General features: G+C 57.8%; 49 protein-coding genes (2 of these 49 cut by a window edge). 17 read left to right on the top strand and 32 right to left on the bottom strand.

The window, feature by feature from the left end; genetic code table 11:
• Positions 1–813, top strand: the 3' portion of a protein-coding gene (locus OSH04_RS16340) for a MetQ/NlpA family ABC transporter substrate-binding protein (RefSeq protein ID WP_266108864.1). Its footprint begins 33 nt before the window's first position; the window shows 813 of its 846 coding nt (coding positions 34–846); the start codon falls outside the window, past its left edge; its stop codon occupies positions 811–813.
• Positions 814–825: 12 nt separating this feature from the next.
• Positions 826–2,124, top strand: coding sequence for an acyl-CoA dehydrogenase family protein (locus OSH04_RS16335; protein WP_266108862.1), 1,299 nt, complete (start codon positions 826–828; stop codon positions 2,122–2,124).
• 123 nt (positions 2,125–2,247) lie between these two features.
• Here the strand turns inward: OSH04_RS16335 and OSH04_RS16330 are convergent, their stop codons facing one another.
• The 6 genes from OSH04_RS16330 to msuE form a co-directional block, all read right to left on the bottom strand.
• On the bottom strand, positions 2,248–2,805 hold the full coding sequence (locus tag OSH04_RS16330; protein ID WP_083055188.1) for a recombinase family protein: 558 nt from the start codon (positions 2,803–2,805) through the stop codon (positions 2,248–2,250).
• On the bottom strand, positions 2,799–3,176 hold the full coding sequence (locus OSH04_RS16325; RefSeq protein ID WP_266108859.1) for a HepT-like ribonuclease domain-containing protein: 378 nt from the start codon (positions 3,174–3,176) through the stop codon (positions 2,799–2,801). The genes OSH04_RS16330 and OSH04_RS16325 overlap by 7 nt, the downstream gene beginning before the upstream one ends.
• Positions 3,173–3,463, bottom strand: a complete 291-nt coding sequence (locus tag OSH04_RS16320; RefSeq protein ID WP_266108858.1) for a nucleotidyltransferase family protein — start codon at positions 3,461–3,463, stop codon at positions 3,173–3,175. The genes OSH04_RS16325 and OSH04_RS16320 overlap by 4 nt, the downstream gene beginning before the upstream one ends.
• 84 nt (positions 3,464–3,547) lie before the next feature.
• Positions 3,548–4,402 (bottom strand): amidohydrolase family protein, encoded by an 855-nt coding sequence (locus OSH04_RS16315; RefSeq protein ID WP_266108857.1) that lies wholly within the window; start codon positions 4,400–4,402, stop codon positions 3,548–3,550.
• Positions 4,399–5,559, bottom strand: a complete 1,161-nt coding sequence (gene ssuD, locus OSH04_RS16310; RefSeq protein ID WP_021447128.1) for an FMNH2-dependent alkanesulfonate monooxygenase — start codon at positions 5,557–5,559, stop codon at positions 4,399–4,401. Before ssuD ends, OSH04_RS16315 begins: the two co-directional genes overlap by 4 nt.
• Positions 5,556–6,143: an FMN reductase gene (gene msuE / locus OSH04_RS16305; protein ID WP_009461190.1), complete on the bottom strand. Its 588-nt coding sequence runs from the start codon at positions 6,141–6,143 to the stop codon at positions 5,556–5,558. Before msuE ends, ssuD begins: the two co-directional genes overlap by 4 nt.
• A 432-nt stretch (positions 6,144–6,575) precedes the next feature.
• Between msuE and OSH04_RS16300 the strand changes: the two genes are divergently transcribed.
• Complete coding sequence (locus OSH04_RS16300; RefSeq protein ID WP_009461189.1) at positions 6,576–7,088, top strand: 2,4'-dihydroxyacetophenone dioxygenase family protein; 513 nt, start codon at positions 6,576–6,578, stop codon at positions 7,086–7,088.
• Here the strand turns inward: OSH04_RS16300 and OSH04_RS16295 are convergent.
• The 3 genes from OSH04_RS16295 to OSH04_RS16285 all read right to left on the bottom strand — a co-directional run bounded on the left by OSH04_RS16295 (position 7,085) and on the right by OSH04_RS16285 (position 9,720).
• Positions 7,085–8,092 carry an AraC family transcriptional regulator gene (locus OSH04_RS16295; protein ID WP_203145236.1) on the bottom strand — a complete coding sequence of 336 codons (1,008 nt, stop codon included), beginning with the start codon at positions 8,090–8,092 and terminating at the stop codon, positions 7,085–7,087. The two genes, OSH04_RS16300 and OSH04_RS16295, sit on opposite strands and share 4 nt — an antisense overlap.
• A gap of 225 nt (positions 8,093–8,317) precedes the next feature.
• Positions 8,318–8,803 (bottom strand): PaaI family thioesterase, encoded by a 486-nt coding sequence (locus OSH04_RS16290; RefSeq protein WP_251197087.1) that lies wholly within the window; start codon positions 8,801–8,803, stop codon positions 8,318–8,320.
• 170 nt (positions 8,804–8,973) lie between these two features.
• Positions 8,974–9,720 (bottom strand): sulfite exporter TauE/SafE family protein, encoded by a 747-nt coding sequence (locus OSH04_RS16285; RefSeq protein WP_266108856.1) that lies wholly within the window; start codon positions 9,718–9,720, stop codon positions 8,974–8,976.
• Between the two features lie 88 nt (positions 9,721–9,808).
• On the opposite strand from OSH04_RS16285, the gene OSH04_RS16280 reads away from it, so the two are divergent.
• Positions 9,809–10,702, top strand: coding sequence for a LysR family transcriptional regulator (locus OSH04_RS16280; RefSeq protein ID WP_115634755.1), 894 nt, complete (start codon positions 9,809–9,811; stop codon positions 10,700–10,702).
• A gap of 247 nt (positions 10,703–10,949) precedes the next feature.
• Here the strand turns inward: OSH04_RS16280 and modD are convergent, their stop codons facing one another.
• From modD to OSH04_RS16260, 4 genes are all read right to left on the bottom strand, one after another.
• Complete coding sequence (gene modD / locus OSH04_RS16275) at positions 10,950–11,852, bottom strand: ModD protein (protein WP_266108855.1); 903 nt, start codon at positions 11,850–11,852, stop codon at positions 10,950–10,952.
• Positions 11,849–12,502, bottom strand: coding sequence for a molybdate ABC transporter permease subunit (gene modB / locus OSH04_RS16270; protein ID WP_266108854.1), 654 nt, complete (start codon positions 12,500–12,502; stop codon positions 11,849–11,851). The genes modD and modB overlap by 4 nt, the downstream gene beginning before the upstream one ends.
• Before the next feature lie 11 nt (positions 12,503–12,513).
• Positions 12,514–13,224, bottom strand: a complete 711-nt coding sequence (gene modA, locus OSH04_RS16265; protein ID WP_266108853.1) for a molybdate ABC transporter substrate-binding protein — start codon at positions 13,222–13,224, stop codon at positions 12,514–12,516.
• Positions 13,225–13,493: 269 nt separating this feature from the next.
• The gene (locus OSH04_RS16260; RefSeq protein WP_254002528.1) at positions 13,494–15,659 is read right to left on the bottom strand and encodes a malate synthase G; all 2,166 of its coding nucleotides are present in this window, start codon (positions 15,657–15,659) and stop codon (positions 13,494–13,496) included.
• 1,001 nt (positions 15,660–16,660) lie between these two features.
• Here OSH04_RS16260 and OSH04_RS16255 point away from each other — a divergent pair.
• Positions 16,661–18,163, top strand: coding sequence for an AMP nucleosidase (locus tag OSH04_RS16255; protein ID WP_026483878.1), 1,503 nt, complete (start codon positions 16,661–16,663; stop codon positions 18,161–18,163).
• A gap of 146 nt (positions 18,164–18,309) precedes the next feature.
• Positions 18,310–18,768 (top strand): PaaI family thioesterase, encoded by a 459-nt coding sequence (locus tag OSH04_RS16250; protein WP_035269302.1) that lies wholly within the window; start codon positions 18,310–18,312, stop codon positions 18,766–18,768.
• 291 nt (positions 18,769–19,059) lie between these two features.
• On the opposite strand, the gene OSH04_RS16245 is transcribed toward OSH04_RS16250, so the two are convergent.
• The 4 genes from OSH04_RS16245 to OSH04_RS16230 form a co-directional block, all read right to left on the bottom strand.
• A complete protein-coding gene (locus tag OSH04_RS16245) occupies positions 19,060–20,085 on the bottom strand; it encodes a DctP family TRAP transporter solute-binding subunit (RefSeq protein WP_035269299.1) in 1,026 nt (341 codons plus the stop codon).
• Positions 20,086–20,130: 45 nt separating this feature from the next.
• Positions 20,131–21,432 carry a TRAP transporter large permease gene (locus tag OSH04_RS16240; RefSeq protein WP_035269297.1) on the bottom strand — a complete coding sequence of 434 codons (1,302 nt, stop codon included), beginning with the start codon at positions 21,430–21,432 and terminating at the stop codon, positions 20,131–20,133.
• Positions 21,429–21,950: a TRAP transporter small permease gene (locus OSH04_RS16235; RefSeq protein WP_060186573.1), complete on the bottom strand. Its 522-nt coding sequence runs from the start codon at positions 21,948–21,950 to the stop codon at positions 21,429–21,431. The genes OSH04_RS16240 and OSH04_RS16235 overlap by 4 nt, the downstream gene beginning before the upstream one ends.
• Positions 21,951–22,278: 328 nt before the next feature.
• Complete coding sequence (locus tag OSH04_RS16230) at positions 22,279–23,079, bottom strand: SET domain-containing protein (protein WP_035269291.1); 801 nt, start codon at positions 23,077–23,079, stop codon at positions 22,279–22,281.
• A 56-nt stretch (positions 23,080–23,135) separates the two neighbouring features.
• On the opposite strand from OSH04_RS16230, the gene ilvB reads away from it, so the two are divergent.
• The 5 genes from ilvB (at position 23,136) to OSH04_RS16205 (ending at position 28,315) form a co-directional block, all read left to right on the top strand.
• Positions 23,136–24,905, top strand: a complete 1,770-nt coding sequence (gene ilvB / locus OSH04_RS16225; RefSeq protein ID WP_060186572.1) for a biosynthetic-type acetolactate synthase large subunit — start codon at positions 23,136–23,138, stop codon at positions 24,903–24,905.
• A 110-nt stretch (positions 24,906–25,015) separates the two neighbouring features.
• Positions 25,016–25,981 carry a TRAP transporter substrate-binding protein gene (locus tag OSH04_RS16220; protein WP_035269947.1) on the top strand — a complete coding sequence of 322 codons (966 nt, stop codon included), beginning with the start codon at positions 25,016–25,018 and terminating at the stop codon, positions 25,979–25,981.
• 12 nt (positions 25,982–25,993) lie between these two features.
• Positions 25,994–26,491: a TRAP transporter small permease gene (locus tag OSH04_RS16215; RefSeq protein ID WP_009463607.1), complete on the top strand. Its 498-nt coding sequence runs from the start codon at positions 25,994–25,996 to the stop codon at positions 26,489–26,491.
• A gap of 82 nt (positions 26,492–26,573) precedes the next feature.
• Positions 26,574–27,851 (top strand): TRAP transporter large permease, encoded by a 1,278-nt coding sequence (locus OSH04_RS16210; RefSeq protein WP_083055207.1) that lies wholly within the window; start codon positions 26,574–26,576, stop codon positions 27,849–27,851.
• A 29-nt stretch (positions 27,852–27,880) separates the two neighbouring features.
• Positions 27,881–28,315 carry a CopD family copper resistance protein gene (locus OSH04_RS16205; RefSeq protein ID WP_009463604.1) on the top strand — a complete coding sequence of 145 codons (435 nt, stop codon included), beginning with the start codon at positions 27,881–27,883 and terminating at the stop codon, positions 28,313–28,315.
• 910 nt (positions 28,316–29,225) lie between these two features.
• Here OSH04_RS16205 and OSH04_RS16200 read toward each other — a convergent pair.
• Positions 29,226–31,817, bottom strand: a complete 2,592-nt coding sequence (locus OSH04_RS16200) for a DNA topoisomerase III (protein ID WP_266108852.1) — start codon at positions 31,815–31,817, stop codon at positions 29,226–29,228.
• 113 nt (positions 31,818–31,930) lie between these two features.
• Between OSH04_RS16200 and OSH04_RS16195 the strand changes: the two genes are divergently transcribed.
• On the top strand, positions 31,931–34,438 hold the full coding sequence (locus OSH04_RS16195; protein WP_251197078.1) for a GDYXXLXY domain-containing protein: 2,508 nt from the start codon (positions 31,931–31,933) through the stop codon (positions 34,436–34,438).
• Between the two features lie 245 nt (positions 34,439–34,683).
• Here OSH04_RS16195 and OSH04_RS16190 read toward each other — a convergent pair whose 3' ends face one another.
• From OSH04_RS16190 to OSH04_RS16150, 9 genes are all read right to left on the bottom strand, one after another.
• Positions 34,684–35,142, bottom strand: coding sequence for a DUF494 family protein (locus tag OSH04_RS16190; RefSeq protein WP_009463598.1), 459 nt, complete (start codon positions 35,140–35,142; stop codon positions 34,684–34,686).
• Between the two features lie 282 nt (positions 35,143–35,424).
• Positions 35,425–35,574, bottom strand: coding sequence for a hypothetical protein (locus tag OSH04_RS16185; RefSeq protein ID WP_266108851.1), 150 nt, complete (start codon positions 35,572–35,574; stop codon positions 35,425–35,427).
• Positions 35,526–36,434 (bottom strand): tRNA glutamyl-Q(34) synthetase GluQRS, encoded by a 909-nt coding sequence (gluQRS, locus tag OSH04_RS16180; RefSeq protein ID WP_251197077.1) that lies wholly within the window; start codon positions 36,432–36,434, stop codon positions 35,526–35,528. Before gluQRS ends, OSH04_RS16185 begins: the two co-directional genes overlap by 49 nt.
• A 110-nt stretch (positions 36,435–36,544) precedes the next feature.
• Positions 36,545–38,557 carry an acetyl/propionyl/methylcrotonyl-CoA carboxylase subunit alpha gene (locus tag OSH04_RS16175; protein ID WP_266108850.1) on the bottom strand — a complete coding sequence of 671 codons (2,013 nt, stop codon included), beginning with the start codon at positions 38,555–38,557 and terminating at the stop codon, positions 36,545–36,547.
• Between the two features lie 14 nt (positions 38,558–38,571).
• Positions 38,572–40,179: a carboxyl transferase domain-containing protein gene (locus tag OSH04_RS16170; protein WP_042484787.1), complete on the bottom strand. Its 1,608-nt coding sequence runs from the start codon at positions 40,177–40,179 to the stop codon at positions 38,572–38,574.
• A 72-nt stretch (positions 40,180–40,251) separates the two neighbouring features.
• Complete coding sequence (locus tag OSH04_RS16165) at positions 40,252–41,433, bottom strand: acetyl-CoA C-acyltransferase (protein WP_266108849.1); 1,182 nt, start codon at positions 41,431–41,433, stop codon at positions 40,252–40,254.
• Positions 41,426–43,237, bottom strand: a complete 1,812-nt coding sequence (gene aceK / locus OSH04_RS16160) for a bifunctional isocitrate dehydrogenase kinase/phosphatase (RefSeq protein WP_042485266.1) — start codon at positions 43,235–43,237, stop codon at positions 41,426–41,428. Before aceK ends, OSH04_RS16165 begins: the two co-directional genes overlap by 8 nt.
• Positions 43,238–43,306: 69 nt before the next feature.
• Entirely contained in the window at positions 43,307–44,485 is a 1,179-nt protein-coding gene (locus OSH04_RS16155; RefSeq protein ID WP_026483861.1) for an isovaleryl-CoA dehydrogenase, read from the bottom strand.
• A gap of 81 nt (positions 44,486–44,566) precedes the next feature.
• The gene (locus OSH04_RS16150) at positions 44,567–44,959 is read right to left on the bottom strand and encodes a MerR family transcriptional regulator (RefSeq protein WP_009463587.1); all 393 of its coding nucleotides are present in this window, start codon (positions 44,957–44,959) and stop codon (positions 44,567–44,569) included.
• A 115-nt stretch (positions 44,960–45,074) separates the two neighbouring features.
• Between OSH04_RS16150 and OSH04_RS16145 the strand changes: the two genes are divergently transcribed.
• Positions 45,075–46,151 carry an MBL fold metallo-hydrolase gene (locus OSH04_RS16145; protein ID WP_060186560.1) on the top strand — a complete coding sequence of 359 codons (1,077 nt, stop codon included), beginning with the start codon at positions 45,075–45,077 and terminating at the stop codon, positions 46,149–46,151.
• A 113-nt stretch (positions 46,152–46,264) separates the two neighbouring features.
• Positions 46,265–47,461: a cystathionine beta-lyase gene (gene metC, locus OSH04_RS16140; RefSeq protein ID WP_266108848.1), complete on the top strand. Its 1,197-nt coding sequence runs from the start codon at positions 46,265–46,267 to the stop codon at positions 47,459–47,461.
• 226 nt (positions 47,462–47,687) lie between these two features.
• Here metC and OSH04_RS16135 read toward each other — a convergent pair whose 3' ends face one another.
• The 4 genes from OSH04_RS16135 to OSH04_RS16120 all read right to left on the bottom strand — a co-directional run bounded on the left by OSH04_RS16135 (position 47,688) and on the right by OSH04_RS16120 (position 54,736).
• The gene (locus OSH04_RS16135) at positions 47,688–48,329 is read right to left on the bottom strand and encodes a thiol:disulfide interchange protein DsbA/DsbL (protein WP_009463582.1); all 642 of its coding nucleotides are present in this window, start codon (positions 48,327–48,329) and stop codon (positions 47,688–47,690) included.
• Between the two features lie 89 nt (positions 48,330–48,418).
• Entirely contained in the window at positions 48,419–49,162 is a 744-nt protein-coding gene (locus OSH04_RS16130) for an SPOR domain-containing protein (protein ID WP_266108847.1), read from the bottom strand.
• 14 nt (positions 49,163–49,176) lie between these two features.
• Entirely contained in the window at positions 49,177–50,862 is a 1,686-nt protein-coding gene (argS, locus tag OSH04_RS16125) for an arginine--tRNA ligase (RefSeq protein ID WP_266108846.1), read from the bottom strand.
• Between the two features lie 121 nt (positions 50,863–50,983).
• Positions 50,984–54,736, bottom strand: coding sequence for a phospholipase effector Tle1 domain-containing protein (locus tag OSH04_RS16120; RefSeq protein ID WP_266108845.1), 3,753 nt, complete (start codon positions 54,734–54,736; stop codon positions 50,984–50,986).
• A gap of 97 nt (positions 54,737–54,833) precedes the next feature.
• Between OSH04_RS16120 and OSH04_RS16115 the strand changes: the two genes are divergently transcribed.
• The 3 genes from OSH04_RS16115 (at position 54,834) to OSH04_RS16105 (ending at position 56,488) form a co-directional block, all read left to right on the top strand.
• Positions 54,834–55,181, top strand: a complete 348-nt coding sequence (locus OSH04_RS16115; RefSeq protein WP_009463576.1) for a DUF1840 domain-containing protein — start codon at positions 54,834–54,836, stop codon at positions 55,179–55,181.
• A gap of 86 nt (positions 55,182–55,267) precedes the next feature.
• Positions 55,268–55,588 carry a hypothetical protein gene (locus OSH04_RS16110; protein ID WP_009463574.1) on the top strand — a complete coding sequence of 107 codons (321 nt, stop codon included), beginning with the start codon at positions 55,268–55,270 and terminating at the stop codon, positions 55,586–55,588.
• Between the two features lie 75 nt (positions 55,589–55,663).
• Positions 55,664–56,488 carry a YwqG family protein gene (locus OSH04_RS16105; protein WP_266108843.1) on the top strand — a complete coding sequence of 275 codons (825 nt, stop codon included), beginning with the start codon at positions 55,664–55,666 and terminating at the stop codon, positions 56,486–56,488.
• 392 nt (positions 56,489–56,880) lie between these two features.
• Here the strand turns inward: OSH04_RS16105 and leuA are convergent, their stop codons facing one another.
• Positions 56,881–57,671, bottom strand: partial view of a 2-isopropylmalate synthase gene (gene leuA, locus OSH04_RS16100; protein WP_251197007.1) — the 3' end only. 904 nt of this gene lie beyond the right edge of the window; the window shows 791 of its 1,695 coding nt (coding positions 905–1,695); its start codon lies off the right edge, out of view; the stop codon is at positions 56,881–56,883.

The following is a 57,671-nucleotide window of genomic DNA, read 5'->3' as shown; positions in this document are numbered from 1 at the left end:
TTTGCCTTGGCAGCTTTGAGCCTAGCGGGCCATGTGTCTGCTGCTGCATTGAAAATCGGCGTCACGCCCGGCTCTTTGGCCGATTCTGTTGCCGTGGCAGCCAAGGAGGCCAAGAAACAGGGCCTGGAGGTCGAGGTGATTGAGTTCACCGACTGGACCACGCCCAATACGGCCTTGGCCTCCGGGGATCTGGATTTGAATTATTTCCAGCATCAGGCTTTTTTGGACAATGCCGTCCAGGAAGGTGGCTATGCCATTGAAAGTGTGGCTTATGGTTTATTGCCCAATATTGGCTTGTATTCCAAGCAGTATTCGTCCTTGGATGCGCTGCCCGAAGGCGCTTCTGTTGGGGTGGCGAGTGATCCGGTGAATCAGGCGCGCGGTCTGCTGCTTTTGCAGACGGCTGGCCTGATTCAGCTGAAAGAGGGGGCAGCTGCGCGTGCCTCGATTCATGATGTGACGGCCAACCCCAGAAAGCTGCGCATTGTGGAAGTCGAAGGGCCGCAATTGGTGCGCGCAGCCGATGACCTGCCCTTGGTCCAAGGTTATCCAGCCCATTTTGTGAACGCCGGGCAGGCCGAGCTGGCCAGCAAGGCCTTGCAGTATTCCACGGTGGATGATCTGTACTACGCGATTCGGTTTGTGGCTAGAAGCAGCCATAGAGAGGATCCGCGCATACGCCAGTTTGTGGATCTTTATCAAAACTCCCCTGCCGTGGCCGCGCAGATCGACAGGTCTTTTGCAGGAGACAAAAAGCTGTATGCCTTGCCGTGGAAGACGGCGGGTCATGCCTCCATTACGCAGGTTCCTTGAGGGCTGCACATCATGATGACTGACACTGCCGTTTTGACCTCTGATGTTGCGCCACGCCGGACTGTGCCAGAAAGGGCTGCGCCAGAAAGTGCACGAGCTTCCGATCTGGGCGCCTTGCGTGCCCGTTTCGGCGCCCTCTTTCAACGCATTGCCGATACCGCGGCAGAGCGCGAGCATACCCGTACCTTGGCCTATGCGCCCATTCTGTGGCTGAAAGATAGCGGTTTTACGGCTCTGCGTGTGCCGCCTCAATGGGGTGGCAGCGGTGTCTCCATCCCGGTGTTCTTTGAGCTGTTTCAGGAGCTGGCTGCGGCGGATTCAAATGTCGCCCAAATTCTGCGGCCTCATTTTGGTTTCATCGACCGCTTGCTGATTGATCGGGATGAGGCCACGCAAGCGCAGTGGCTGCCGCTGGCAGGCCAAGGAGCGATCTTTGGCAATGCCACAACCGAGACTGGTTTGGGCGCTGTAGGCCAGTTGCAAACCACGCTGGAGCCCGATCCAGAGCAGGCCGGTCAATGGCGTCTGAATGGCCGCAAGTTCTACAGCACGGGCACCTTGTACGCGGATTGGGTCACGGTGGTGGCCCGCAGCACAGGAACGGAGAAGGAGGATGAAACGGTACATGCCGTGGTCGCCACCGATCAGGAAGGGGTGGAGCGTCTGGATGACTGGCATGGCTTTGGCCAAAGGCTGACGGGATCTGGCACGACGGTGCTGACGGATGTGCTTGTGCCCGAGAGCGCCATCATCCGTTTTCCGCGCCAGGAGCCCACACCCTTGGTGGCTTATTTTCAGCTGGTGCATTTGGCGACCCTGGCCGGTATTGCTCAAGCCGTGCAGCGTGATGCAGTGGCCTATGTGCAGGCGCGCAAGCGTGTCTTTAGCCATGGTAGTGCGGCGCTGCCCAAGGACGACCCCTTGGTGCAGCATATTGTGGGAGAGCTGGCCAGTACGGCTTATATCGCCCAGCTGGCGGTACGTGATGTGGCGGCTCATTTGCAAAGCATTGCGGATCAGCGGCAGGCGGGTGTGGAGGTCTCCCGCGAAACTTTGGACGCTCTGGAGCTACGCACTGCACAGGCGCAAGTAGCCGTGGTGGAGCCCGTCTTGCGGGCGGCCACGCGCCTGTTTGATGTGGGTGGCTCTACGGCCCTGGAGGAGTCCCGTCGTCTGGATAGACATTGGCGTAATGCGCGAGCCCTGGCCTCGCACAATCCGGTGATCTACAAGGCTCGGTCGGTGGGGGATATTTTGCTGAACGAGGCCGAGCCTGTGTACTACTGGCATGTGGGGACCAAGGGGAGTTGAGCTGATGCGGCCAGAGGCGGGGCCGCCTCTTGGAAACATAAAGGGCACGAATTAATCGTGCCCTTTATGTTGTCAGCCGTGAGCGCGCAGCCTCTCAGGGTAAATCAACGACAAAATAGTACGCTAAGCGCGTGATGAGGCTGGCACCCAGCGATAAAGCGTAGGAACGGATACGTCCAGGTTCTTGGCCACGTCCTTGAGTGGTACACCGCTGGCCAGCAGCTTCTTGGCTGACTTAATTTTGTTGTCGTTCATCTTGGGTTTGCGACCACCCTTGCGGCCAAGCTGCTTGGCGACTTCCAGCCCGGTACGGGTACGTTCGACTGTCAGTTCGCGCTCCATCTCGGCCAGGCTGGCCATGACGTGGAAGAAGGACCGACCAGACGGCGTGCTGGTGTCGATGGAGTCGGTGAGGCTTCTGAACTGGATACCTTGTGTGCGCAGTTTGTTGACCAGATCGACCAGTTGCTTGACTGAGTGGCCCAAGCGGTCCAGCTTCCAGACCACCAATGTGTCGCCCTCGCGCAGCATTTCGAGCGCTTTGACCAAGTCTGGACTATTTGCTCGCGTGCCACTTACCTTGTCTTCAAAGACCCTCTGGCACCCGGCCTGAATCAAAGCTTTGCATTGCAATTCAAGGTTCTGATCTTGCGTCGAGACGCGCGCATAGCCGATCAGCATGGCGTGTCGCCGTCTGCATCCTGACGAACGGCAAGTAACTGTTGAAGCAATTCCGGTAGTGCTGTCTGCACGGTGTCCCACACGACATCGAGGTTGACGTCGAAGTAGCCGTGGGCGATGCGGTTGCGCATACCGCGCATACCGCGCATATTACGCCACGGCACTTGTTCGTGTGTCTGAGTGAACTCGATATAGCCATCCATGACCTTCGTGGCAGCCTCGCCAATAATGATAAGGCTCATGATGACGGCTTGCTGGGTTCGTTTGTCCCCAAGAAAATCTTCTCTGGTCAGGCCCTCTATGAAACCGCATGCATCGGTTGCAGCTTGCTGTATGTGGTCAAGGTAATCCGGAAGACGGTACTTGCTCATACCGGTTGCGCCTCTGCAAGCACTTTGGCCCGGAATTTAGGCGGCAGGTCGCCGGGCGTCAGCAAATCGACGTGAATACCAAGCAGCGATTCCAGCTCGTCTTGCAGGCCTCCCAGGTCGAACAGCGTCGCATCAGGCAGTGCGTCAACCAGCAAATCAATGTCGCTGCCATCCTGGTCGGTGCCATGTAGTATCGAACCGAAGACACGTGGATTCGCCGTGCGAAAACGGCTTACGGCTTCACGCACTGCATCTCGGTTCATGTCGAGCACAACAGATGGTCGCATGGCCATCCCTTGTTATCAAAACTCATCAAAATGGTAAGTTATTGAGAATGGGATTTCAAGGCCTGGTTCCTCAGATCGAAATTATTACGAGAGTTGAAACAGCCTGGCCGCATTGTCATAAAACAGCTTGTCCAGAATTACATCCTTGAAACCCAGCTGCTGGAAGTCCTCAATACTCTGGCGAATCGGGCGGAAGGTATAGGACGAGCCAAACAGTAATTGCTCGGACAGAAAGCTATTGGCTGCCTGCACATAGCCCTCGTTTCCCGGCTGAAAAATGTACATATCCGGCACCAGATGCACGTTCTCGTACAGAAAGGCCAGGCCTATGGCCTGTTGCACATTGGGCCAATAGCCGTGATAGACCACTAAAGGCAGATCCGGGAAGGCTTTGGCCACTTTGGCCAGCCCGGCCGGGTCGTTGTAGCGCGGGTCCGGTGTGGTGGGGCCACTCATCAAAAAGACGGGTACTTTCAGGTGGCGCGCCAGTTCGTAAACGGGCCAGTAAACCGGGTCATCGGGGTGACGTGCTGGAACACCAAAACCCGGCTCGATATCAATGCCGGACAAGCCCAGCTCCTTGATGGCGCGTTCCGCCTCGGCCAGGGCTGGCTGCTCGCCTTGCAGAGCCGGATCAATACCGGCAATGCCCAGCAATTCATCGTGTCCGTGCACGATCTGATGAATGGTGTCGTTGGGCAAATGTTGCGACGGTGTGTGGCGGCCTACGACGACCGCTTTACTCAGTCCGGCCTGGCGCACTTCTTCCAGAAAGCCTTCCTGGCTAAGTGACTTTTCAAAGTGAGTATCGCTGCCACGAGTGCCAACGCGGCGGTTTAGCCAGCGCGCGGTGGCATGTTCTGGCGTACCAGGTTCGGCCCCGAAAAACTTGTGCAGAAAGGCAGGTCGGCAGCGTAGATCGATTATTTTCTGGCTCATGATGCAGAGGAAAGTTGCTGATTTTGAACACCGCGTGCGTCAAAGGCACCGCCGGTCTGGGCGCGATCACTGACGGTGACGGCCCGTTTGCCCAGAAGTGGAAACACCAGCTCGGCAAAGCGTATGGATTCTTCCAGATGGGGGTAGCCCGAGAGCACAAAGGAGTCCGCACCCAGGTCTATGTATTCCTGCAAGCGCTGGGCCACGGTTTGGGCGTCGCCCACCAGTGCGGTGCCTGCCCCACCCCGTACCAGCCCCACCCCTGCCCACAGATTGGGCGAGACTTCCAGCTGATCGCGACGGCCACCATGCAAGGCCGCCATGCGTTTCTGGCCTACCGAGTCCATGCTGGCGTAGTTGGCCTGTGCTTTGGCAATGTCCTCGTCCGTCAATTTGCTGATCAGACGATCCGCCTCGGCCCAGGCTTCTTCATTGGTTTCACGTACGATCACGTGCAAGCGCACCCCCAGCCTCAATTTGCGACCACGGGCGGCGGCACGGCGGCGGATGTCCTCAAATTTCTTGCCCACAGCAGCCGGTGGTTCGCCCCAGGTCAGGTAAGCATCGACATGCTCGGCAGCCAGTTCATGGGCGGCGTCCGAGGAGCCGCCAAAGTACAAGGGCGGATAGGGTTTTTGCACAGGCGGGAAAAAGTTGCGGCCATTCTCTACCTTGAAATGCTTGCCCTGAAAATTCACGGTGTCGCCAGAGAGCAATTGACGCCAGATCGTCAGGTATTCATGGGCGTATTCATAACGGGCATCGTGGTCCAGAAACACGCCTTCGGCGGCCAGTTCGGTGGCATCGCCGCCGGGCACCACATTCAGCAGCAAACGGCCATGCAGGGCCTGGTCCAGGGACGCTGCCTGACGTGCGCTGGAAACGGGTGCGCCCAAAGAGGTACGCAGTGCCACCAGCAGCTTGATGCGCTGGGTAACAGGAACCAGGCTGGCCGCCACCACCCAGGGATCCAGGCAGGAGGCGCCGGTAGGAATCAGCAAGCCGTCATAACCCAGGTTCTCGCTGGTGACGGCAATGCTGCGCAGATACTCGTTGGTAGGCGCGCGGCCAAAGTCGGATTTGCCCAGATAACGGGTATCGCCCGAGGTGGGCAGGAACCAGAAAATATCGGGTGTGGTGGAGGTGATTTGGCTCATGCTGCCTGCGCCTCCAGAACAGAGTTTCGCAGTGGCAAACGCGTTTGAATACTGTGCAGTACCGGCACGGCCAGATCAACGGTGCGCTGGATGTGCTGTTGCAGGGCGGCGCTGGTGACTTCGCCGTCCTGAATCTCCTCGGGCGTGGCATAGACCCCGATGGGCAGGGTCAGCGCCTGGAAGAAGCTGAACAGGGGACGCAGCTGATGTTCGATGACCAGGGCATGGCGTTGGCTGCCGCCAGTGGCGGCCAGCAGTACAGGCGTGCCGTTCAGGGCATTCATGTCGATCAGATCGAACAGGTGCTTGAGCAAGCCCGGAATGCCCGCGCGAAAGATGGGCGAGCCCACGATCAGAAAGTCGGCCTGCTCAATGGCGGTGATGGCCTGATGCGCATGGGCGGGCAAGGCATCGGTGGACAGGGCCGCGCCCAGTTCGGGCAGCAGGCTGACCAGTTCGATGTTTTGCACGTCCAGTGCCAGTTGGTCGTTCAGTGTGTCGCGTAGCGCATCCAGCAGCACTTGCGTGCGGGAGGGACGGTGCAGGCTCCCATTCACAATAACGGTTTTCAGAGGGCGGCTCATGGCAATTCCTTGCAGTGAAATCAGGACAAGGTGCCGCCAGAAAACGGGGGCACCTGTGCGAGTCAATGTCTTGTATTACATGCCTGATCGTCGCGACCACGAAAGACAATTCGCTCATGTGTTTATGGTCGATAAGCGTCCTTACTCTTTTGATTTGCTTATGAAAATCAGTATTGTTGAATGTGAAAAAATGAGCTGCCAAATGGCATGAGCATGAACTGTGTCAGGAGTTCGTCGCCGGTCTTTTTCGGGGTCAAATAAAGCGATCGGAACGGGAGTGCCAGAACTGGATAGTGCGCCGCTACGTTGTGCCAAAGCTGGATAGTTCGGCGCCAAATGGCTTCATAGAATGAAACCAGGTCAATCCGGGGGGATTGGCATCCGACTGTGTGGGAAACACAGCGGCTTTTATTTCTATGAGAGAGACAAGTCATGACTCAAAACAGCACCCCACCCTATATCGACATTGAAAAACGCATCGACAAGGTACGCGACGAATACGCGCTGGTTGAAGGCCACTTCGATACGTCCGAGGAAACCTCCCCCTGGATTCCTTTCGGCCCCAATATCTGGCTGCGTCACCTGAGCTTTGATATTCGCAACAACACCTCGGTGCACATCATGCGCGCTGACAAAGGTGGTTCTTTGGGGCGTCATCGCCACCGCGCTGTGGTGACCGGCTACATTCTGTCCGGCAGCCTGCGCTACGAGGAATACGATTGGGTGGCCCGCGCCGGTCATTACATCCACGAAAGCCCCGGTCGCACGCACACCCTGGTGTCCGACGAAGGCATGGAAACCCTGTTTCACCTGGGCACGCCTATCGAGTTCCTGGACGAGAACGACAACATCCTGGAAATCATTGATGTGTTCTGGATGATCGACCACTACACCAGCTACTGTAAGAAGCACAATCTGCCCATCAACAAGTCCATGTTCATCTAGGACTGTTTGATGCTTGTGTGCCGTGTCTGCCCCGTTTGATGGGGCAGTTCCTTGAAGCGTTGCTGGTAGTAGGCAGAAAACCGCCCCAGATGCCCAAAACCATGCGCCAGTGCCACCTCGGTGACGTTGGGGCGGGGTCGGCTTTGCAGCACCTGATGGGCGGCGTCCAGACGCAGATTGCGTACCCAGCTCATGGGGGACTGTTTGTAGTGACGACGGCACAGCAGATGCAGGAAGCGGGGACTCACACCCGCTGCCTGCGCCAGATCATCCAGTGAGATGTTGCTGTGCAAATGCGCCAATACATAGTTTTTAGCTTGGAGCAGACGCATCTGCCCTGCTCGGGCCGCCGCTCCCATGGACTCATCCACCAGAGTCTGCACGGCTTGTTCATCGGCAGGATGACACAGCAGGAACAAGGCCAGGCTGCTTTCAATATGCTGTGTCCAGTTGGCTGGACGGTCGCCATGTTGCGTCGGTAGCAGAAGCAGATGCTGGATGAGGTTGGCCCATTGTGGGCCCATACAGGGGTCCAGTTTGTAGACGCAGCCTCGGGTCATGCCCTCTTGTGTCAGCGTCTGATGGCCCACACCGTCAAATAGGCTGTAGGGGATTTTCACGATCAGCTGTTCGCAACCGGCTTGCCACAAGGTGCGCACATGGTGGCGAGGGGATACCACCGCAATATCGCCGGGATAGGCCGTTAGTTTGTGATGGCCATCGCTGATGAATTCGGCCGTACCCTGCAAAGGCATTTGCACCAGACAGAAGTCCCCGAAGGCATCGGCCTGGATTTCCACTTCGGCCCCGTAGCCCAGTCGCATCAGGCTGATCTGATCAATATCGCGACGGTACAGGCTGGTGTTGATGCGCCCGCGACCCCAATGCAGGGCATGCCGGGAAATGGCCCGGCTAAGCGGCTGATGAGATAGCTCGGCGCTGTGCGAATGAAAGATTGGATGGCGGTACAACACCGACAGATCCAAGCCATTTTCTGCCGACATTGGGAACCCCTTGTTCCAGAGCATAAGGATGCGCGTGACCAGCGCCTAGTGTAAAAGTTGAGCGGCTGGGTGGGCATGGGGGCTATCCCTGATCGGGGCTGGTCGGTTTCAGAATATTATTTATTTACAGATAGATAGCCAGTTTTCTATTTTATTTAAGTTTAAAAGAAGCTGTCTGCTTCTTGGTGCTGTGGTTGAGGCTTGAAGAAGTCGGCAGCAGGAGTTTTAACGCCCCTGGGCCCGATCCCCTTTCAAGGTCATGACGGCGCTTTCCACTGTCGCAATCATCTTGCCGTCTTCTCGCTGGATTTCACAGCGGTAATGGCTGATGCTGCGCCCGCGATGCGTGGCCCAGGCATGGGCTTGCAGCCGCTCTAGCCAGACTGGCCGCAGAAAGGTGGCTTTCAGATCAATGCTGGTAAAGCTCTCGCCTTCCTGCATCAAGGTGGAATGGGCCGTGCCGATGGCGGCATCGGCCAGTTCGCACAAGAGGCCGCCATGGACCGTGCCCTGCTGGTTGCCATGCAAGGCAGCGTCTGCGTCCAGTTCCAGCGTGGCGCTGGCTTCATCTATAGCAGTAATACGAAAGTTCAGTAGCCGGGAAATCGCGGTGGGGTAACGCATATGCGTGTGCTCGCCTTCGGCCAGTGTGCCATTCAGTTGGCGTTGCAGATATTCCAGTACGGGTAAGTGGCGAGATGAGCTTGGCATGGTGGCTCCAGTCGTTGCTAGGCGATTTGAGAATGTGGTGCTGGCCGTGAGGGTGGCTCTTGGCGGATCAATACATAGTGAATGACGTTGTCAGTGTGGTGGCTTAGCTTAAAAGCGCTTGCACCGGCGGATTCACGTCGCAAACGGAGAGGGTCATGCTGCGGTCAGCCTTAAATAAAAGGTCGAATAATCAGTTGTAGACCCAGGGCCGCCAGAAACAGCAGCAAGCATTGCTTGAAGCGGCGCGGGCTGATGCGTACGCGGATCTTTTGCCCCAGCCACATACCCAGCAAAGCCGGAACAATCACCAAGGTGGACATGCCCAGCTGGTTCAGCTTGAACACATCGTGCATGAACAGACCGCCAGCCAGCGCGATGGTGGAGATTGTGAAGGACAGCCCCAAGGCTTGCACCAGCTCGTCTTTATCCAGATTCAGGGCCTGCAGATAAGGGACGGCTGGCATCACAAAAACGCCGGTAATGCCGGTCACCACGCCGGTCACCAGACCAATCAAGGGTGACAGCCAGGGCTCGAAGCGGGGCGACACGGTCAGGGCGGGGGCGATAAGCGCATAGCCTGCATACACCAGCAGCGCGATGCCCAAGGCCATGCCCGATAGCTGTGGTGAGGTACTGGCCAGCAGCGTTGAGCCCCAGAGCGTGCCCAGCACAATGGTCAGCATCATGGACCAGAGTCTGCGCAGCAAAGCCAGCATGGACGGCCCGGCAAAGCATTGCCAGACATTGGTGATGAAAGAAGGCAGCACCAGCAAGGCGGCGGCCGAGGCGGGCGACATCACCAGACCCAGCAAGCTCATGGCGACCGTGGGCAGTCCCATGCCGGTAATGCCTTTGACCATGCCCGCTATCAGGAAGATGGCACTGAGCAGAAGAAGGAAAGAGAGAGATTCGTGCATGCCTGTATTGAAGCGTGGCAGGCAGGTGCACACAATGTGGATTTAAGGCGCTATCCTTCGGTTTATCCGAAGGTTTTCAGGAGTGGTGATGCGACTGGGTCTGGCCGATCTGCATTTGTTCTTGAGCATTGTGGATGCAGGTAGCATCACACAGGGGGCGGTACGCGCGAATCTGGCTCTGGCTTCGGCCAGCGAGCGTTTGCGCCGTATCGAGGATGATGCCGGCGTTGCTTTACTGGAGCGTCTGCCACGGGGAGTCGTCACCACAGAGGCAGGCGAGGCGCTGGCCCACCATGCCCGTTTGATGCTGCGTCAGCATGATCTGCTGAAAGGCGAGTTGCAGGATTTCGCTGTTGGAGCGCGGGGGACTTTGCACCTGTATGCGAATACGGCGGCCTTAACCGACTTTCTGCCGTCCCGCCTGGCACCCTGGCTGGCACAACGGCCGAATCTGCATATCGAGCTGAAAGAGCGTACCAGCGCAGATATTGTGCGTACGGTTGCCGCCGGTTTGGCCCAGGCCGGTGTGGTGTCGGATGCAGTGCAGGCACCGGGGCTGGTGCTGGAGCCGGTTGCCAAGGATCATCTGGTGCTGATTATGGCTGCGGCTCACCCCTTGGCGGCACACAGCAAATTGAGCTTGCAGGATGTTCTGCATGAGCCCTTCGTGGGCCTGATGCCGGGTAATGCCCTGCAAGACCATCTGGACGAACATGCTCGCGCAGCAGGCCATGCTTGGGTGCAGCGCATCCGTATGAAAACCTTCGAAGGGCTGTGCCAGATGGTGGCCCACGGTGTGGGCCTGGGGATTGTGCCGCAAGGCGTAGCCAGCCGCTACAAGCGTCGCCATGGCTTTGTGGCGCGGCCTTTGAGTGACGCCTGGGCCAAGCGCTCCTTGTGCCTGTGTTATCAGGACTGGGGCGCCCTATCCAAACCCATGCAGCGCTTGTTGCAGCATTTGGGGTCTAAGGAGACTGTTTGAGTCCACATTTTTTGTGGAAACGTGTTCACGGAGCTGCATGCTTTCCAAGCAGCCAGGGGACAGATGCCAGGCGTAAGGTTCGTGCTGGTTTCCGCATTTGTTGGCGGGCTCAGCGATCTGTTTTTCTATTGCTGGTGCTTTGCAACTCTGTCGTTTGATGACTGGCTCTAATGCCGGAGCTCACCTTCTTTGTTTTCGCTTAACACCCTAGTGGGCCAGGCTGACAAATAGTGAGCGGCCGGTGACCTTATTCCAGCCCTTCCAGTTTGCTGGCAACAAGCGGCTCTTGCGATTCTGCTGGCTCTGCCAAGTTGATCTTCACTCCAATATCGGCCGGTTTCGCGTAGTGCAGGCTGCTGGTCACCAAGGCATTGACACCCGTTGCGGCATAGGCGGCTGCGTTACCTGCATGAATCCCGCCCGCTGCCAGAATGGTGACGTTGGGATGCGCTTTGCGCAGCGCAGGCACAATTTGTGCCAGGGTCTCGGGCGGGACTTTGTCGAACTGCACCACGTCCGCACCCGCCTGAGCCGCGCTGTAGGCTTCGTCCAGATCCGCCGCTTCAATCACGATTTTCTTCTCGCACAAGGCGTATTTGTGACGGGCAATCGCATGGCCCACCTCCTCCCAGCCACCCATCAGCGCGCGGTGCTGGGGGAAGATCAAAATGGTTTCGCCCAGTCCCAGCCGATGCGGCATGGCTCCGCCCGATAGTGTGGCTTTCAAGGCCAGCTTGCGTACCCCAGGCGCATGTTTGCGAGTGGTCAGCACAGCCACCGAGGCATCTACCGTTTGCACGGCTTGCACGACTTGATGTGTCAGGGTGGCGATGCCGCAGGCAAACTCCAGCAGGTTCTGGCCGACCTTCCAGGCGCGCAGCAAGGCTTTGGCGGGGCCTTGTGCCAGCAAAATGGTCTGGCCGGGCATGGCCGCCACACCGCTGGGGGTGTAGTGCTGAGTCCGGCCGCCGCAAGAGCGCACAATCTCGGCCACCTCCTCAGTGCCTGCCACGCGGATATGGTCACGCACGACGTAACGCAGTGTGGTGTTCTGGTTGTGCAGTCCCAGCATGTGGCTGGTCAGATCCAGGTAGGAGGCATCCTCGCCAATCCATTGGTCGATTTGGCTTTGTTCAAAAAAAACCGTCATTTTTGATTCCCGTAGCGCCGCAGCGCCCAAAAGCAGGCTAATGCCGTCAGCCCCAGCAAGCAGGACAGCGCATTGGCACAGTCTGTGTCGCCATCCAGGACGGCGTTGTAGATAGATAAAGACAGGGTTTCGGTACGACCTGCGATATTGCCACCCAACATCAGCGAAATGCCCACTTCTCCCATGGCCCGTCCGCCTGACAGAATCAGTCCGGTGGCCAAGGCAGGACGCAGCAAGGGCAATTCCACCCGGAAGAAGTAGGACCAGGTGCCGTGGCCCAGTGTGGCTGCCGCTTCACGCAACCGTGGCGACAGGCTGTTCATGCTGTTTTGCACGGGTTTGACCATCAATGGCAGCCCGGCGATAAAGGCGGCGATCAGCAAGGCCGCGGGCTGAAAAACAATATTGGGTGACCAGCCGGTGGCACTGGCCAACCAGCACTGCCTGCCCAGGGCAAGCAGCAGCAAGTAACCGATAACAATCGGTGGGAAAACCAGCGGCAGGCTCACCAGTGAATCGAGTAATCCGTGGCCTGGGAAGCGCTTTCTGGCCAGTACCCAGGCCAGGGTTACCCCCAGAACCAATTGGGCCACCAAGGTGGCGGCCAGCACATATACACTCAGGCCCAGCGAGCTACTGGAGCAGCTCATCCAGGCGGACATCACAGGCCGTGACGCTCAAGAATGGATTTGGCCTTGTCCGAGCCCAGGAACTGGGCCCAGGATTGCAAGGCAGGGCTTGCAGGACGGTCCTTGAGCACGGCCAGGCTCAGATCAATCGGGTCGTGACATTGGGCTGGCATGGGCAGGATGGTGCCCAGCTTGTCCTTGTGGGCCAGCGCTTCGCTGCGGTTGATGAAACCGGCGTCCACCTCGCCATTGAGCAGATAGGTGGATACCTGCGGCAGCATGGCGACTTCAATGCTGCGACCCTCGGCCTGGATTTTTTCGCGTTCCATGCAGGTGGTGGCGGCGCGGCCGTAGACGGTTTTCTTGGCGTCGCCGATAGCAATGCGGGCATAGCTGGGCTGCTGCAAGTCCTGGATGGAATCAATGGTCTTGCCCTTGGGCACGGCCAGCATCAGGGCACCCTGGCTGATGTTCACAAACTGCTGGGCAATGCCCATGGGTTCCAGAAAAAAGCGGTCGCCAATAATGGCAGCAATGTCTGGATTTTGCTCGCTCTGAGCCCGGACCTGCTGCATATTGCCAAAGCTGCTCTCTACCGTCAGGCCTGTTTCTTTATTGAAGGCTTCCATCAATTCCGTGACGGGTTTGCGGTAGCCTGCGCCAGTAGCGATTAGCAGGTCGGAGGCCTGAGCGGTGGTGGACAGTGCCAGCAGGCTGGCGGCAGAAAGCAGCAGAGATTTCATAGGGTTTCCTGTCAGTAAAATTCGTTATGAGTTTGAGTTTATAACGAGAAGAAGCAGACAGGGATGTTCGTCACGCTCTGAAGCCGGAGCCCCGAGACTTTAGCCTGCTTGAAGACTTGGAAATGCTGCTTGTGCCGAGCGACGACTCAACTTCCTCTTTGCCACAAATCTGGAACTAGGAGGCGAAAAAAATCCCCATCCTGAACCAGCAAGATGGGGATTTTGGGACACTGTTACCCGGAGTCAGGCTCCGGGCGACATCGTGTGTTTCAGGCTTGAGCGGCTTTGAATGCCAGACGCCATTGGTGCAGCAAAGGCTCGGTGTAGCCGTTAGGCTGTTCCAGACCCTTCAGAACCAGATCCTGAGCGGCGCGGAAGGCAAAGGAGCCTTCGAAGTTGCCGGCCATGTTCTGGTAGGCTGGGTCGCCTGCATTTTGCTGGTCAACCACAGCAGCCATGCGCTGCAGGGTTTCAACCACTTGTTCGTGGGTGACGATGCCGTGCAGCAGCCAGTTGGCGATGTGCTGGCTGGAGATACGCAGGGTAGCGCGGTCTTCCATCAGGCCCACGTCGTGGATGTCCGGTACTTTGGAGCAGCCCACGCCCTGGTCAATCCAGCGCACCACGTAACCCAGGATGCCCTGAGCGTTGTTGTCCAGTTCTTCCTGGATTTCCTTGGCGGACCAGCTGGTGTCAGTGGCCACAGGAATGGTCAGGATGCTGTCCAGGTAGTCGTTGGTGTCGCCTTCCAGACCCTTCTGGACGTCGACCACGTTGACTTGGTGGTAGTGCAAGGCGTGCAGCGTGGCAGCGGTAGGCGATGGCACCCAGGCGGTGTTGCCACCGGCCTTCACGTGACCAATCTTCTGTTCCAGCATTTCAGCCATCAGGTCAGGCATGGCCCACATACCTTTACCGATCTGAGCGCGACCACGCAGACCGCATTGCAGGCCGATCTGAACGTTGTTGCGCTCGTAGGCAGGCTGCCAGTCAGCTTGTTTCATGTCGGCCTTGCGCACCACGGCACCCGCTTGCATGCAAGTGTGGATTTCGTCGCCCGTGCGGTCCAGGAAGCCGGTGTTGATGAACACGACACGCTCGGTGGCCTGGGCAATAGCTGCTTTCAGGTTCACGCTGGTGCGGCGCTCTTCGTCCATGATGCCCAGCTTGACGGTGTTGGGAGCCAGACCCAGCAGGCTTTCCACACGGTCAAAGATCTCGCTGGCAAACGCCACTTCGTCAGGACCGTGCATTTTGGGTTTGACGATGTACAGCGAGCCGCTGCGCGAGTTCTTCTTCAGTTCCAGATCGCGCATGCCGATCAGGGTGGTGATCACGGCGTCCAGAATGCCTTCAGGGATTTCGCGACCTTCGCCGTCAATGATGGCGGGGTTGCTCATCAGGTGACCGACGTTACGCACGAACATCAGGGAGCGGCCAGCCAGAGTCTGGGTAGCGCCCGTCAAGTCGGTGTACTGGCGATCGTCAGCCAGGCGGCGCGTAAAGACCTTGCCGTCTTTCTTGATTTCTTCGGTCAGCGAACCGGTGACCAGACCCAGCCAGTTGCGGTATGCCAGGACCTTGTCGTCGGCGTCCACGGCAGCCACGGAGTCTTCGCAGTCCATGATGGTGGTCAGTGCGGCTTCCAGAACGATGTCTTTCACGCCAGCCGGGTCGGTCTTGCCGATGGGGCTGTTGGGGTCGATCTGCAGTTCAAAGTGCAGGCCGTTGTGCAGGAACACGATGGCTTCAGGCGCATCGGGCTGACCGCGGTAACCCAGCAGGGTCGAGGCGTCTTTCAGACCGGTGGTGCCGCCGTTTTCCAGGGTGACGCGCAAAGCGCCGTCAGCGATGGTGTAGGAGGTAGCCTGATCGTGGCTGCCTTGAGCCAGAGGAATGGTGTCGTTCAGGAACTGACGGCCAAAGGCGATAACCTTGGCACCGCGCACGGCGTTGTAGCCACCGCCACGCTGAGCACCGTCAGTGTCAGGGATGGCGTTGGTGCCGTACAGCGCGTCGTACAGGCTGCCCCAGCGTGCGTTTACGGCGTTCAGCGCGTAACGTGCGTTCATGATGGGCACAACCAGCTGAGGACCACCTTGTTCGGTGATTTCGGTGTCGACGTTGGTCGTGTTGACCTTGACGTCGGCAGGCGCTTCTTTCAGATAGCCGATGGAGCTCAGGAAGCTCTTGTAGGCAGGCATATCGGTGATGGGGCCTGGGTTGGCCGTGTGCCACTTGTCCAGTTCGACTTGCAAGCGGTCGCGTTCGGCCAGCAAGGCGCGGTTTTTAGGTGCCAGATCATGGACCAGCTTATCGAAACCAGCCCAGAAGGCTTCGGAGGAGATACCTGTGCCGGGCAGGGCTTCTTGTTCGATGAACTGATGAAGCACCTCGGCGACTTGCAGTCGCTGGCAGGAGATTCGAGTGGTCATGTGTACCCTTGCTGATAGTTAAAAGTGATTCGGTACAGCGGCAGGCCAAAACGGCCTTGCTAACTGCAATTACCTGGTCAAGAGCACTTTCAGATCTTGCTGAAATCGCGGGTGACAAAACCCACGCGGCGCCAGGACACAAATGACATCAGAGGGCGAGCAAATGCTTGAAGCGAAAATCATTAAAATACGCTAACCCATTGTAAATTAGCCTAAATACAAGCTAATTTGCGCGATGACGAGCTATGTCTCACACGCATGCCGAGCACACTGCCAGGTTGGATAACTTAAATTATGAAGGACTGACGCTAGCTGGATTTAATACTAAAAGTATTAAGACTACATACTTAATGTATTTACTGGATTTGGGCAAGTCTTATATATGAGGTAGAAGACGTGCCTGACTTCCACTTGCCATCATAAGCTGCCTCATCTGGTCCCGCTTGAAATACCTGATATGCCCGCCAAGCCGCTTGTCTAGCGCCATTAGCATAAAAACAGGGTCTTGGGTCAAGGGCTTGCGCCAGGGCTCTACCTGCCTGATCCCGGGAAAATGGAATTTGCCTAAAACCGGGGTAAAGCTGCCTGTTTAAATGGGGCCTGTGAGTAAATTCAGTCTCAAAACCAACGATAGTCGTGTCCATTGTGTGGACAGTGGGGCTTGTGATTCAGTCAAAAACCAGTAACGACATTTGCTTTGGGTGGGTCTGGGGCTGGGCTGCCTTGCTCGGATACGGCAAGACACTGGGGCGCTAAGCGAGCCATTGCAAAGGTATATGGGTGATGGCTTTAAGCACAGGCGAAACCGATAGCCGAACGTCTGTATTGGGGAGCGATGGTTCGCGAAAGCGGCAGACGGTCAGGCCTGTCTGTTCGGCTGGTGCGTGAGCGTCAGGATCAGGCGGCTGAATTTGTCATGGAGTCGTGTAGGAGGCGGAACAATAAACAGCTTATGATGCTTGCAGATCTGCTTGTCTTTGTTTCCCCTTGGAATACTTGTTATGTCTGATCCCAGCGGTTTTTCTCGTATCACGTCCACGCCGGAGCTGATTCCATTCAATGGCTATCAGGATGCCGGCCAGGCTTTGGAGCAGCTGCGCCATATTTACGACCGCAACACCGCTTTTTTGCGCGACTCTTTTGCCCAGTGTCTGGAAACCGGATTTCCACGCGGGCAGCGCTTCAGAGCCTGCTACCCTGCCGTGCGTTTGCGCGTCGATACCTATCAGGAAGTGGATAGCCGTCTGTCTTATGGGCATGTGGTCGAGCCCGGCGTGTACATGACCACCATTACCGCTCCTGGCCTCTATCACGATTACTTGCTGGAGCAACTGGAACTGCTGCTGCGCAATCACGGTGTGCAGGTGGAAGTGGGGGAATCCTCCGTGCCTATCCCGCTGCATTTCGCCCTGAATAATGGTGTGCAGTCCACGGTGACAACCGTGCCTGAATCGCCCGGTGACACCTTGCGCGATCACTTCGATGTACCGGATCTGGCGTATATGGACGATGCCATCGTCAACGGTACGTGGGAGCGCGTGCATAACGAACCCTTGCCGCTGGCGCCTTTTACTGCGCCGCGTATCGATTACTCCTTGCATCGTTTGCAGCACTACAGCGCTACTCGTCCCGAGTACTTTCAGAACTTTGTGCTGTTTACCAATTATCAGTTTTATGTGGACGAGTTCTGCCAGTGGGCGCGTGAAGTGCTGCAGGCGGATGATCAAGGCTATATAGATCTGGTGGAGCCGGGCAATATCATCACTCCGGCGGGTGCGAATGCATCGACAACCGGTTCGCCTTTGGCTCGCGCGCCGCAAATGCCCTCGTATCACTTGCGCCGTGCCGATCATTCCGGCATCACTCTGATCAATATCGGCGTGGGGCCATCCAATGCCAAGACCATTACTGACCACGTTGCCGTTCTGCGCCCTGCTGCCTGGCTGATGCTGGGCCATTGCGCCGGTTTGCGTACTACTCAGCGCCTGGGTGATTACGTACTGGCACATGGCTATGTACGTCAGGATCACGTGCTGGACGAGGATTTGCCTACTTGGGTGCCCATCCCTCCTCTGGCGGAAATTCAGGTTGCCCTGGAGCAAGCCGTGGCCGAGGTGGCCGGGCTGTCAGGTTGGGAGCTGAAGCGCATCATGCGCACGGGTACGGTGGCGTCTATTGATAACCGTAATTGGGAATTGCGAGACCACCACGAGCCGGTGCGGCGCTTGTCGCAGTCGCGGGCGATTGCGCTGGACATGGAGTCCGCCACCATTGCTGCCAATGGTTTCCGCTTCCGTGTCCCGTATGGCACCTTGCTGTGCGTGTCGGACAAGCCTTTGCATGGCGAGCTGAAACTGCCGGGTATGGCCAGCGAATTCTATGCACGTCAGGTTGGCCAGCATCTGCATATTGGCATCCGGGCGCTGGAACTGCTGCGCGAGATGCCCAAAGAAAGGCTGCACTCGCGCAAGCTGCGCAGCTTCCTGGAAACGGCGTTTCAATAAGATATTGCAGGCCTTGTCAGTGCCTCTGCGCCTGGGTGAGCTGTTGGCTCGTAGCACTGACTCACCATTTTTAGTGGTTTGAGAGCAGGCCGGGCTACCAAGTGGAGCACGGCCTCTTGGTTTCTTTGAGGACAGCAGATACTCATATGGTTAAAGCGTTTCAAGATTTTTATGCCGACAACTTCAGCCATTGCTACGGTTGTGGCAAACACAATCCCGACGGGCATCAGCTTAAGAGCTACTGGGACGGCGACGATACCGTGGCCTGCTACACCCCCAAGCCGATTTACAGCGGTGGCGTGCCCAATCATGTGTATGGCGGCTTGATTGCCTCCTTGTTGGACTGCCACGGTACTGCTTCTGCGGCAGCCTTCATCTATAGGGATCTGAATATCGAGATGGGCACCAGCGAGGAGCCGATCCGTTGCGTGACAGCCTCCCTGAAAGTGGAGTTTCGGCGTCCCACTCCAATGGGGACAGAGCTGACGGTACAAGGCAAGCTGCGTGAGCTGGATGGACGCAAGGTCTGGGTGGACCTGTCGCTTAGCGCGAATGGCGAAGTTTGTGCGACGGGTGAAATGCTGGCGATACGCTTCAAGGAATAAGCGGGATTTTTTTGGGGCTCAGCGGTCAACGTGCTTTGACACGGTGTCTTGGACTTGCTGATCGCTCAGAAGGAAGCTGGTTTTTGATATTTGTAGGCTGTAAAGAATGCCCTCAGGTTGTGCCGCCGATTTATGGCATTTCTTTCTTCGAGGGTAACCCGGAGGTTGAAAGTATCCCCACGCTGCGCTCGTAGGCTGCTGCTTTCATGAGGTTTGTTTTGTGCGGGGCAGCCAGACAATAAAAAGCCGGGCCCATTCAGGCCCGGCTTTCAGTCTTTCAAACCCAGCTAATTAGCGGCTGGCAGCAATCGCGTCGCGTGCCTTCTTCACCAAGTCTTCACCGATGGTCTTGGTCCATTTCTCGACCACGCCTTCGGTTGCCTTGGCAAAGGCAGCGTGCTGCTCAGGCGTCAGGCTGGTGACCTTCACACCGTGGCTTTCGATTTCTTTGAGCAAGGTAGGATCTTCCGCCGTGATGCCGGTACGGGCAATCACGATTTCACGCTTACCAGCTTCAATAGCGGCTTCACGCACGATCTTCTGGTCTTCCTCACTCCAGGATTTCCACACGTCGCGGTTCACCACAAATACCAGTGGGTCAGACACGTAGTTCCACAGGGTCAGGTACTGCTGCTGCACGTCGTACAGCTTGGCACCGGCGTAAATGGACAGGGGGTTTTCCTGACCGTCTACGGCCTTATTAGCCAGTGCGGGTTGTGCATCTGCCCAGCTCATTTGCGTGGGGTTGGCACCCAGGGCGCTGAAGGTGTCCATGTACAGCGGCGAACCGACCACGCGCAGTTTCAGGCCCTTCATGTCTTCAGGCTTGGTCACTTCGTGCTTGGAGTTGCTGAGCTGACGGAAACCGTTTTCACCCCAGGCCAGAGGCACCACACCGGCTTTCTCGATGTAGCCGAACAGGTCCTTGCCCACTTCGCCGTTGATCAAAGCGTCGGTGGCTTTGGCATCCGGTTGCAGGAATGGCAGGGAGAACAGGTTCAGCTGCTTGATCTGGGGGGACCAGTTGATGGTCGAGCCCACGGCCATATCAATCATGCCTTGGCGAATGGCGGTGAACTCGCGTGTCTGGTCGCCTTGTACCAGCGAGGTGCCGGGGTAGATCTTGATATTGATGCGGCCATCGGTACGCTCGCGCACCAGGTCGGACCAGATCACCGCCCCTTGGCCCCAAGGGAAAGTGGTACCCACCACGATGGACAGCTTGTACTCGGATTTGTAGGCGGCTTGGGCAGCGGGAACCACGGCCAGGGTGGCGGCTGTACATGCCAGAGTGGCCAGAATGTGACGTAATTTCATGGGTCAGGTCTCCCTTTCTATGAGTTGTGTTTCAGTCTTGTGGTTTTAGTTAAAGCCTAGGTAGCGCGGCAGCCACAGGGCAATCTCGGGTTCAGCGATAACGAGCAGCATGGTCGAGCCCATGCCCAGCAGCAGCCAGCCTACCCAACGCAGGGTGCTTTCCATGGGGACGCCCGCGATACGGCAGGCGACCATCAGGTTGACGGCGACTGGCGGAGTGAACTGGCCCAGAGCCACGTTCAAGGTCAGCAGGACCCCGAACCAGACGGGGTGCCAGCCAAAGTTGTAGGCAATCGGCATGAATAGCGGCACGAAGATCAGGAAGATCGAAATGCCATCCAGGAACATGCCCAGCACAATCAGCATGACAATCATCAGCGCCAGAATGCCGTACTCGCCCAGACCGGAATTGATGATGGCATTGGTGACGGGGTCAATAATGCTCAGGGTGGACAGCGCCCAGGCAAAAATACCGGCCAATGCCACAACCATCATGATGACGGCTGATAATTCGGCGGCTTCCCGCAGGATCAAGAAAAGATCGCGGAACTTGATGGTGCGATGGATGACCATGCCCACGAACAGGCCGTAGAACACGGCCACTACAGCGGCCTCAGTAGGGGTGAACAGGCCCAGGCGCATCCCACCCAGAATGATGACAGGCGCAATCAGGCCCCAGGCGGCTTCTCGCAGGCTGCGCCAGAATGGTGGACGTGGCAGCTCGGCCTCGGCCAATCCCAGCTTGTGACGGCGCGATAGCCAGATGGCCGGAATAATCAGGCCAATCCCCGCCAGAATGCCGGGGAACATACCGGCCGCAAACAGCGCAGGTACGGAGGCCTCGGGCACCAGCACCGAGTAAATAATGAAGGCGATGGAGGGGGGAATCAGAATGTCGGTGGCTGCACCCGCTCCCACAATACTGGCCGCAAAAGGACCGGGATAGCCCGCACGTTTCATCGCGCCGATCATGACCGCGCCCACGGCGGCCGCGCAGGCCGGGCCGGAACCGGAAATGCCACCCAGGAACATGGCCACGCCGATGGCAACGACGGGCAGCATGCCAGGGCCGCGGCCAACCAGCGCTACCGCAAAGTTCACCAGACGGCTGGCTACGCCCGAGCGGTCAAAGATCGAGCCCACCAGCACGAACATGGGAATGGCCAGCAAGGGGTATTTGGCCAGACCGGCATAAAAGCTTTGTGGCACGGCCATCAGGCCAAACCAGTGCGTATCCAGGTTGGACATCAAAATCGCAAAGGCACCACCTATACCCAGGGACACGCCCACCGGCACGCCCACCAGCATCAGGCCGATGAAGATGACAAACAGCAAGGTTGCAATCATGATTTAGCCTGCCAACGACGCACCCACATGCCCAGCAAACGCAGGCTCAGGGTAGTAGACAGGATGGGCAGCCACATGCTGTACCACCAGGTCGGGACACCAATGGAGGGCGAGGTATCGCCCCACTCGAACTCGTCCAGGGCCATGCGGCCGGACAGAATGGCCATGCCGACAAAGAACAGCAGGCTCATGCCAATGCCAAACAGGGCCAGGCGGCGTTGACGACGCACCGTGCCCGCATCGGCAAAGACTTCAATACGAATGTGCAAGTGGCGCACACAGGCGCTGGCACCGGCATTCATGGTCAGGACCACCAGCAGGAAGATGGAGATTTCCTCGGTCCAGGCAAAGGAGCTATCGGTCAGATAGCGCACAAACACGTTGGCAAAGGTAATTAAAGCCAGGGCCGCCATGATCAGGACCGAAGCCCAGTCTTCTATTTGCAAAGGAATACGCAGGCCGGATTCGGCGGGCGAGGCGGCGTGATTATCAGGTGTATCTGTAGAACTTGAATCCATGAGGTCTGTCAGATTTGGCAATAAAGCTACATGCTAGCGGTCAAAGACGGGGCTGGCAGTGAGTAATTTCCCCCGGTGCAATAGCACCCGCGGGCCATCATTGGCCTGGGGAGAGACGATAGGGATGGGGGCGAGGGCACACGCAATATGGGGGTTGGTGCTTCGCCTAGCTGATGAGGTCTGAAACCTGGCCCGGCACGACAGATGGGCCTGTGTGTGGCGCTCTGAGAGGCCCGACAGGGGTGTTGCCGGGCTTGCTGTGCGGGTGATTAGCAAGGGTGCAGGCTGCCGGTGAGGCAGCCTGGGCTAATGCAAGCTGGGGGACAGCTTACTCTTTTTTACGGTCCTTTTTCCCTTTTTTGCCTTCTTTGTCCTTTTTGGAAGGCTTTTTGTCTTTATTTTTATCCTTGTTTTTGGCTTTTTCTTTTTTCTTCTTTTTGCTCTTCTTATCCTTTTTGCCTTTCTCGCTTGAGGATTCTTTATCGCTATCCGCGTCCTCATCTTTATCCTGATCGGACTCGCCCTTTTCTGCTTGCTTAATGGCAGTGGCCTTCAGATCAGCGGCTTTTTGTTTGGATGAAACCGGCGTTTTGCGGGCCTGTTCCATTTCCGCATCCAATTCTGCGGCCACTTCGCGTAGCTCGTCGGCAACAGCCTGGGAGCGATCTGATTGCAGGGCAATCATGGTGCCACGGCACTGGGGAGCGCCACACAGGCAGCGGTAGTTCTGCTTGAGCTCCTCGGTAATTTCATCGTCGATGACCAGCGAGTAGTCATACAAAAGCTCTTCCCCGGCAGGAATATCGCGCATGGCCACAATAAAGACGCGCGAGCCATCGGCGTTCTCGTGACCTTCACAGTTGGGGGCGCAAGAGTGGTTGATCCAGCGTGAATCATTGCCTCCCTGACCACCGTCCACAATTTTGCCATTGCTCAGTGCAAAGAAAAAAGTGTGGAAAGGCTCATCCGGATTGACGGGGAACAAGGCATCGGCCTGTTCCGGCGTAAGCCGCTTGCCAGCATATTGCAGGATGCGCGTTCCGGCTGGAATATCGCGTAGCGCAAAGACGCCATTGCCATGCAGTTTGGATGGTTTAACGACGTGCCAGGGTTGGCGTTGAGTGACCATGGGGAATCAGCCTGTAAAAGGGGATAAACTGGACGGCGATCTCTATCTTACAAAACATGCAGGGCTACGCAACCATGTCACTTGAAACGACCGCCCACAACGGCGCGCAAATCTTGCTCGAAACCTTGATCGCTCAGGGTGTAGATACCATTTTTGGTTATCCTGGCGGAGCGGTGTTACCGCTCTATGATGCTCTTCATGCCCAACCGCGAATTCGTCATATTTTGGTTCGTCACGAGCAAGCTGCCGTACATGCGGCCGAAGGCTATGCCCGCAGCACCGGCAAACCTGGCGTGGTGCTGGTGACATCAGGCCCCGGTATGGCCAATACCACCTCCGGTTTGCTCGATGCCTTGTGTGATTCTATTCCTGTCCTGTGTATTAGTGGTCAAGTAGCGACCACCGCAATTGGTACCGCCGCTTTCCAGGAGTGCGATGCGATTGGCATTTCCCGCCCTGTGACCAAGTGGAATGCCCAGGTTCGTCGTATTGAAGACGTGGCCTCCCTGACGGCCAAGGCCTTGCGCCTGTGTACCCAGGGCCGCCCCGGTCCGGTGCTGCTGGACTTCCCCAAAGATATTCAGATCGCCACCCTGCCCGCTGCCAGCAGCGACGCGCCGGCCCAGGACGAGGCTGACAGCCTCTTGGCTCCTGCCGCTCCGGCCTCTGCCCAGGAAGCGGCGATCAAACGTGCCGCCGCCATGATTGCGCACGCTCGCCGCCCCGTGTTTTACGGTGGTGGTGGCCTGATCAACTCCGGGGCCGATGCCAGCCACGCCTTCACCAGCCTGGTTCAGGAAACTGGTGCACCTTGCACACTGACCTTGATGGGCCTGGGTGCCTACCCTGCACGTGATGAGCAGTTCGTGGGCATGTTGGGCATGCACGGCACGCTGGAAGCCAACTTGGCCATGCACCATGCGGATCTGATTATCTGTGTGGGCGCTCGCTTCGACGACCGCATTACCGGCCGTCTGTCCGATTTCTGCCCCCATGCCAGCAAGATTCATATTGATATCGACCCCGGTTCCATCGACAAGGTGGTGCGTGCTGATGTGGCTCTGGTGGGTGATTGCTATCCCCTACTGCGTGCCCTGCGCAAAGAGCTGTCGCATCACGAATTGCCCGAAGGTCGCTTGAATGATTGGTGGCAGCGCATTGGCGTGTGGCGTGCTCAAGAGTGCTTGAAAGTGACGCCTCATAGCGACGCCATCTTGCCGCAGCACTTGCTGCAACGTCTGGACGCGCATCTGGAAGGCCGTGATGCCATCGTCTCTACCGATGTGGGCCAGCACCAGATGTGGGCTGCGCAGTACATCAAGTTTGATCGTCCTCGCCGTTGGCTGACTTCGGGTGGAGCCGGCACTATGGGTTACGGCGTGCCGGCCGCTTTTGGGGCGCAGATTGCGCATCCGGACAAGCTGGTAGTGTGCGTCAGTGGTGATGCTTCGGTGCTGATGAATATTCAGGAACTGGCCAGCGCTGTGCAGCATCGCACGCCGATCAAGGTGATTCTGTGCAATAACCGCCACATGGGCATGGTGCGCCAGTGGCAAGAGCTGATTCACGATGGTCGTTACAGCCACAGCTATAACGAAGCCATGCCGGATTTTGTGGCCTTGTCGCGCGCCTTTGGTTGGGAAGCCGAACGCGTGGAACATCCCGATCAGCTGGATGCGGCGCTGGAGCGTTGTCTGGCCCACGATGGCCCGTTCTTTCTGAACGTGGAAGTGCTGGCGCTGGAAAACTGTTTCCCCATGATGCCAGCGGGCTATGGCCATCAACAGGTCATGTTGTCCGAAGATAACTGGTACGTAGAAGAATAAGGTGCCCGGCTGGGACACAGGCGTAAAAACCCCTATGTCCCAGCCCGAGCACTACGCATTAAATACACTGATCCATTCAGACAGGAGGGGCATGCATGATGTACCGTCACATGAAGAACCGTCTTTTGGCCGCAGGTTTGATGCTGGGCTTGGGCCTGGCGGCGGGAGCGGCCACGGCCCAGACTTCCTTGAAGCTGGCTTACGCTTTGTCCACCAGCTCTCACTATGGTGCGGGTGCAAAAGCCTTTGCCAGTGCCTTGGAAAAGGACGGCAACTACACCATCGAGGCCTTTCCCAACAGCGCCTTGGGCGGCGAGCGCGAAGTTATTGAAGGCTTGCAACTGGGCACGATTGATCTGGCGATTGTGTCTACCGGCGCAACCCTGAACTTTGTGCCCAAGACTGGCGTGTTCGATATTCCTTTCCTGTTCCGCGACCTGCAACATGCCCGTCATGTGCTTGATGGCAAGATCGGTCAGGACATGCTGGCTGAATTTCCCAAACGCGGAATTGTGGCGCTGGCCTGGGGCGAGCAAGGTTTCCGTCACCTGACCAATAATGTGCGTCCTGTCACCACCCCAGCTGATGCCAAGGGCCTGAAGATACGCACCACAGAGAACCCCATTCATATTGCCGCTTTCCGTGAAATCGGCATTCTGGCTACGCCTATGGCCTGGCCGGAAGTGGCGACCGCCCTGCAACAAGGCACCATCGACGGCCAGGAAAATCCCTTGTCCGTGATTGTGTCGGCCAAGCTGCCGCAGCTGCAAAAGTACCTGTCGCTGACGGCTCACGTGTATGGCCCGGCCTTGGTGCTGATGTCTCCGGCGGTGTATGACGGCCTGTCCGATCAGGACAAGCAGTTGATGAAAGATGCCGGCGTAACGGCTGCCCAGGCCATGCGTGACTACGTGGACGATATCGAGAAAACCGGCGTGGATGCCGTCAAGGCCGAAGGCATGCAGGTCAATACCGTTGACCATGCCGCGTTTGCCAAAGCGGTAGAGCCTGTCTATCCCCAGTACTACAAACAGTTCGGCCAGGAACTGGTCGAATCTATCCGTCAGACTCAGTAAACGGCATTCATCATGAAAGCTCTGTTGTCCGTTCTGGATAAGGGCCTGTTTCGTCTGGTGTCCTGGGTGACGCAGTTGCTGCTGCTCTCGGCAGTGGCGGCTGCGTTCTATCAAGTGATCGCTCGTTTCGTGCTCCAGTCGCCCGCCGACTGGAGCGAGGCCTGGTCACGTGCCGCTCTGATCTGGACAGTCATGCTGGGTCTGTGTCTGGCCTTGCGTCAGGGTGCCATGCTAAGCGTGGATGTGCTGCGGCTCTGGGTCGGAAAGCGGACGCAGCATTGGCTGGATGTGGCCGTGCTGATTACGTGTCTGGCTTTCTTCGGCCTGTTGACCTGGGTCGGCATTCAAATGACCTGGCGGGTGCGGTTTCAGACCATGCCTAGTCTGGAGTGGTCCATTTCCTGGGTGTATATCGCGATCCCGATTGGTGCCGTGCTGGCCATTTTGGGCCTGTTGGCCCGTTGGCTGGAGAAACCAGCGCCTGCTGTGGTCGATAACACGCAGCTCTAATTCAAGACCTGATTCCGTGCCTGTAAAGCACCACCGAACTCTGGATGCCCTACGGGCATCTGTTTAGACCGGAGACCGTATCGTGTCCCAGATCATGCTTGTGTCCATGCTGCTGTTTTTTGTATTGACGGTGCCCGTGGCGATTGCCGTGGGGCTGGCCAATATGGCGGGAGTAGCCTGGGAGGGGCGCATGACTTTTCTGGTCATCGCCCAGCAGTTGTATGCAGCTCTGGACAAGTACCCCCTGGTGGCGGTGCCCTTCTTCATTCTGGCAGGCAACCTGATGGAGTCGGGCGGCATGTCCAACCGTATGGTGGAGTTTGCCAAAAGCCTGGTGGGTGGTGTTCAAGGGGGCCTGGCTTGTAGCTGTGTGCTGACCTGCATGATTTTTGCGGCAGTGGCCGGTTCCAGTGTGGCAACCACTTTTGCGGTCGGGGCAATTCTGATCCCTGCCATGGTCCGGCATGGCTACCCGGCACCGTTCGCGGCATCCTTGCAGGCTTCAGCGGCGGAATTAGGGGTGATCATCCCGCCGTCCATTCCCATGATTCTGTTTGCCGTATCCACGGACACGTCGGTAGGCGAGCTGTTCGTTGCGGGGATTGGTCCAGGCTTGCTGATCGGCGGCGCCTTGATGCTTTATGTGTGGCTGTATGCACGTCGCCATGGTCTGGGTTTGCAGGACGGCGTGGGTCGTTTGGGTGTCTGGACGGCATTCCGTCAGGCGTGGCTGGCCTTGTTGATGCCGGTGATTATTCTCGGCGGGATTTACGGGGGTATTTTCACGCCTACCGAGGCTTCGGCGGTGGCGGTAGTCTATGCCTTGATCGTGAGCATGTTTGTCTACCGCAGCGTTAAATGGGGCGACCTGTCCAAGGTGCTGCATCGTTCCGTGGTGTCCACGGCGGTCATCATGTTCATCATCGCCAATGCGGGTGTGTTTGGTTTCCTGCTCAATCGCACCGGCATTCCGGCTGCCATGGGGATCTGGCTGGGGGAGTTGTTCAGCAGCCCCATGATGTTCTTGCTGGGTGTGAACGCGGCCTTGTTTGTGGTGGGAATGTTCGTCGAAACGTCGGCCTCGATTGTGGTGTTGGCTCCGCTCTTGCTGCCGGTAGCCATGCAGTTTGGCATTGATCCGGCGCACTTTGGCATCATCATGGTAGTCAATCTGGCCTTGGGGATGGTGACACCGCCCTTTGGTGTGAACCTGTTTGCGGCTTGTTCAGTGGCCGGGATTTCTCTGGAAAAACTGATACGTCCACTGCTGCCTTTTGTAGTCGTCATCCTGGCTTGCTTGATGCTGATCAGCTATGTGCCAGAAGTCAGTTTGTGGGCGCGAGACCTGGTGTACCGTTGATGAATCGTCTGCTTTCCTGAGCGCTGTTCATGAGCTATTTCCTCCTGTTGTTGGTTCACCTTCTGGCTGCGATTTTTTTTATCGGCACTGTGTTTTTCGAGGTGCTGATGTTGTCGCCTTTGGCGCGTCAGGTTTCCCGCCCATCGATGCGGGAGTTCGAGTATGCCTTGGGGCGGCGGGCGCGCCGCATCATGCCTTGGGTTCTGTTGTTGCTCTATGGTGCGGGCTTGAGTCTGGCCTGGCAGCATCGTGCCTTGTTTGAGGTCGGCGGTGCTCGTGCCTGGATACTGGGTGTAAAGATCACCCTGGCGCTAAGCGTATTTGGGCACTTTCTATCTGTAATGGTGATGAGCCGACGCAAGACCATGACAGCGCGGCGATCACGGATTATTCACCTTAGTGTTTTTGCACACGTGCTGCTGATTGTGGTGCTAGCTAAGGCTTTGTTTTATTTGCCGCTTTAGTTGCGGTTTTGATGCTGCTGCATTGTTGGTTAGAAGGGTTTTGGGCTTCGGAGTAGTGCTTGGGACGGAGTTTGGCATAGGAGAGGTGATTAAAAGCCAGGCTCGAGTCCGTGGGGCGCTGGGGGTGGGCTGAGCACTTGCCGGTGCTGCGCACCGGTGCCCTAGTCAGGAGATAGCGCAGGGCGCATCCTGAACTCGCACGATGGTTTGTCCACCGGACAAACCATAAGCGTCGTGCTCAAACAGCAGGATGCTTGTACCCCTGCGCTATCTCCTGCCCGCGGCAAGTACTCTGACCCGCCCACCCCCAGCGCCCCACGGCCTCGAGCCTTCACACCGTTTTAATACCTCGGCCTTGCAACACTGTTTCGGTTGGGTTTGCATTGGCTGTGGCTGCGTGCTATGCACTATGTGTTGTTGTTGTTTACTTTTCGATGCTTATGTTTGGTTAGCAGCCTATGTTTCGGTCGTTTCTTTATGTCATGTCCAGGGGCATACATAAGTATTTGGGTGGAATTGAGGTCATAAGGGTAAGAAGCCTTACAGCTTCTGGGCAAAGAACTATTGTGAGCCGTTCAGGGACCGGGTTTGGGTCTCGGGGCGGTTCAGAGTACTTGCCGCAGGCGAGTGCGGGATCCGGGATGCAAGCGCCCTGCTGTTTGAGCCCGACGTTTGTGGTTTGTCCGGGGGACAAACCACCGGGCGAGTTCAGGGTGCGCCCGGATCCTGTACTCGACAAGGGAACCGGTGCGCAGCACCGGCAAGTGCTCAGCCCGGAGACCCAAACCCGGTCCCTGAATGGCGTTTTCACAGAGACTCTCTTCCCCAGCCTGCAAGCCCTACACGACTACCCATAAAAAAAAGGCCCCCCAAAAAAGGGAGGCCATTTCTTCCAACCAAGCCGAGCTTTTTACTCCGCCTTGCTGGCCGTCTTTTTAACAGCTGTTTTTTTAGCTGCCGTCTTCTTGGCCGCCGTCTTCTTCACTGCTGTCTTTTTAGCCGCTGCTTTAGTGGCCGTTTTCTTGGCGGCTGATTTGCGTCCTGGCTTCTCTGGACGAGGTTCGAACTCAAAGCCGATCTTGCCGTCTGCCTGACGCACCAGGAAGGCCTTGAACTTGCGGTTGGTACGCGAGGACACGAAACCATCCAGCAGGTCTGTCTTGCCTTCGCCCAACAGCTTGGCCATCTGTTCGCGGGTAATTTCCTGCTGCAAAATCACCTTGCCGCTACGGAAGTCGCAGCTCTTGGATGGGCCGACCGACTTCTCGCACAAGTAACGCAAGCCGTGCTCAAAGACCGGGGACTGGCACTTGGGGCAGGGGCCGACCGGGGTCTGGCCGCTGAAATCCAGGGCTTCGTCATCATCGTCGTCGTTCTGGCCGAAGTCGAACTCCAGCTTGTACTCGTCGGTAATGCGTAAAAGTGCCGCAAAGGGACGACCCATCTTGCTGATGAAACCGGGCAGTGGGCCCAGTTCTTTCTTGGCCAACAGCTCTTCAACTTCAGGCAGCTCAAAGGTGCGACCACCGGGGTGCTTGCCGATAGAGAAATCGCAAGCCGTGCAGGCATAACGACGGTAATTTTCTTTGACCACGCCACCACATTTAGGGCATGGCGTCTGCAAGGTCGCGTAATCGCCCGGAACCGTGTCGCGTTCGTACTCTTTCGCGCGCTTAACGATAACTTGCGTCATCTGCGCGATTTCACGCATGAACACGTCCCGATCCAGCTGACGTTGCTCGATCTGCTTGAGCTGGTGCTCCCACTCGCCAGTCAGTTCGGGCGAAGTCAGTTCGCTCACGCCCAGACCGGACAATAAAGTCATCAGCTGACGTGCCTTGGCGCTAGGCACCAGCTCGCGGCCTTCACGACGCAAGTAGGCTTCGTTCAGCAGACCTTCAATAATGGCAGCACGAGTGGCTGGTGTACCTAGACCGCGCTCGGACATGGCTTCGCGCAAGGCTTCGTCATCTACCAGCTTGCCGGCGCTTTCCATGGCCGACAGCAGGGTCGCTTCCGTAAAGCGTGCAGGTGGCTTGGTCGCCAGCGCTTTGGTGTTTACATCTTCAGTGCGAACCTTCTCGCCGTCAGCAACCGGCACCAGGGACGCATCTTCACCTTGGGCATCGCGGCCGTAAATAGCCAACCAGCCCGGTTTGACCAGCACTTTGCCTTCCGTCTTGAAGTGGTGACCGGACACCTGCGTAATACGCGTGGTGACGCGGAATTCCGCAGCCGGGAAGAACACGGCCAGGAAGCGACGGCTGATCAGCTCGTAAATCTTGTGTTCGGCATCGCTCAGCTCCCGAGGCACCTGCAAGGTAGGGATGATGGCGAAGTGATCCGAAACCTTCTTGTTGTCGAAAATCCGACGGTTGGGCTTGACCCATTTCTGCTCGACCACTTCCTGCGCAAACGGTTGCACCGAAGCGCTGGCAGGCGTGCCGCTGTCAGCCAGCGCACGCATGGTTTCTTGCACTGTACTTATATAGTCTTCAGGCAGATAGCGCGAATCGGTACGGGGGTAAGTCAGCGCCTTGTGGCGTTCGTATAGCGTCTGCGCCAAGGACAAGGTGGTCTTGGCAGAGAAGCCGAAGCGCGAGTTGGCTTCGCGTTGCAGCGAGGTCAAATCAAACAAGGCGGGCGACATCTGCGTGCTGGGCTTGGATTCCTCGGTGACTACGCCGGGTTGCTCGCGGCACGCGGCCACAATGGTTTGGGCCGCCGTCAGGGACCACAGACGCGAGTCTTTTTTCTCGGGGTCATGCTCGTCTTTGACGAACTTGGGATCGAACCAGCGGCCGGTGTACAGGCCTGCAGCGGCAATAAAGTCCGCATGTACTTCCCAGTAATCGCGCGACACGAACTGGCGAATGCGGTTCTCGCGCTCGTTCACGATAGCCAGCGTGGGGGTTTGCACACGGCCCACGGGAGTCTTGAAAAAGCCGCCATCCTTGCTGTTGAAGGCCGTCATGGCACGGGTGCCGTTAATGCCCACCAGCCAGTCCGCTTCGGCGCGCGAACGGGCCGCCGCTTCCAGCGGTTTCATGTCTTCATCGTCGCGCAGGTTTTCAAATGCTTCACGGATCGCCGATTGTGTCATCGAACGTAACCAAAGCCTTTGCACCGGTTTTTTCGCTCCAGCGTACTGCATAATGTAGCGAAAAATCAGCTCACCCTCGCGCCCCGCGTCACAGGCATTAATAACAGCGGTGACATCTTTTCGTTTGATCAGCTTGACCAGCAGTTTCAAGCGCTCAGTCGATTTCTTGTCAGTCGGGTTGAGCTCAAACTGAGGGGGAATAACAGGTAGATGTGTGAAGCTCCACTTGCCGCGGACCGGATCATTAGGGGCCACCAGGCCCAGCAGATGGCCGATGCTGGAGGCCAGCACATAGCGATCGCTTTCGAAATAATCACCTTCTCGAGTGAAACCGCCCAATGCCCGCGAGATATCTACGGCGACTGAAGGTTTCTCGGCAATGATTAGTGTTTTATCCATATGATTCCAGTGACAGCAACTGCGCTGCAATGCGCGAAATGATACGAGGTGCTTATCCCTCTATGCAAGTTATGAGACCTGACAAGACTAACGTATGGCCCACAGACTGGCGAGTGTTTCTGACAAAACTGGCCTGGGGTTTGGCCGTTTTGCTGCTCGCTAGTGGTCTGGTGACCTGGATTGCGGCCAATTGGGAAAACTGGGGGCACGTAGCCAAATTTGCCCTGGCTCAAGGCGCCGTGCTGGTTTCTGCAGGGCTGGCCTTGCTGTTTCGCCGACGTTCCGGTGGCTGGGGTCATGATCTGGGAGTGCCTGCTGCGTTGACCGGCCTGGCCGCCGTGGCCACGGGCGGTTTGCTGGCGCTGATTGGCCAGACTTATCAGACTGGCGCAGACCCTTGGCAGCTTTTCGCATTGTGGACTGTGCTGATCATACCTTGGGTATTCACAGTGCGCAGTGTCTTTCTGTCGGTGCTGTGGCTGGTGCTGATCAATACCGCCTTGTACTTGTGGATTGATGTTGCCCGCTTGGGCTGGTTCGGGCGCAGTTACACCTCGCAGACCTTGCTAGCTTTGGCAGTCAATGCGCTGTTGTTGCTGGCCGCCGAAACCATCTGGCGTGCGCGTCATGACCCGTGGCGCATCGTGCCGCGTGTGGCAGCAATTGCGGTGGGTTTTTTCATCGGTGCCCAGGTCATGGAAGGCAACTTCCTGCTGGGACTGGTCCTGTTCCTGGTGCTGTACGGTATTTATCACTACCGCCGCCCGGATTTGCTGATCATGTCCTTGGCCTCGTTCGGTGCGTATGGCTCCTTGAGCATGCTGATTATTGAGTATGCAAGCGATGCGTTTCTGCTGATCGTGGTGGTGATTGTGGGCCTGGGCCTGGGCTTGCTGCGCTTCCTGCAGCAACAGGTCGTCCATTGGCGACGGACTCATGGTGGCGAGGCGGCAGCAACTCAAGCACCAGTGAACGCAGCAATGGCAACAAGTCCTGCCGCCTCAACAGCAGAGACCTTGGCCAACGCACAGGCTAGTGTTCAAGCTGACGCTCAGGATAGTGACGAGCATCACCCCTGGTATCTGCGCGTGATCAAGCTGTTCCTCTACCTGCTGTTACCGCTGATTATTCTGCTGTACCTGGCTGTTTCTCTGGATTTGAGTCTGGAAGCGCTAGGTGTACTGGGCGGCATCATGGCTCTGGTGTCCCCCGTGCTGTTTGGCAAGGCTCACACCGTACCCAGCCGGGATCTGGTCGGCGGCTGGGTTGCGTGTGCGCTGCTCTTGCTGAGCGTGCCGCTTGTGGACATGCGCTACCCCTGGCCACCTGAGGCCAGCGCCATGATAGCCGTCGTGATCAGCACCTTGCTGTACAGACTTGCCAAAGGCCAGTTCGTATTGCGCATGTTGCTGGTGATTTGGGCACTGGCCGCGATCGAGTTTCTGGTGATCGAGCGCTTGTTTGATCGCTGGACCATGATGCCTTATTGGGTGCTGGAAATGCCCGCGGCATTCATGTTTTTTGCCGCCTTGTTGCTGGGGCATTTTTATCTGCGTGGTGAGCGCAAGCCGCATTTCTGGCTGCCCTTGTTCTGGTCCTTGCTGCTGGCTTCCCAGATTCATCTTGTTTCGGCGGGCACGCTGTTTTATTCCATGCCCTTCTGGGACGAGTCGCGGCCGTACCTGACCGTAGCTGGCTTTCTGCTGGCCATGGCTCCTTTGGCGATACTGGCGTTTTATTGGCGCGGCTGGCGTGACCAGCCCCTGGTTTATGGCATTGCCTTGCTGGGGATGGCCGCTTTGTGCGCGGTCTGGACACCCTATCCGCCAGTGGCCCTGGCCTTGAGCTGGATTCTGGTGGCTTATGCCTGGCGTTATCTCAGCTTGTTGGCGGTGGCCGTGGCAATGGGCCTGTTCTGCCTCTGGCGTCTGTATTACATCCTGAATATCAGTTTGCTGGACAAGGCCGAACTGTTGCTGGCAACCGGAGTGGGATGTCTGGTCTTTGCCTATTTGGGTCAGTTGAGCCGCAAGAAGAAAGCGGCGTTAGCAGCGCCGCAGGAGGCACCCAAGGGTATTGTTGCCAGTGTTCTATTGGGGACTGTGTTGGTGCTGGGTGTGGCCAACGTGGCCATCGTGCAAAAAGAACGTATCTTGAGCGATGGTCAGACGGTCTTGCTGGAGCTGGCTCCGGTGGATCCCCGTTCGCTGATGCAGGGCGACTATATGTCCTTGAACTTTGCCCTGTCGCAGAACTTGTCTACCCTGTCCTGGGGCTTGCCCAAGGATGCGCTTGCCAAGATGGACGCTCAGCAATGGGTTGTTGTGGCGGTGCAGCTGGATGAGAACAAGGTGGCGCAGCTCAAGGGTGTTTATCTGGAGCAGGACGGCCAGGAGCGTCTGTGGAGTGAAGGAGGCCCTGTGGCTGAACCTTCCGATGTGATGCGCTTGCGCATGCGTCGTCACCGCAGTAACTGGACGCCTGGAACAGATGCCTGGTTCTTCGCTGAAGGTTCGGCAGATCGCTTCGATGCCGCCCGTTATGGCGAGTTTGCGGTGGTCGAGGGTGGTCAAAGCCTGCTGCGCGCGATGCTGGACAAGGACAGAAAGGAAATCAAGTAAGCCTGAGCTGAACAACTGCGCTCAATAGCTTGTAGCCGGATTGTCTCTAATAAAGACAATCCGGCTTTTTTGTATCTGGGGTTTGTTTCGCTAGAGGCAGTTAAGCCAGAGCCAGTCAGCAGCAAGCCTAATCAAAAAGGCCCGAATCCGATGTGGCGTCGCATTCGGGCCTTGGCTTTTTGTGTTGAAGGACCCTCTTTATCGGGGCCGTTTCTTGAACAAAAAATAGGTTCCTGTGTATCAGCTTAGTGGGACTGACGGGTGGAGTCGTCGCTGAGCAGCTCTTCAAAGATCAGGTGATCGATTTCGGCTTCGTGGCTCCACAAAACCATCAGGGCGACAATTTTTATTTTGTCCAACGAGACCGGGCTTTCGTCCACCGTCATGGCGCTTTCAATCAGGATTTCGCGCAGGTGGGCGGTAAGAGCGCCGGAATTTTGCAAAAAGGTGATGAAACCCATGGCATCAGCGCCCAGCACATGTTGTTCGTGCTCAGAAAAAATACGCTGACTGTTGGGACTGAGTTGAGCCGTAGGCTGGCACTGCTGCGAGGTCTCGCCCAGTGCATGTAACCAGCCCAGTGCGTCGTTGATGTCCTCGTCTTCAAAGCCAATAGCCGCCAGCTTGTGGGCCAGAACCTCCGCCTTGGGACAGGACTGGGGGTTGTAATACGTCTCGAATAGATAAACCAGGATATCAAACATGGGTATAAGGTTGCCGTCCTAAGTGATTAAAAAAACTGCGTGATTTCGGTAACCAGTGACCAAACTTTACGCTGATTTGCGGTAGGGGGCAAATGGGGTGTTCAGGGGATGGATGGGTCTTGCCTTGCGCATCCAGACTGCTTTTTGCCTGGGTCTGCTCTGGCAGACGCCCTTTGCGGCAGGGCGTCTTTATGATTGAAACATAAATCGATTGTTGGGGCAGAAACTGTCGTTTATTTGAAACCCTGCAAGTGGGACCGCAGCGGTTGAAAGGCCACTAAACTAGCTGGCATCCGCATCCGCATCCGCATCCGCATCCGCATCCGCATCCGCATCCGCATCCGCATCCGCATCCGCATCCGCATCTAGCCTCGGCTCGTGGCTCAGTTGTTCGGGCTTGGCTTCGCAGGCAGCGGGAAGCGCTGCGCCCACGCACTGATGGCCTGGCTCCAGAACCCGTCCAGGGTGTTCGCAGCCACGGGAGCAAAACCCAGAAAGGCCCAGACGCGTTGAAGCGTCTCCATAGGATGCTCCAGGTCAAAGGCCGGGGCATGGTTCTGTTTGGAGAGCTTGCGGCCTTGCTCATCGCAGGCCAGCGGCACGTGCAACGTGCGCGGGACAGGCAGGCCCAGGACTTTTTGCAGTACGCTCTGGCGGGCTGTGGAGCTGAGCAAGTCTGCGCCGCGTACAACATCAGTGATCCGGCTGTCCGCATCATCAATGACCACGACAAACTGGTAAGCCCAGAGCTTGTCGGCGCGCTTAAGGATGTAGTCCCCGACTTCTTTGGCTACGTCCTGTTGCTGCGGCCCGGCCCAGCGATCGGTGAAGTGTTCCACCCCTTCCGGGACACGTAGCCGCCATGCACGGATGGTACGGTCTGCCGGGATGCCGTGGCGGCAGGTGCCTGCATAGGGGTATTCATGCGAATCCGGGGCAACCGGCATGGAAGCCGCCAGAATTTCCTGACGGGTGCAGGTGCAGCCGTAGACCAGATCTCGCTCGCGCAGGCCATCAAACACTTCCTGGTAGCGTGCCAGCCGCTGGCTTTGCCAAATCACCTCGCCATCCCAATGCATGCCCAGGCCTTGCAACTGCTGCATGATGATCTGGTCAGCCCCTGTGACCACGCGTGGCGTGTCTATATCTTCAATGCGTAGTAACCAGCGCCCGTTCTGGGCACGTGCATCCAGGTAGCTGGCCATGGCAGCAACCAGCGAACCCTCGTGCAAGGGACCACTGGGACTAGGCGCAAAGCGACCACAGTAAGGGGTAAGGGGCTGGGCGGTCATGAGTCGTTCTTAACGGCAAGAGCCCCTGGACGGGGGCTCTTGTTAGTGCGACTTTACGCCTATTTTTCCAGCCCGGCAATGCGTTTTACACGGGCTGGAAGGGAGGAGTTTTAGCTCTCCATGGTGACTAGTTCAGCGCCCTCGGGCACTTGATCTCCCACGGCAAAGAACAGCTCGGCCACGGTGCCATCAGCCGGTGCCTGAATGGAGTGTTCCATTTTCATGGCTTCCATGACCAGCAGCACATCGCCCTGTTTGACGCTGTCACCTGCGCCCACATTCAAGGCAATGATCTTGCCCGGCATGGGAGCGGTCAGGCGGCCTCCGTGGGCTTCCTGGCTGTTGGTGCCGGCACTGGCCAAGGTGTTGACCACGGCCAGGGTCCAGTCTGAACCAGCCTGGGCAACTTGCAGATGGTCGCCATCTTGCAGCACCTGGGCGCGGTACTCGACCTGATCCAGCCACAGACGCAAGGTCAGGGTGTTGGCCAGACCAGCCCTTGCCTCGGCTTGCCAGCGCAGCGCGTGTTGGGTTTCGCCCAGCGTGATCTGCCACTGGTTGTCACGACGTTGCAGCAGCACTTCGTGGGCTTCTTCACCCAGTTGCAAGGCCACTTTCTGATCGTAGTCCCCGCTCAAACGCCAGGCGTCATGTACCGCCCACGGGTCGGAGTTGGGGGCTTGCCCGCTCATACCCTGATGAGTCAGCACGGCGCAGGCGGCGAAGGCCAGCACAGAAGCTGGAACGTCCTGATTGCTGGGGAACAGCGCATCGTGACGACGTGGGATCAGACCCGTATCCAGATCGGCCTGGGCAAAGGCTTCATCGCCCAGCAGACGTTGCAGGAAGGTCTTGTTGGTGTGTACACCGGCCACCTGAGTGTCAGCCAGCGTGCGAATCAGGCGACGACGGGCCTGTTCACGATCAGCACCATGGGTGATGACCTTGGCAATCATGGGATCGTAGAAGGGGCTGATGACGCTGCCTTCACGCACGCCGCTGTCGATACGCACATCACCGGAGGTGAAGGACGCATGGGCGGGGTACTGCAAGCTGCGCAGCGTACCGATGGAGGGCAGGAAGTCCTTATCGGGGTTTTCTGCGTAAATGCGAACCTCAATGGCGTGACCATTGATGCTCAGTTCTTCCTGCTTGGCAGGCAAAGGCTGGCCATCGGCCACACGCAGCTGCCATTCCACCAGATCGTGGCCCGTAATCAGTTCGGTGACGGGGTGCTCCACTTGCAGGCGGGTATTCATTTCCATGAAGTAGAAACGCCCGTCCTGCTCGGCAATGAACTCCACCGTGCCTGCACCCACATAGTTCACGGCGCGTGCCGCTGCAATGGCCGCTTCACCCATGGCCTGGCGACGCTCGGGCGTCATGCCGGGGGCGGGAGCTTCTTCAATCACTTTCTGGTGACGGCGCTGTACCGAACAATCGCGTTCGAACAAGTAGACGTAGCCACCGTGCTGGTCACCAAAGACCTGAATTTCGATATGGCGTGGCTTGGTGATGTAGCGCTCGATCAGTACGCGGTCGTCGCTAAAGCTGCTGGCGGCTTCGCGTTGGCAAGAGCGCAAGGCTTCCAGGAACGCGCCGGACTCTTCCACAATGCGCATGCCCTTGCCGCCGCCACCGGCACTGGCCTTGATTAGCACGGGGTAGCCGATTTTATCGGCTTGCTGGTGCAGAAAGTCGGGGTCTTGATTGTCGCCGTGGTAACCGGGCACCAAAGGTACACCGGCTTTTTCCATCAGTGATTTGGCGGCGGACTTGCTGCCCATGGCCGCAATGGCTTGAGCGGGCGGGCCTACAAAAATAATGCCGGCTTCTTCACAAGCGCGAGCAAAGTGCTCGTTCTCGGACAGAAAGCCGTAGCCGGGATGGATGGCATTCGCGCCAGTGGCACGGGCGGCTTCCAGAATGGCGTCGATCTTCAGGTAACTGTCGCGTGGCTCGGGGCCACCGATGCGCACGGCTTGATCACAAGCACGTACGTGCTGGGCGTCGGCGTCCGCGTCGGAGTAAACCGCAACGGTACGCAGCCCCAGGCTGCGGGCAGTGGCGGCCACCCGGCAGGCAATTTCACCGCGATTGGCTATCAGCAGGGTCTGAAACACAGTGTCTCCTTGTCTTACATGCGGAACACGCCAAAGCGGGTGTCTTCAATAGGGGCGTTCAAGGCGGCGGACAGGCCCAGGGCCAGAACGCGCCGGGTATCCGAAGGCTGGATGATGCCGTCATCCCACAGACGCGCAGTGGCGTAGTAGGGGTGGCCTTCATGTTCGTATTGTTCGCGGATGGGGGCCTTGAAGGCTTCTTCTTCCTCGGCGCTCCAGCTTTGGCCACGAGCTTCCAGGCCATCACGGCGCACGGTAGCCAGCACGCTGGCTGCCTGCTCACCACCCATGACCGAGATGCGGGCATTGGGCCAGAGGAACAGCAGGCGCGGGCTGAAGGCGCGGCCACACATACCGTAGTTACCGGCACCAAAGGAGCCGCCCAGAATCACGGTGAACTTGGGGACGGCCGCGGTAGATACGGCGGTGACCAGCTTGGCGCCATGACGGGCAATCCCTTCGTTCTCGTACTTGCGGCCCACCATGAAGCCGGTGATGTTTTGCAGGAACACCAAAGGCGTCTTGCGCTGGCAGCACAGTTCGATGAAGTGGGCGCCCTTCTGGGCCGCTTCGGAGAACAGAATGCCGTTATTGGCGATGATGCCTACGGGCATGCCGTGAATATGGGCAAAGCCGGTCACCAGCGTGGTGCCGAAGCGGGCTTTGAATTCATCAAAGTCCGAATCGTCCACAATGCGGGCGATCACTTCGCGCACATCGTAGGGCTTGCGGGTGTCGGCAGGGATGATGCCGTTCAGCTCTTGCGGGTCGTAACGTGGCTCGCGCACTTCTTTCAGCGGCCAAGGCAGTTTCTTCTCACGGTTCAGGCGACCTACGCAGCGGCGCGCCAGCTCCAGCGCATGAAGATCGTTTTCGGCCAGATGGTCGGCTACGCCGGACAGACGGGTGTGCACATCGCCACCGCCCAAGTCTTCGGCGCTGACTTCTTCACCGGTTGCGGCTTTGACCAGTGGCGGGCCACCCAGGAAGATGGTGCCCTGGTCGCGCACGATGATGGATTCATCACTCATGGCTGGAACGTAGGCACCGCCAGCGGTACACGAACCCATCACGACCGCAATCTGGGCAATGCCCTGAGCCGACATATTGGCCTGGTTGTAGAAGATGCGGCCAAAGTGGTCACGATCCGGGAACACGTCTTCCTGGTTGGGCAGGTTGGCCCCGCCCGAGTCCACCAGGTACACGCAGGGCAGATTGTTCTGTTGGGCAATTTCCTGGGCGCGCAAATGCTTCTTCACCGTCAGCGGGTAGTAAGTACCGCCCTTGACTGTAGCGTCGTTGCAGACCACCACGCATTCAATGCCTGCAATGCGGCCAATGCCGGTGATGATGCCTGCGCCCGGAGACTCGTTGTTATAGACATCCTGGGCAGCCAAAGGCGAAAGCTCCAGAAAAGGCGTACCGGGATCAAGCAGACGTTCGACGCGTTCACGGGGCAGCAGCTTGCCGCGACCCACATGGCGTTGCCGGGAGGATTCGGACCCACCCAAGGCGGTTTTCTGTAGCTTTTGGCGCAGATCAAGGATCAGGGCCTGCATGATCGAGGCGTTGTCCTGAAAGTCTTGGGAACGCGGATTGATGCGGGATTCAATAACTGACATGGCGTGCCTGGAAAGAGAACAGAGAAAAGCCCATAAAATCAGCCGGGCCGCAGCCCGGCTGATGAGCTTGCTTTAGACCAGCTCGACGGCCAGGGCGACAGCTTCGCCACCGCCAATGCACAGCGAGGCAATACCGCGCTTGCCGCCGGTCTTGCGCAGTGCGCCGATCAAGGTTGCCAGAAGGCGAGCACCCGATGCACCGATGGGGTGACCCAGGGCGGTAGCACCACCGTGGATGTTGACCTTGTCGTGCGGGATGTTCAGCTCTTTCATGGCGGCCATGGTGACCACGGCAAAGGCTTCGTTGATCTCGAACAGATCAACGTCGGCCACGCTCCAGCCGGTTTTATCCAGCAGTTTCTGGATAGCAGCGACTGGAGCGGTCGTGAACCAGGCCGGTTCTTGCGCGTGCTGGGTGTGAGCCACAATGCGGGCCAGTGGAGTTGTGCCCAGTTCCTTGGCTTTCTCTTCGGTGGTGATCACCATGGCGGCGGCACCGTCCGAAATGGACGAGGCGTTGGCAGCGGTAATCGTGCCGTCTTTCTTGAAAGCGGGACGCAGCGTGGGGATCTTCTCGGGCATGGCTTTGGTGGGGGCTTCGTCCTTGGCAACAACGACATCACCCTTGCGGCCAGCGATGGTGACTGGCGCAATTTCCCATTCAAAACTGCCGTCATCGCTGGCTTGGCGAGCGCGGCGCAGCGACTCCAGCGCGTAAGCATCTTGCTCTTCGCGGCTGAACTCGTATTTGCTGGCGCAATCTTCGGCAAATACACCCATGGCGGTGCCACGACTGTAGGCATCTTCCAGGCCGTCCATGGCCATGTGGTCATACACGGTGGAGTGACCGTATCGGTAGCCTTCGCGGCCTTTCAGCAGCAGGTAGGGAGCATTGCTCATGCTTTCCTGACCGCCGGCCACCACCACGTCCACGCTGCCTGCCTTGAGCAGGTCGTGGGCAAACATGGCGGCTTTCAGACCGGAACCGCAAACCTTGTGAATGGTGGTGCAAGCTACACCCTGGGGCAGACCGGCGCCCAAGGCAGCCTGGCGTGCAGGAGCCTGGCCCTGACCGGCTTGCAGCACGTTACCCATGATCACTTCGTCGACCTTGTCGGCCTGAATGCCCGAGCGCTCCATGGCCGCCTTGATGGCGACCGCGCCCAGTTCGTGGGCGGCTAGATCGGACAGGCTACCCATCATGCCGCCCATAGGGGTGCGGGCGATCGAGACGATGACAACGGAATTAGTCATGAAAGACTCCTGGTTGCAAAGAGGAGACCGGCGCGCGTTTGGCAAACTCGTGCAGCTGCCGATCTTTGTTATACGGAAAAATATTTTCGATCCGACCTTGCGTCACTCGCAAGCGGCACTGAGTCCACCATTCAGGCTCCAGCAGTTCTGCATGGTGGGCCATGAAGGCTTTGCGAATACGAGGGTCGGTCAATAGAAAGTAGCCGAATTCTTCGGGAAATACATCGTTCGGGCCGATGGGATACCAGGGTTCGCTGGCCATTTCGGCTTCTTCATTTGGTGCAGGTGGAATAGCGCGAAAGTTCATCTCGCGCATGTGCTGGATTTCGTCGTAGTCATAGAAGACGACGCGGCCCAGACGGGTCACACCAAAGTTCTTGAACAACATATCGCCCGGGAAAATGTCGGCGGCGGCCAGTTCCCGGATTGCCTTGCCGTATTGCTCCACGGCGGCATTCAGGGCGGGGTCGCTGGCTTTGTTCAGATACAGGTTCAGCGGGGTCATGCGCCGTTCAATGTAGACGTGGCGCAGCAGGATGGTGTCCTCGGACTCTTCCAGCAGGCTGGGCACTTCGCGGCGCAGCTCTTCCAGCAAGGCTTGCGAAAAACGTGCCTTGGGCAAGGCCACCTGGGCGTAATCCCAGGTGTCGGCCATGCGCCCGACACGATCATGTTTTTTGACCAACTGGTATTTGCTGCGCACCGTGGCGTGGTCCATGCCCTGCTTTTGAATCCGGTCACGGATCAGTTTGAAGACGTAGGGGTAGGACGGCAGGGTGAATACCGTCATCACCATACCGGCAATACCGGGTGCCAGATCAAAGTGATCGTGCGAGTGCGACAGGTGATGCAGAAAGTCGCGATAGAACAGGGTCTTGCCCTGCTTTTGCAGGCCGATGGCGGTGTACAGCTCGGCCTTGGGCTTGCGGGGCAGCAGGCTGGACAGGAAGTCCACATAGGCTGACGGGGCTTCCATATCGACCAGGAAATAGGCGCGGGTAAAGCTGAACAGCGTGGACAGGTCGTCCGTGGTGTGCAGCAAGGCGTCTATATACAAATGTCCTGATGGGCGATGCAAAATGGCAATCGAAAACGGCAGCACTTCACCCTGATTGATCAGGCGGCCCACCACATAGGCACCCTTGTTACGAAAGAACAGGGAGTTCAGCACCTGAATCTGGCAGTCCGAGCCAATGCGCGAGCCATAGCCACGTGGCAGGCGGCGACATAGCTGACGCACCGCCATGCGGGCCAGCGTGCGCACATCGCGCGGCAGGTCGGCAAAGGGGGCGGCCAGACCGAAGTCGGCCAGCATACTGGTCAGACTGGCTTCCAGACCTTCTTCGGTGGGGTAATAAACCCGATACGAAGGCAGCGCGCCGTCCAGATAATCCGTGGCAACAGCTGGACGCACGAAAATAAATTCGTTGCGAAAATAGTGCCGATGCAGCACACGGCAGGAGACGGAGTTGAAGAAAGTCTCGGCACATTCCGGCTGACGGTGGCCCGACAGCAAACGCACAAACTCCGCCTTGGCTTGCAACCACAACTGCTGCTGGGCCTCGTCCAGATGGGCCGGATCGGAAGGCGTGGGCTGATGCAAACGCAGATTCTGGCTAAGCATGGCCGCGCATTCGCGCACCCGTGTGGCGTAGTACTCGATACGTTCGCGCGAGAGCTGCTGAATACCATGCCAGTCGCCTGATTCGTACAAAGACTTGGCGCGCTGGGCGCTGTAGCGAAACAGCGCATAGTGGCGATTAAACCCATCCAGCATGGCCTGGGCCACCTGGATAGCCGTCATCCCCGGTTTTTGAACCGGGGTAATGACGGTGGTTTCGCCAAAATCAGGGTTGGACATGCCTCTGCCTTTTTAGGCGGTTTCGGCGAACAATTCGCGGCCGATCAGCATGCGGCGGATTTCACTGGTGCCCGCGCCGATCTCGTACAACTTGGCATCGCGCCACAGGCGGCCTGTGGGGAATTCGTTGATGTAGCCGTTGCCGCCCAGAATCTGGATACCTTCACCAGCCATCCAGGTGGCTTTTTCGGCGCTGTACAGGATGGCGGCTGCGCAGTCTTTACGCACAGAACGTACATGGCCTGCACCCAGACGGTCCAGATTCTTGCCCACGGCATAGCACAGGGCGCGGCTGGCTTGCAGGGTGGTGTACATATCGGCCACCTTGCCTTGAATCAGCTGGAATTCGCCAATGGCCTGGCCGAACTGCTTGCGGTCGTGGATGTAAGGAATCACCACGTCCATGACGGCTTGCATGATGCCCAGCGGACCACCGGCCAGCACGGCGCGTTCGTAGTCCAGGCCGGACATCAGCACTTTGACGCCACCATTGAGTTGGCCCAGCACGTTTTCTTCAGGCACTTCACAGTCCTGGAACACCAGCTCGCCTGTGTGGCTGCCGCGCATACCCAGCTTGTCCAGCTTTTGGGCAACGGAGAAACCGGCAAAATCTTTTTCGATCAGGAAGGCGGTAATGCCGCGTGCGCCGGCTTGCGGGTCCGTTTTGGCGTACACCACCAGGGTGTCAGCGTCCGGGCCGTTGGTAATCCACATTTTGGAGCCATTGAGCACATAACGATCGCCCTTTTTGTCGGCGCGCAGCTTCATGCTGACTACGTCCGAACCGGCACCGGGCTCACTCATGGCCAGAGCACCGATATGCTCGCCGCTGATCAGTTTGGGCAGGTATTTCTGCTTCTGGGCTTCTGTACCGTTGCGGTTGATCTGGTTCACACAGAGGTTGGAATGCGCGCCGTAGGACAGGGCCACCGAGGCGCTGGCACGGGAGATTTCTTCCATTGCGATCATGTGGGCCAGATAGCCCAGGTTCGCACCACCGTATTCTTCGCTGACGGTCATGCCCAGCAAACCCATCTCACCGAACTTCTTCCACAAGTGCATGGGGAACTGGTCATCATGATCCAGTTGAGCCGCTAAAGGGGCAATTTCGGCCTGGGAGAAGTCGGCGACAGCGTCGCGCAGCATGTCCAGGTCGGAGCCAAGATCGAAATTCAGGCCGGGCAGGCTCATGAGACACTCCGTGGAAATAAATGGGTTGTGGAATTGTATTTATATTACGTTTACGTAAACGTCATATATATGGGTTTTCCCTTATCGGGACTCCAACTTCAACTGTTCGCTCATGGTGTGACAGATGTCGAGCTGGTCCTGAATTTCCTGCAAAGTCTGGTCCAGGTCCTGCCGCTGGCGCTCCAGGCGCAGGCGATGCTCGTTCAATACCTCCTGATAGTGCTTAAGCTGGGAGGCCGTGTCCATCGGGGATTCATACATATTGATAAGCCGCAGAATCTCCGATAACTGCAGCCCCAGGCGCTTGCCACGCAGAGCCAGCTTCAGGCGGGCACGATCGCGGGGCTGATAAATGCGCTGTGTACCTTGGCGCAGCGGGCTCAAGATCCCTTGGTCTTCATAGAAGCGCAGGGTGCGAGGCGTGATGCCAAACTCGTGCGCCAGATCCGATATTGTCCAGGTTGTCGTTGTCATTTTTAGTGTGGTTTACGTAAACGTAAACTATCATGCCATAGAGCTAGAGAGGGAACTAGGGCCTTTTAGTATGGACAGCCCTTACGCCCTACAAGAGCCATTCATTGGAGCGAGCATGAATCCTAACGAACAAAAATTGAATTATCCCTGGGCAGATACCCTGCCCCCAGCGGGTGGCAGCCTGGAAGTCGCGCCGGGGGTGCGTTGGTTGCGTATGCCTTTGCCTTTTGCGCTGGATCACATCAATTTGTGGCTATTGCGCGACCAAATCGAGGGGCGCGAGGGCTGGACCATTGTGGACTGTGGCGTCGCCCGTCCCGAAGTGCGCGAGCTGTGGGAACAGGTTTTCCAGAACGAGCTGGAAGGCTTGCCCGTGCTGCGCGTAATCGTTACTCACATGCACCCGGATCATGTCGGTTTGGCGGACTGGTTGTGCCAGCGCTGGAATGCACCTTTGTGGATCAGCATGACGGACTACGCGACCGCCAGGCTGTGGTCGGGGACGGGTGGACGCCAGACTGGCGCGGAAGCCGGTGGCCCGAATGGTGTGGCGGCAGAAGCGCATTTTGTCCGTCATGGCCTGCAAGATGAGAAAGCCCGAGAGCAGATTCGCAGCCGTGGGGATTACTACCCTTCGATGGTGCCTTCGGTGCCCGAGCGTTTTGTGCGCTTGATGGATGGTCAGCGTGTGGTGATTGCCGGTCGCCCCTGGCGTTTGATCGTGGGCTACGGCCACGCTCCCGAGCATATGTCGTTGTACTGTGAAGAACTGAAGGTGCTGATCTCCGGTGATATGCTCTTGCCGCGTATCTCCACCAATATCAGCGTGTTCGATACCGAGCCCTTTGCGAATCCCTTGCCTTTGTATTTGAACTCCCTGCTGTCCTATCAGGATCTGGCCCCGGATACTTTGGTGTTGCCTTCGCATGGCAAGCCTTTCCGTGGCATGCACGAGCGCATTCGTCAGCAGCAGGAGCATCACGCCGAGCGTCTGGAAGAAGTGTTGGAAGCCTGTGCCCAGCCCTGTACCGCCGCCGACATTCTGCCCGTGCTGTTTCATCGCAAGCTGGACTCGCATCAGATGACCTTTGCCATGGGCGAGGCCATTGCTCACCTGCACGCCTTGTATTTTGATGATCGTTTGCGTCGTGAGATGGGCGAGGATGGGGTTTACCGTTTCCAGCGCATTTAAACACTGGGGCGCCTCTTAATAAGAAGGGGCAATATAGCGACTGTTGGCAGAGGCGACCGGGCCCGCTCGCCTGTGGTAGCGTAGAGCTTTTCTTGCTACCGCCTGCCAACACTATGAGCTCTGATCTCGCCCTGGACACCGCCCTGCAACATACGGGTCTGGCCCCGTTCGATCCGCATACCGATGCGGCGCCGGTGGCCGTGCCCATCATGCGCACCAGTACGGTGCGCTTTCGCAATCTGGACGCTCTGGATCGAGCCCAGGCGGACAAGGCAGATCCTGAAAAACGCTCGGTTACCTACGGGCGCTCGGGCATGGATACCCACGCTGCACTGGAGCAGGTGTTCTGTCAGCTGGAATCTGCCACCCAGGCTTTGCTGGCACCGTCCGGCATGGCAGCGATTACCTTGGGTTTGCTGGCACTGCTGGATTCTGGCGATCACGTGCTGATTGCTGACAGCGCTTATGGCCCCGTGCGTTATCTGGAAAAGACTGTGTTGCGCCGCATGGGCATACAGGCCACGTTCTGTGCACCGACCCCCGAGGAAATGGCCCGTCATCTGCAGGACAATACCCGCATGGTGTACGTGGAGTCACCCGGCTCCTTGTTGATGCAGATGCTGGATATGCCCGCCTTGGCGGAGTTTGGCCGCAAGCACGATTTGCTGCTGGTTACTGACAACACCTGGGGCTCGGGCTATATCTACCGTCCCTTGGAATTGGGTTTTGACGTGTCTATCGTGGCTGGGACCAAGTATGTGGCAGGCCACTCCGATTTGATGCTGGGTGCGGTGATGTCGGCCGACCCGGAGATCAACAAGCGCTTGCACGATAATCACTATGCTCTGGGCTTTTCCATCAGTGCGGACGATGCTTGGCTGGCTCTGCGTGGTGTGCGCACCCTGCCTATCCGTATGCGTGAAAGCGCCGCCAATGCCCTGGCTGTGTGTCAGTTTCTGGATAGCCGTCCCGAAGTCACCCGCATCTATCACCCGGCATGGCCGCAAGATCCAGGCCACGCTTTGTGGCAACGCGACTGCACCGGCTCTAACGGCATGTTGTCGGTGCAGCTACGATTGAACAATGCGCAGGCACGCGCATTCGTAGATGCCCTGACCCTGTTTGGTATCGGCTTTTCCTGGGGTGGTTTTGAAAGCCTGGTGCAGTTGGTGGATACGGCGTTTCTAAGTGGCCATAGCTACTGGCAGAGCAGCCAGGATAGTCTGGTGCGCCTGCATATCGGTTTGGAATCGACCAAAGACTTGTGCGCTGACCTGACGCAGGCTTTTGAGACGGCGGCGCAGGCTTAGGCCTTTCACTGCCTGCTCCAGCCAGGGACGCACCCTGGCTTTAATAAATGGCCCAGACTTGCAATGACGTTGGAATCCCGTACCTTCTTGTAAGCCGCTGTTATCGAATGACTTACGAGTTACCGGCAGCTAATAGATCACAGATATAGAAACGCCAAGGGCCCTCAAAACCGGAACGAATCCAGTCTTGAGGGCCCTTGGCGGTATGGCTCAGCCAGATCGCTAATTAGCGATTAGTGACCATCTTCACCAGCTCTTGAGCTTTGGTGATGCTTTCGTCGTAACCATTGGCCAGTGCAGGTGAAGTCACAAACTTGCCGCCTACTGCCAGACTAGGTGTGCCCTGAATCTGGTAGGTGTTGGACAGTTCGTTGGCTTTATTGGCCTTGGTCTGCACGCCAAAGGAGTTGAAGGTCTGCTCGAAGCGAGCCTTGTCTACGCCTTGTGCGGCTGCCCAGGCCGTGATGGTCTTGGCATCAAAAATGCGCTCACGTTTCTGGTGGATGGCTTCAAACACCTTGGGATGCAGGTCCAGACGGTCCATGGCTTCCAGGGTGTAGTACAGCTTTTGCAGATCAGTCATGCCGGCATTGAAGGCAACAGGCACACGGCGCAGCACGACATTGTCTGGCAGGGTCTTGGACCAGGCTTCGACCTTGGGTTCCAGGATGGCGCAGTGTGGGCAGCTGTAGGAGAAGAACTCCAGCACTTCGGTTTTACCGACGCTGTCCGAGGGCTGAGCCGCAGGCAGGGTAACGTAGCCTTGGTCGGCTTGTTGAGCCAGCGCGCTGGTGGCGGGCAACAAGGTCGCACCAGCCAAGAGACTGGCACCGACCAGGGATCGTACAAACAATGCGTTCAGCTTCATGAATCAATTTCCTTAATGGGGAAGATGAGGTCTATGACCTGTGCAATGGCGGAAAAGTTCACCTTGGGGCTGCCTTTGGCACAAATTGCTTAGGGCCGGACCACCGAAGTATCAATTTTTTCCTCGGCCAGACGGCTGCGTGCCCGGTTCATTTCGTCTATGCCCTTGAAGGGGCCCATGCGTACCCGGTTCACCGTGCTGCCATTGACCTGTGCACTTTGCACTGAAGCGTCAAAGCCTAGCATCAACAAGCGGGCCTTCATGGCTTCGGCGTCCGCATTGTTGCGAAATGCGCCTGCTTGCAGGTAGTAGGGGGTGGAGGTGGTGGCTGGCTTGGTCGCCGCCGGGGGCGCAGCCGGAGCTGGTGTGGCGGGTTTGCTGGTGGCCGGTGCCGGGGTGCCTGGAGCGGCAGGCGTTGTGGCCGGAGGCGTTACCGCAGGAGCGGTATTGCGGGTCTCTGGCTGGCGAGCTGGTTCCGTGCCTATGGCGGGCAAGGTGGCGATCAGATCACCCAAGGCGTCCGGTGCAGCAGGCTTGGACGGGATGCTGGGCAAATTCACGGGGGGCAAGGTCAAACCGGGAATGGTGTCGCCCGGCGGAGGAGTTTGTCCACTGGAGCTGCCATACAGGTCCCGGTTCGGGTCCAGCAAGTCTCGCCCTTCAGGCAAGGCAACGGTAGGTTTGTCCCGGCTGGCCTTGTCCACAAAGGGCATGGGCACTTTGGTGACAAACAGGGCAACGGCGACCGCCGCGCCCAGACCCAGAATCAGGCCAATCAGAATGCCGGTATACGTACCGCCGGAACTACTGGATTTTTTACGTGCTCTTGCCATATCTGCCTATGGGTTTACATACGTTCGGGTGCGGACACACCCAGCAGGTTCAGACCATTGCGAATGACTTGGGCGCAGGCCTGGGCCAGACGCAGACGGGCCAGACGCAAGGTGGTGTCGTCTACCGACACGCGCTCGGCGTTGTACCAGGAGTGGAAGTCCGCCGCGCAGTCGCGCAGCCAGAAGGCAATGTGGTGAGGAGCCAATTCGCGAGCGGATTGGGCCAGCACATTGGGGTATTCGGACAGGCGTTGCAGCAGGGCGATTTCGGTGGGGGCGGTCAAAGGCGTGATGTCGGCCTGAGGAACCTGATTCAGCAGTTCTGCCGACTGGTTCAACACGGAGTTGATACGGGCATGGGCGTACTGGATGTAGTAAACCGGGTTTTCTTCGCTCTTGGACAGGGCCAGATCGATATCGAATACGAATTCGGAGTCGGCACGACGCTGGATCAGGAAAAAGCGCACGGCGTCCTGGCCTACCCATTCGATCAGGTCACGCAAGGTGACGTAGCTGCCTGCGCGTTTGGAAATTTTCACTTCCTGGCCATTGCGCATGACTTTGACCATCTTGTGCAGGATATAGGCCGGGAATTCCTTGGGGATACCCAGACCCAGACCTTGCAGGCCAGCGCGCACACGGGCAATGGTGCCATGGTGGTCGGAGCCCTGAATATTGATGGCGTGGTGGAAACCGCGTTCCCACTTGGCCACGTGGTAGGCCACGTCCGGCACGAAGTAGGTGTAGCCGCCTTCGGATTTGCGCATCACGCGGTCTTTGTCGTCGCCTGTGCCCAGTTCGGTGGTGCGCAGCCACAGCGCGCCGTCTAGCTCGTAAGTGTGACCGGCGTCGATCAGGGCCTGCACGGTTTTTTCAACCTTGCCGGAGGTGTACAGCGAGCTTTCCAGGTAGAAGTTGTCGAACTTCAGGCCGAAAGCCTGCAAGTCCAGATCCTGCTCGCGGCGCAGGTAGGCCACGGCAAAGCGGCGGATGTCTTCCAAATTGTCCAGATCACCACTGGCGGTGACGGAGGCGCCATCGGCAGCCTGAACCGTTGCACCGGCCTGGTAGTCGCGGGCGATATCCAGAATGTAGTCGCCCTTGTAGCCGTCAGCGGGGAATTGCTCGCTGTCGGGCTCGATGCCACGGGCACGGGCATGTACGCTGGTGGTCAGGTTGTCGATCTGGTTACCGGCGTCGTTGTAGTAGAACTCGCGGGTTACGTCGTAGCCTTGGGAGCTGAATACGCGGCACAGCGAGTCGCCCAGCGCGGCTTGGCGGGCGTGGCCCACGTGCAAGGGGCCGGTCGGGTTGGCCGACACGAACTCCACCATCAGTTTTTCCTGGGTAGGAGCAAGGTGACCGAAGTTATCGCCCTGTTCAGCAATGGTCTTCAAGACGGCCTGATGCGTGGCGGTGGACAGACGAAAGTTGATAAAGCCCGGACCGGCAATTTCCGCGCCTGCCAGCAAAGCGGCGGCGTTCGGATCAGCCAGGAGGGTATCGACGATTTGCTGAGCCAGCTCGCGCGGGTTGCGACCGGCTGGTTTGGCCAGTTGCATGGCAATATTGCAGGCAGCATCACCGTGCGCAGCCACTTTGGGGCGCTCCAGCGTGATGTTGGGTTCAGCCTGGGGCAAGATGGCACGGACGGCAGCCTGGAGGCAGGCGATTAATTGAGATTGTTGCTCAGCAAGCATAGGAAAGGTCTGGATTGGTAGAAAGACAACTGCGGCGTGTGGAACACGCCCCAGATGGAAGGCGCGACATTGGCCCGCCGGATAGCCCCACATGATAGCGTGATTTGACGCCAAATTCTTTTCAAGAAGCCTGGCGCTCCCATCCCAGGTGGTTATGTAACCACGTATCGTAAGCGTCCATGTCTACCCAACCCACTTGATTTCCGGGACGGATGCGCCAGCTGTTATGGCGTTTGATCACGGTTTCAATGGATTGTTGGGTAGCCTGCCCCAGACGTGGATGCAGGTCCTGATACATCAGGTTTCGACCCGCTCCGTGATAGTCCACACCCCGCAAACTGCCTTTAGTCAGTCGCAGCCCAGGCAGGCGCATGTCCAGTAATACAGGGTGAAGGACGCTAAGGTCTGTGTGCGCCAGTTCCGCCAGCGTCAGGCCCGTCGCCCTGGCCTGCCAATGCATCCAGGCCAGCGCTACCTTATCCAGATCGCTGATGGTTTCTTCGTTTTCATCCGGCAGCGCACCGCCGCCAATTTGGCTGTGCGCGCCGATAAAAGGCATTTCCACGGTGTTCATGGCCTCTGCCAGGGCGCTTAAAGGGAAGTAGGCGCGGTGTTCATGCATGGCGACGGCATGAGCAACCCAGCTCCAGGCGTCAGACACACCCAGGCGGTATTGGGAGTTGCTGCCGCCTCCCAGCCCGAACTGGGCCACGGTGTCGAACAGCCCTAAAAAACGGGGCGTGATGCAGGCACGGATGGCGCCGCGCTGCGGATCATTCAGCACAAACCAGCCCTGCTGCACGTGGTCCAGAATTCGATTGGAAAAGTCTCGTGCCAGTGCCGCTCCCCGAGAAAAACCCAGCAAGTCCACGGGTACAGCGATAGGAGCCGGGCCTTGTTCCTGCATGCGATTCAGAAAATTGTTCCATTGCGACTCCAGAATCTGCCCCGCTCGCCAAGCAGTCAGTGCATCCCAGTTCAGGGTGACTGGATCCCCCGGCCCTTCGGTGTAATGCACCGCTCCATCCTGATACAACTGCGACAGTTTCCACACATTGCTATTGGTAATAGGAGCCTGTCGTGTGCCATCAAAGGCGAACAGGAGCAGGCCGGTGGGATCAATATGACGCAAAGGCTGTTGCTGTGCGTAACCCACGGCCTGGGTCTGCGGCCATGGTCCTAGAGGGTCCGCTTCCAGATACTGCCCGTGATCGGGTAGATAGGTACGCAAGAGATTGTCGTGCCAGCCGGTAGCCGATTCCGCGTACTGCCCCGGCAGGCGTAGGTTGAATTCCAGGGTTTCAAGCAAAGGCTCGGCCCGTCCTAAAGGGTTCAGGTCGGCAGCCCAAACCGGCTGGGTTTGCTGATCGCTAATCAGCCGCACAGCTCCCATCAAATCACTATGCAGGTAATACAGCTGCCCTTGTCCGTCTGGCTGATAAACAATCATGCCTATTGGTGTCAGCCCGGCATACAGATAGCGCCTGGAGATGAGCTGGCCGGGTGTAGCTGGTAAATCCAGCTCAGCCATTAATTGCTGGCCGTGAAAGAAGAAGGCACGCTCTTGATTGCCTTGCTGGCGCCAGATACGTTGGCCAAAGGCATCGTGCCGGTATTCGACCAGTGTGGAGCTTGCTGTTTGCACACGCTTCAAGCGACGGTTGGGGCCGTAGTCCAGATTCAGGTTTCCGACGGCTTTCGCCGTGCCGGAGGGAGAACGCTGAATGGAGGCGGCTGGCTTCGGGTGGCGTGCAGCAAGGCCACCGTTGTGGCTCCAGGCCAGCCACTGTTCGGGTTCTGTCTGGTCCTGGCGGAAAGCGATGAGCCGGCTTTGGGCGTCGTAGTGCAAGAGCCAATGACGGGTTTGCTGTAGCAGCGGGTATTCATGACGATCCTCCAGCACCCTGCCTTGGGCATCCAGACGGCGGGCTTGTGTCCAGGCAGGTTTGCCATCCGGCTGCAAAAGCATCAAATCCACCGCTTGCCCGCTGCTGTTCGCATGGCTGATCAGTTGCAGGCCATTTCCCCAGGCATAGCCCACCTCTTGTGCGTGGATCACGGTCTGGCTTTGCCCGGTTTGCTTGATCCACTCCAGAGACAGCAATCGTCCGCTTTCGTCCCAGTGATAGCGTAGCTGGCCACCTTCCGGCAGGGTGTGCCGCGTCAGCTTGCGCTGCTCGTCGTACTCAAAGCGCTCGGTCCAGCGTTGGCCGGGACTATGGCGGCGTTCCAAGCGGCGCTCTTGTAGTAAACCGGCCCGCAATTTGAGCCATTGCGTTTCTGTGGGATGACGAATACGCAGCGCGCCAGGCCCGAGCCAGTCCAGCTCACTGCGTTCAGTGTCCTGACCTTGCTGATGCTCAAGACTGCTCAGGCGTCCCTGTTGGTCGTATTGAATTTGGAGCGCGCCTCCTTCGGCATATTCGAGGTACGTCAGTTTGCCATTCGGGTTCCAGCGCCGTGTTTCGCTTCCATGCTGGCTGGTGGCCCAGCTTTGCAAGCGCCCTTTTTCATCCAGCTCCAAACGTAATGCTCCCCAGCCGCCCTGCCTTTTCTCCAGTCGAGAGAGCGTTCCATTTGCCCGGCGTTGCGCTGTCCAAGGTCCGGCCTGCAACCAGCGCCCTTGCGGGTCATATTGCCACTCCGTGCTGTGGACCGGGCAGTCCCTACACAAACGACTTTCCAGCTTTTGTAGCCGCTGCAGGCCTTGATAGTCTCGGTAATAGAAGCGATGTCGCTCCGTACCTATGGACCATTCGCTCAGACCTGGCTCATAGCGTGCCGTCCAGTCTTGCTTGAAGGCGTGGGAGATCAACCTATTGACTCGGTCTTGGGCGTCGTACTCCCATTGTTGGACTGGCTGAGGGGCTTGCCCCGGTGCTTGCAGGCTGCTGCCACCCAAACGGTGCGACCAAGCTGCGGGGGCTGGATGATAGAGGCGTTGCATGCCGTCCGGACGGCTGACGCTGGCCAGCCAGATTTGTTGATCCTGCTGTTCCAGAAGCAAGCGAAACGGCCCGGCCGGGGTTTTAATATTGATAGCCGTAGCCGTAGCCGTAGCCGTAGCCGTAGCCGTAGCCGTAGCCGTAGTTGCCTCCGTCGTCGCTGCTACTGCGGCCGTTCCCGCTGCCCTTACCGCTCTTGTGACATGGGTCAGGGAACTGGTTTTAGTTTGGGATTGAACCTGTCCTGATGCCTGAACTTGAGTTTGGTTTTGTCCTGGTTCTTGACTCTGCTCCGGCCCTGGTAGCGACACCGACTCCTGCGTTTGGCTTTCCCAGTCAAACACCAGCGCTTGGCCCAAATGATTACGGACAGTGTTAACCGCATACGCCTGCGGATGCGTGCCCGCAAAACGTTCTATATCCAGCCACTGCTGGGTAGATATACGCACATGGATTAACCAGCCCTGCTCATCAAACCGCAGAATCAAACCATTCGGCCCTTGCCAGAACCAGCCCGAACTTTGCCGCTGTGCAGGTGGGTACAAGCGCGTTTGTCTTCCATCCGGCATGAACAAGGCATGGCCTTGCTGCCGCAATTGCAGGTCGTAATTCAAGGCCCAGCCAGTTTGCCCAAGTGTCGGTGTGGGGTTTCGCCCCTGCCCATTCCAATGACGCTGTAATTGCAGCAAAGGCCAGGCCTGGCTTAGCGGCAGGTCTGTATCACTTTGGTATTTTTGTCCGCTGAGCAAATCCACTGGATTGAGCAAACCCATATCCGTTGCGGGCTCGGCCTGTTCTCCCAAGGCGGCCGCTGGTGCGCAGCGGGTGGAAGATGGAGGCAATGGGCATTCAAGCGAGCTTTGTGACCAGACCAGGGACGGCAAGGTGGTCAAGAGCAAGATTAACCATGGCAGAAACGCGGCAGGCATGAAGGACTCTCCAAGACGGGGAAAATCCTGCTATCTTGCAGGGGTGTGTATCCTGAAAGTCGAATCAGAAACACAAAGATCCATAAGGAGAAACCGTATGCTAGTCGTCTTTAAAAGCAAAGCCGCCGCCGATGTTCTGATGTTCTCTGAACATGCCATGCCTATTCTCCGGGCCGCGGGGCGTTCCTATCCTGATGGTTTGCCCGAGCGTGGCGTGTTCACGGCAGAGCAACTGTCCGAAGCTATTGGCAATATTGAGCGAGCGATCGGGCAGGACCGGGAAAACAAGCATTCGCCCCACGAGGACGAAGACGATGAAAAGGAACACCCGATTTCACAGGCCGTGAGTTTCAGCCAACGCGCCTATCCTTTGCTGGATATGTTGCGGCAGGCGAATAACACTGGCGTGCCGGTGATGTGGGAACCGGCTGATAGCTCCTGGTAGTCCCTGGAATGTCGGCCTGCCGACAATTTGGCAGGCCTTCTTTGCTTAAGCTCCAAAGTTGATCTATTTTTTTTCGGAGATCGTCTATGAGCGCTATGGTGCTTGTGATCTTTAGTCCTCGCCAGCACATAGAGCTGGTCACTCCTATACAAACCATTGATGCGGACAGCGGCAAGCAATCGCGTGACTGGTTTGATCGCACCTGGCAAGAGCTTGGCTGTGAACCCCTGCGGGCCAGCGGCAAAGTGCTGTTGCTGGACAAGATTATGGGCGTGGCCGATGCCCTGGGTTACACGCTGCTGTCGCAAGACGATGAGCGCGCCCAGGAATTTGCACGTCATTGCTTGCAAGCGGTGGGCTCCATGCAAGTTACTGTGGATTTGCCGGGTTTGGCGGTCACGTACTGATCTGCGGCAAGGCAAACAAAAACCGGCTCTTGGGCCGGTTTTTTTTCTTTCTGATTCTTCGGCAAGGGTTGCCGTGTGTGCTGTGACACCCTTATCCTTGCCTGCACCATCTTCAACTTCTTCCTTCCCAGCGCCATGGATCTGAACACGCTAGAAAAGTACCTTGATGCCTCACCTGTGCTGCAAGCGCATAAACAGTATTTTCTGGACCTGGCGCAACCGGCGGTTGCGATCCGTTTGGGGAAAGGCCAGGGTCAGCCTTTGCAAAGCCGCTTTGGTGGCCAACCTATGGTTCCTCCAGGCTTTACTTGGCCCGAGCATCCGGACGGTGAATATTTATTTGTCGGCCAGATCAATTTTGCGGAGCTGCCGGAAGGACCGGATCGCCCAGCGAATTTGCCCACGAGCGGGCTGCTGTCGCTGTTTTACGGTATGGATCAGGAAGACGCCATTTTCTGGCGCGATGAGGACTATCTGAAGGCTTTTTACTGGCCGGACACCACTGATTTTCAAGAACTTCAGGCCCCTCATGATTGGGGTACAGCAAGTCGGGAAGTGCTGTTCGAAAACTGCATTGATATTCCTCGCCATGAAGAGCTGCGCAAGGATTGGCCAGTGGATATGGACGAGCTGTATGACTGGTTTGAGGAGCTGGAAGAAAGCGGCGACTTGCCGCGCGACTATCTGCTGGGTCGCCCCTCTTGGGACAGCCTGGGCTATGACCCTACGCCGACGCAGGACAAGTATCCCAGTCAGTCGCCGTGGCGTTCACTGCTGACCTTGCAGTCCCATGATGAGTTGAACTGGTGCTGGCAAGATGGTGCCCGTTTGATGGCCTTTATTGAAGAGGACAAGCTGCGCGCCAAGGACTTCAGCCGTCTTCAAGTGGATTGCGGCTAAACAGGGGGCAAGCGCCGTGTGGTGAGATTGGTCGTTTAGAGGCATATTGGCACAGCCATTTGTACTGTGCCGCGAGCATTGGCTTTACGCTCTGGTGCCGAACAGCCGAACAGCCGAACAGCCGAACAGCCGAACAGCCGAACAGCCGAACAGCCGAGCCAACTGGGCTAGTCAAACTGACCAGGTCCAGTCCGGTCAGACCTGGCCGAGTCCGGTTTATCTACGGTGTGGGGCCACAGACTAATGGCCCGCCCACGAAAAACCCGCCTTGTGGGCGGGTTGCGGGCAGAGCGACGATAAGCCGGGCTGCGAAAGCGGGTCAGGCGCGGTTATGGTGAACCGGGCGGGCGCTTGGGTGGGATCACCACCCAAGTCGCGACATGAAGACGGTATTAAGCCGTGGTGGCTTCAGCTTCTTGCTGGGCGATGGTGTGGCGGTTAACCGCACTCAAGATCGCCAGGAAGGAGGAAGTCACGATGTCGGCGTGGATGCCCACACCAAAGCCCGATGGGCTGTCGCCGATACGCATTTCCACGTAAGCGGCAGCGCGGGTTTCAGCACCGGAACCGATGGCGTGCTCGTTGTAGTCCATGATCTTGATGGACAGATCCAAGGCATTCACAAAAGCAGAGATCGCACCTTCGCCCGAACCCTTCAGGGTGCGAACCTGGCCGTCGTGCTCCACATCCACTTCAATCGTGAATTGCTGGCCGCTGTCGGCGTGAGGCTGGCTGATGATGTTGTGCTTGAGCAGCTTGTAGTGCTTCTTGCAGTTCAGGTATTCGGATTCGAAAATGCCGTACACATCTGCAGGCGTCACTTCCTTGCCGGAAGAGTCGGTGACGCGCTGAATGGCGCGGCTGAATTCGATTTGCATGCGGCGTGGCAAGACCAGACCGTGCTCTTGTTCCAGCAAGTAGGACACACCGCCCTTGCCCGACTGGCTGTTGACGCGGATCACCGCATCGTAGCTGCGGCCCAGATCGGCCGGGTCGATAGGCAGGTAAGGGACTTCCCAGATTTCGTCGGCTTTTTGCTGGGCCAAACCTTTCTTGATGGCGTCCTGGTGGGAGCCGGAGAAAGCGGTAAAGACCAGATCGCCCGCGTAAGGGTGGCGTGGGTGCACGGGCAACTGGTTGCAGTACTCGGCGGTGCGACGCACTTCGTCGATGTCCGAGAAGT

Origin of the sequence: Alcaligenes nematophilus (assembly GCF_026344155.1) — a bacterium.
GTDB classification, from domain to species: domain Bacteria; phylum Pseudomonadota; class Gammaproteobacteria; order Burkholderiales; family Burkholderiaceae_B; genus Alcaligenes; species Alcaligenes phenolicus.
The sequence above is the reverse complement of the archived record's forward strand: the minus strand, read 5'-3'. Positions and strand labels throughout refer to the sequence as shown.

Excerpts from the sequence above, each read along its gene's own strand:
- OSH04_RS16215 (WP_009463607.1), top strand. The coding sequence starts at position 25,994 with ATGAAAGCTCTGTTGTCCGTTCTGGATAAGGGCCTGTTTCGTCTGGTG.
- OSH04_RS16280 (WP_115634755.1), top strand. The coding sequence starts at position 9,809 with ATGCGACTGGGTCTGGCCGATCTGCATTTGTTCTTGAGCATTGTGGAT.
- ssuD (WP_021447128.1), bottom strand. The coding sequence starts at position 5,559 with ATGAGCCAAATCACCTCCACCACACCCGATATTTTCTGGTTCCTGCCC.
- OSH04_RS16110 (WP_009463574.1), top strand. The coding sequence starts at position 55,268 with ATGAGCGCTATGGTGCTTGTGATCTTTAGTCCTCGCCAGCACATAGAG.
- modA (WP_266108853.1), bottom strand. The coding sequence starts at position 13,224 with ATGAAATCTCTGCTGCTTTCTGCCGCCAGCCTGCTGGCACTGTCCACC.
- OSH04_RS16205 (WP_009463604.1), top strand. The coding sequence starts at position 27,881 with ATGAGCTATTTCCTCCTGTTGTTGGTTCACCTTCTGGCTGCGATTTTT.
- OSH04_RS16250 (WP_035269302.1), top strand. The coding sequence starts at position 18,310 with ATGGTTAAAGCGTTTCAAGATTTTTATGCCGACAACTTCAGCCATTGC.
- OSH04_RS16295 (WP_203145236.1), bottom strand. The coding sequence starts at position 8,092 with ATGTCGGCAGAAAATGGCTTGGATCTGTCGGTGTTGTACCGCCATCCA.
- OSH04_RS16115 (WP_009463576.1), top strand. The coding sequence starts at position 54,834 with ATGCTAGTCGTCTTTAAAAGCAAAGCCGCCGCCGATGTTCTGATGTTC.
- argS (WP_266108846.1), bottom strand. The coding sequence starts at position 50,862 with ATGCTTGCTGAGCAACAATCTCAATTAATCGCCTGCCTCCAGGCTGCC.
- OSH04_RS16220 (WP_035269947.1), top strand. The coding sequence starts at position 25,016 with ATGAAGAACCGTCTTTTGGCCGCAGGTTTGATGCTGGGCTTGGGCCTG.
- OSH04_RS16150 (WP_009463587.1), bottom strand. The coding sequence starts at position 44,959 with ATGACAACGACAACCTGGACAATATCGGATCTGGCGCACGAGTTTGGC.
- OSH04_RS16165 (WP_266108849.1), bottom strand. The coding sequence starts at position 41,433 with ATGACTAATTCCGTTGTCATCGTCTCGATCGCCCGCACCCCTATGGGC.
- OSH04_RS16335 (WP_266108862.1), top strand. The coding sequence starts at position 826 with ATGATGACTGACACTGCCGTTTTGACCTCTGATGTTGCGCCACGCCGG.
- OSH04_RS16320 (WP_266108858.1), bottom strand. The coding sequence starts at position 3,463 with ATGCGACCATCTGTTGTGCTCGACATGAACCGAGATGCAGTGCGTGAA.
- OSH04_RS16145 (WP_060186560.1), top strand. The coding sequence starts at position 45,075 with ATGAATCCTAACGAACAAAAATTGAATTATCCCTGGGCAGATACCCTG.
- metC (WP_266108848.1), top strand. The coding sequence starts at position 46,265 with ATGAGCTCTGATCTCGCCCTGGACACCGCCCTGCAACATACGGGTCTG.
- OSH04_RS16135 (WP_009463582.1), bottom strand. The coding sequence starts at position 48,329 with ATGAAGCTGAACGCATTGTTTGTACGATCCCTGGTCGGTGCCAGTCTC.
- OSH04_RS16235 (WP_060186573.1), bottom strand. The coding sequence starts at position 21,950 with ATGGATTCAAGTTCTACAGATACACCTGATAATCACGCCGCCTCGCCC.
- ilvB (WP_060186572.1), top strand. The coding sequence starts at position 23,136 with ATGCAGGGCTACGCAACCATGTCACTTGAAACGACCGCCCACAACGGC.
- modD (WP_266108855.1), bottom strand. The coding sequence starts at position 11,852 with ATGACGGTTTTTTTTGAACAAAGCCAAATCGACCAATGGATTGGCGAG.
- OSH04_RS16230 (WP_035269291.1), bottom strand. The coding sequence starts at position 23,079 with ATGGTCACTCAACGCCAACCCTGGCACGTCGTTAAACCATCCAAACTG.
- OSH04_RS16285 (WP_266108856.1), bottom strand. The coding sequence starts at position 9,720 with ATGCACGAATCTCTCTCTTTCCTTCTTCTGCTCAGTGCCATCTTCCTG.
- OSH04_RS16190 (WP_009463598.1), bottom strand. The coding sequence starts at position 35,142 with ATGTTTGATATCCTGGTTTATCTATTCGAGACGTATTACAACCCCCAG.
- OSH04_RS16315 (WP_266108857.1), bottom strand. The coding sequence starts at position 4,402 with ATGAGCCAGAAAATAATCGATCTACGCTGCCGACCTGCCTTTCTGCAC.
- OSH04_RS16255 (WP_026483878.1), top strand. The coding sequence starts at position 16,661 with ATGTCTGATCCCAGCGGTTTTTCTCGTATCACGTCCACGCCGGAGCTG.
- msuE (WP_009461190.1), bottom strand. The coding sequence starts at position 6,143 with ATGAGCCGCCCTCTGAAAACCGTTATTGTGAATGGGAGCCTGCACCGT.
- OSH04_RS16120 (WP_266108845.1), bottom strand. The coding sequence starts at position 54,736 with ATGCCTGCCGCGTTTCTGCCATGGTTAATCTTGCTCTTGACCACCTTG.
- OSH04_RS16200 (WP_266108852.1), bottom strand. The coding sequence starts at position 31,817 with ATGGATAAAACACTAATCATTGCCGAGAAACCTTCAGTCGCCGTAGAT.
- OSH04_RS16170 (WP_042484787.1), bottom strand. The coding sequence starts at position 40,179 with ATGTCAGTTATTGAATCCCGCATCAATCCGCGTTCCCAAGACTTTCAG.
- aceK (WP_042485266.1), bottom strand. The coding sequence starts at position 43,237 with ATGACGGCTATCCAGGTGGCCCAGGCCATGCTGGATGGGTTTAATCGC.
- OSH04_RS16290 (WP_251197087.1), bottom strand. The coding sequence starts at position 8,803 with ATGCCAAGCTCATCTCGCCACTTACCCGTACTGGAATATCTGCAACGC.
- OSH04_RS16325 (WP_266108859.1), bottom strand. The coding sequence starts at position 3,176 with ATGAGCAAGTACCGTCTTCCGGATTACCTTGACCACATACAGCAAGCT.
- OSH04_RS16300 (WP_009461189.1), top strand. The coding sequence starts at position 6,576 with ATGACTCAAAACAGCACCCCACCCTATATCGACATTGAAAAACGCATC.
- OSH04_RS16330 (WP_083055188.1), bottom strand. The coding sequence starts at position 2,805 with ATGCTGATCGGCTATGCGCGCGTCTCGACGCAAGATCAGAACCTTGAA.
- OSH04_RS16245 (WP_035269299.1), bottom strand. The coding sequence starts at position 20,085 with ATGAAATTACGTCACATTCTGGCCACTCTGGCATGTACAGCCGCCACC.
- OSH04_RS16155 (WP_026483861.1), bottom strand. The coding sequence starts at position 44,485 with ATGAGCCTGCCCGGCCTGAATTTCGATCTTGGCTCCGACCTGGACATG.
- modB (WP_266108854.1), bottom strand. The coding sequence starts at position 12,502 with ATGAGCTGCTCCAGTAGCTCGCTGGGCCTGAGTGTATATGTGCTGGCC.
- OSH04_RS16130 (WP_266108847.1), bottom strand. The coding sequence starts at position 49,162 with ATGGCAAGAGCACGTAAAAAATCCAGTAGTTCCGGCGGTACGTATACC.
- gluQRS (WP_251197077.1), bottom strand. The coding sequence starts at position 36,434 with ATGACCGCCCAGCCCCTTACCCCTTACTGTGGTCGCTTTGCGCCTAGT.
- OSH04_RS16240 (WP_035269297.1), bottom strand. The coding sequence starts at position 21,432 with ATGATTGCAACCTTGCTGTTTGTCATCTTCATCGGCCTGATGCTGGTG.
- OSH04_RS16260 (WP_254002528.1), bottom strand. The coding sequence starts at position 15,659 with ATGACCACTCGAATCTCCTGCCAGCGACTGCAAGTCGCCGAGGTGCTT.